The following is a 57671-nucleotide window of genomic DNA, read 5'->3' as shown; positions in this document are numbered from 1 at the left end:
TATCTCTCGCGCTGTGATAGTAACAGACCCAGCTATGGTAAAACTAGGTTATGTAGATAAAGTGTTGAAAAATCTACGCAGTCGCCCTGAATATGTGCATTGCAAAGTGTTTAGCGATGTAGAACCGGATCCATCTGTAACAACTGTGCGTAAAGGTACGGAACTAATGGTAGATTTCCAACCTGACGTGATCATTGCACTAGGTGGGGGCTCTGCAATGGACGCGGCAAAAGCGATGTGGTTGTTCTACGAATATCCAAACGAAGAATTCCAAAACCTATACCAAAAATTCTTGGATATCCGTAAACGTGTCTATAAATTCCCGAAACTAGGTCGAATGGCTAAATTCGTAGCGATTCCTACCACTTCTGGTACTGGTTCTGAGGTAACACCATTTGCCGTTATCACAGACCGGGAGAAAAACATGAAATATCCAATCGCTGACTATGAATTAACTCCTGACGTAGCGATCCTTGATCCACAATTCGTGATGACTGTGCCAAAAGTAATTACAGCTGATACTGGTATGGACGTCCTGACTCACGCGATGGAAGCTTATGTGTCTGTTATGGCAAATGATTTCACAGATGGTCTGGCTCTAAAAGCAATTCAACTCATCTTTGAATACTTGCCACGTGCCTATAAAGACGGTGGAGACGAGGTTGCCCGTCAAAAGGTTCACAATGCATCTTGCATTGCGGGTATGGCATTTGCTAACGCCTTCCTTGGAATCAATCACAGCTTGGCGCACAAGTTGGGTGCTGAATTCCATATCGCCCATGGTCGTTCTAATGCGATCTTGATGCCACACGTGATTCGTTTTAATGCAACGATTCCAAATAAATTCGCAGCCTTCCCACGATATGAGAAATTCATTGCTCATGAGCGTTATGCTGATATCGCTCGCTTGCTGGGACTGCCTGCTAAAACAACAGAAGAGGGCGTAGAAAGCCTAATTCAAGCAGTAGTCACATTAGGTAAATCTTTAGATATTCCAATGAGCATTAAAGCGAATGGCGTAAGCGAAGAAGCGTTCGAAAAAGAAGTAGATCGCTTAGCAGTTCTCGCGTTCGAAGACCAGTGCACTACTGCTAACCCAAAAATGCCGTTAGTTACCGAACTAGCAGAGGTTTATCGCAACGCATTCAAAGGCGTGTAGAGCTACACAATTAGTGTTAGCTATACCATATAGCTTCTCCCATCCGATTTCATATGATAACCTTCCCTTCACACTACTAAATTGGGCGAGCCGAACTTGGCTCGCCACTTTTTTTGAAACGTATATGAAGAATATTCAAGGGCGATGTAATCATTTTCAATCAACCATTTGTTAATTTCAGCATATTTCAGAAATTATATTTACAGCCTGCAAAAAATCAGATAATGTATTACAAAAGAACCATAGGCAGTACAGTTGAGAGAGTAGTCAGAGAAGAGTAGATATGTTTCATGTAAACAGTGCAGGCTAGACCAGTACAGAACAGGTTTCACAAGAGCTGAGGAGGAGAGTTAAGATGAGAAAAGTAACAAGGTTTATGATGTCCATTGGATTAGCATTGTCATTAGCTGCATGTGGGGCCGCACCATCTGAAAAGCAGGAGGGAGCAACCCCAGCAACTGGACAAAGTGCTCAAGATAAGAACGTCAAAATCGGTGTATCCCAATTCGTACAGCATCCTGCTCTTGATTCCATTTATCAAGGAATCAAGGATGGATTAAAGGATAGAGGCTTTGAAGAAGGTAAGAATCTGGAAGTGGATTATCAGAACGCGAACGGTGAGCTGAATAATTCGATTACGATTGCCCAGAAGTTTGCCAGTGACAAGAAAGATGTGGCGGTGGCGATTGCTACTCCGTCCGCGCAGGCTTTGGCTAAAGCGATTGAGGATGTTCCTGTGGTATTTACTACGGTAACAGATCCTATATCAGCTGGGTTAGTAAGCTCTTTAGACAAACCAGATAAGAACGTAACAGGTACTTCTGATAAATTATCGATGGAAGCGCAGTTGAAGCTCGTTCAAAGGTTCATTCCTAGCATCAAAAAAATCGGTGTCATCTATACCACAGCAGAAGTAAACGCAGAGGTCCAGGTTAAGGATTTACAGGCGGCTGGTCAAAAAATGGGTATTGAAGTGGTCCCGGCAGGTATCAGCAGTCAAAATGAAGTGCAAATGGGCGCTCAATCCTTGGTTGGCAAAGTGGAAGCTATCTTTATTCCCATTGATAATACAGTGGTTGCTTCCATTGAAGGCGTGCTTAGTGTAGCGGAGAAGGCTAAGGTGCCGGTATTTGCTTCCGATATGGATACTGTGAAGCGCGGTGCGGTGGCTACGTATGGCATTGATTATTACAAGATGGGTAAACAGACCGGGGAAATGGTCGCGCGGATTCTGAGTGGTCAGAGTGTGGCAGATACACCGGTTGAAATAGGGAAAGATACCGAATTAGTCATTAACGAGAAAGCTGCTCAAACGTTTGGTTTGACTATTTCAGATGATTTGCGTAAAGAAGCGAAAGAAATCGTGAAATAACAATGGGGGCAGAGATGCCCTCTTTTTGATGTTTAGCTACTGATTTACATGAGCTAAGCTTTGATGAAGCAACGTTTTCTATACGTATTATATGATTGAATATAGATAGCTGAGATGAGCACAGGAGGATGACAGATGAGTGTAGCAATGATGGGAGCTCTAGAACAAGGATTATTATTTGCTGTAATGGCTTTAGGTGTCTATCTTACTTTTCGGATTCTTAACTTTCCTGATTTAACGGTTGATGGAAGTTTTGCATTGGGCGGAGCGATGTCAGCCACATTGATTACGGGAGGAACACATCCCGTGTTAGCTACATTAGTTGCCACAGGAGTAGGAGCGTTAGCAGGAGCCTTTACAGGAGTACTCACCACTAAGGGAAAAATTAATGGTTTACTTGCAGGGATTTTAACGATGATTGCGCTGTACTCGATTAATTTACGGATTATGGGGAAATCAAATGTCCCTTTACTACGCGAGACCACACTTTATTCCTTAGCAAAAGATGTATCTATTCCAGACTTTACCGTTCAAGGAATTACGTTTTTTTCAGGTGTTGCTCTTCTCTTCTTAGTGGGAGTATTGATCTTAAAAGGGGTGTTGGATTACTTTTTACATTCTGATCTGGGACTTGATTTACGCGCTACTGGAGATAATCCAACTATGATACGAAGCTATGGTGTTAGTACGGATGGAACATTAATTATGGGACTAGCCCTTTCTAACGCGTTGGTGGCTTTGTCTGGAGCATTAATAGCGCAATACCAAGGATTTGGTGATGTTAACATGGGGATCGGAATGATTATTATTGGACTGGCCTCTGTTATTATCGGAGAAGTGGTTGTAGGTGATAAAAGCATCATGAGAGCCACCTTAGCTGTTATTATTGGCTCTTTGCTGTATCGGTTTGTTATTGCCTATGCTCTGAGAATTGGTCTGTCACCTGGCGATATGAAGCTGATGACTGCTTTGCTTGTGATCATAGCACTTACTTTACCAAATGTGTTGCGTGGGATGAATAAACATCTTCTCGTCATAGGTAAAGGAGGGAACAAGTCATGCTAAAGCTAACAGATGTTGGTAAGGTATTTTACGGTGGAACAGTAAACGAGAAAATCGCTTTGCAGCAGATTCACCTACATTTGAAGCCGGGTGACTTTGTAACAGTAATAGGTAGTAATGGAGCAGGTAAATCAACATTGCTAAATATGATTGGCGGCGCCTTGTTGCCAGACAGGGGACAAGTGCTAATTGATGGGCAGGATGTAACACGTAGAACCGAGCATCAACGTGCGAAATATATCGGGCGAGTATTTCAAGACCCGATGGCAGGAACAGCCCCACACATGACCATAGAAGAAAATCTGGCTATCGCGTTATCGCGGGGCGAGCGCAGAATGTTCCGATTAGGCGTTACGAAGGCAAAACGAAGCTTATTCAGTGAACAATTGAGCATATTGGAGCAGGGATTGGAAGATCGCCTGCAAGCTAAGGTAGGTCTGTTATCTGGTGGACAACGTCAAGCTCTGAGCTTGTTAATGGCAACCTTTACTAAGCCAAAAATCCTGTTATTAGATGAACATACCGCAGCACTCGATCCGAAGCGAGCTGCCCTCATAACAGCACTGACCAAGCGGATTGTTGAACGTGATCAGCTAACGACTCTCATGGTTACTCATAACATGGAGCAAGCACTTTCACTAGGGAATCGGTTGCTGATGTTACATGAGGGTAAAATCATTTTGGATGTGGGGCAGGAGCAAAAGGCCAATATGACCACAAAAGAGCTGTTGCAAGCTTTTGAAACGGCGCGGGGCGAGAGCTTTACGGAGGATCGCTATTTATTATCATAACAAACTAGCATAGAAAATAGAAAAGCCAATGCCTGTTGTCAAACGTGGGCATTGGCTTTTTATATGAAAATCCTTATTAGCCGTTGATCAGACGACCAATGATTGGATAGTAGTACGTTCTACCTGTAAGAGAGTAGAATATACCTTTGATCGGGCAATAGAGCGCCATGATTCCAAATACGATGAGGAATGGAACACCGATTAGTATGAATGACAATGCCCAAGAGATAGCGATCAGAACAGACATAGAAATATGGAAAACGAGTGCTTGTAGAGCCACGTTTTTTACATATCGATCAGATGCGAGTAACCAGATAATGATGGGCCCAATGATGGGAGCAAAAAAAGTGCTGGCATGGGAAAGTAATTTTAACACTTGATTCATTTCCATATCCAAAACCTCCTAGTAGTTATTAAAAACATCACGTGAGTAACGATAAATTCACATGATATCATGTTGCGAATAGAATTTCAAAAAAAAAGTTTCAGATGCTTCTTTCTTTTACACCTTTATTTTACAAGTGAATCAATCTATTTAATACCCGCAAACGAATGATTTTTATCTCCATCTATAGACGGAGGTGATAGTTAAATGAAAGTGGAACATTTGTCGAAATATATATCTGATTTTATCGAAAAAAATAAAAAAATGTAAAAGGATTTTAAGAAAATGAAAAGAATGGTAAAAATGTACCAAAATATAGAATTTTTTTTGCAGGGGAAAGGGAGGTTTTCAGATGAAGTGGAGTAAGTCGATATCCGCGATGGTTGCATCCGCACTGCTGCTAAGTACAATAGCAGGCGTACCAACTCTTACGGAAGCAAAGAGCAAGAAAGCTACAAAGCAACAAAAGGTAAAAGCGGTGAAAAAGGCTGATTTTTCTCCGGTAGATGAATCAACTCTTAACCTTGATCGTTTAGCAAAAAATCTTCAGGCAAGAGGCATTATAGCTGAAGATGCTACTCAGGAAGAGATTATAGATTCCATCAGTGAATACTTGGAGGATAAGCGCATCCCGAATGGTCCAGATACTTCTAGCTCCTTTGGTGCTGAGGCAAAGCGGAGCCAAGAAGCTGCTAAGGAAGAAGTCATTCAGAATGTGTCTGAATTCAAAGGAAAGAAACGTTCTAGAAATTTCAACGATGATATGTTTGTTGATAATATCGTTGTAAGCCTAGTTGAATTTCCAGATCGCCTGCACAATGAATTACCTAAGGTGAATGATTCGATTTGGACAGCTGATTTTAATGAAGAGCATTATGAAAAAATGTTGTTTGAACCGGGTGGCTACACAACGCCTGAAGGTACGTCAATGACCACAATGGCTAAATATTACGAAGGACAATCGCGTGATACTTGGACGGTAAATGGTATCGTAACACCTTGGGTTACCGCTGACCATTCCTATAAGTTTTATGGAGGGAATAAGAAAGGTGGAGATGCTCGTCCACGAGATTTAGTCATTGAAACGTTGGACCAGGTAGGCCAAGCGATCGCAGGTCATGAGGAGGAATACGATCAACGCGACCCTTATGATCTTGATGGCGACGGGGATTTAAATGAGCCAGATGGCATGTTAGACAATCTGATGCTGGTACATGCTGGTATTGGAGAAGAAACAGGGGAAGATGAAGATGCAATTTGGTCTCATCGTTGGACCCTAAAAGAGCCTGTAAAGATACCGGGCACTAATTTACTCGCTTATGATTACATGATTCAACCAGAAGATGGGGCGCCAGGCGTGTTTAGCCATGAGTATGGTCATAATTTAGGCTTACCGGACTTATATGATACGAATAAAGGTGGGCATGACTCTCCAGTTGGGGCATGGTCATTGATGTCAAGCGGTAGTCACACAGGCTATGTATTCCAAACAGAACCAACCAGCCTCGATCCTTGGTCTAAAATGATGTTGCAAGAAATGTATGGTGGGAAATGGATTTCCCCGCAAGTAGTAGATTATGCTGATATGCGCAAGAAACAAAAGTTTACGTTACACGAAGCGGTAAACCAGGATATTGATAATAATATGGTACTTAAAATTGATATGCCTGAGATTGTTAAGGATGCACCTACCAAACCTTTTAAAGGTGATTATGCTTATTTTTCAGATGAGGGTAATAATTTGAAAAATACAATTACGACTCCTAAAATCGACCTCACAGATGCTAAGGAAGCAACTATGACTGTAGATATGTGGAGGAGTATTGAAGCAAAATTTGACTTCTTATATCTAAATGCAATTGATGTAGAAACAGGCGAGATAGAAGTAGTAGAAGAGTGGAGCGACGATCTCGAAGAATGGGAAGAAGAGGAGATCGATCTCTCTGATTATGTTGGTAAAAAAATGAAATTTGAATTTGAGTATGTGACAGATGGAGCAATGTCCAAAAAAGGAGTATATCTAGATAACATCGTGGTAACAGCCGATGGAGAAGAAGTATTTAAAGATGACGGGGAAAAGAAGCCTAAGATGGAATTAGACGGCTTTACCCATTTTAATGGAAAAGGTAAAGAGTATGATGCCTATTATCTCGTAGAATTACGCTCTTATAACGGTGCTGATGAAGGATTGAAATATTTCCGCCGTGGAGAAACATTTTTAAACTATGATCCTGGAATGGTTGTCTGGTATTACGATGGCCGATATGCTGCTGTAGAGGATAATCAAACCAGCTTGCACCCGGGACATGGAATGCTTGGAGTAGTCGACTCTCATCAACAAATTCGCTATTGGGATGATAACAAGAAAAAACCAGCAGATGCTCGTTACCAAGTAAGTGATGCTGCGTTTAGTCCAAATCCTACAAGCGAAATTAATTTGGATTATATCTTGGGTAAGATGTGGAGCCCGTCTCGAAAAGGAGTAACCACCTTCTCTGATGAAAAGGATTACTCGATGCCAGGTCTGGAAGATGTAGGCATGGTGCTACCACAAGTAGGTCTTAACATCAAGCTGAAGGATGTAGAGGATGATTTTACAAAGGGTACAATTGAAGTGTGGCGCGATTAGGTAAACGAATAATAGCAAGAGGACAACTTGACAGAAAGTCTTCACGAAAAATCAAAAAATAGGTTTCAACGACTCATTCATTTGTGATAACATATGAATTGTTGGAAACAGTAACCTATTTCGACAAAATATTACAATTTCCATTATGTAATCATCATAGAAAAGCCGCAGGTGGTTGGACACCTGCGGCGATAGCAAATAGTCGTGCGGGGTAGGTAGCCGTTCGAGTCAGCCATGGCCACTTTTCTGTTTATTAGACAGACTAGTGGTCATTTCCGTTTGGCAGAGGCGGTCAGCAAGGCTATGATGAGTGTCCCAAACGTAATCATCAAGGATAAGCCTTCATACACTGACATATGCCCACCCCCTTTCCGCGGGGATACGGTCTGCCTTACCGTCGAGTGACTTATTTGCTTAATTTTTATTATATCATGATATTTTCCTTTGTTGTATTAATTTGTAAAATGTCATGAATGTTAGATCATTTTTAGTCCGCTGATCAAAATGATCCCGCAAATTAAGTAACGTAAATGGATTGTAGGTACTTTAAGGGTAAGCAAACTTCCGATAAAAACACCAGGAATGGAACCAGTTAATAGTTGGAGCACGGTGGCATAATTTACGCTTCCATATAAAATGTGTGTAAAGCCAGCAGCCGTAACCAGAAAGAAGGCATGAGCAATATCCGTCCCAACCGTTAAGGAACCGCGCATCTGAAAAAAGTAAAGCAGAACAAGGGCAAATAAGGAACCGCTCCCCACAGAAGTAAGTCCTACGATAAAACCAAGAATGGCTCCAGAGGTAATGACCAATAAGCGCTTTTCATGGGTGGATTTTTGTTGCCATTTGTTGGGCTTCACTTCTTTACGAGATTGAATGGTTTTAATCAACATGACGATAGGAATGAGGATCAGCGCAAAACCTAGTACCTTTTTAACGACTGTATCAGCTGAACCGAATTGTGTCTGAATCCAATGCAAAAAATGGACTGCAAGAATGGCACTAGGAACACTTCCAATGCCAAAGTAGAGTACGATGGTCCAGTCGATGGTTTTTTGCCTCCAATGCTGGAGAGTTCCAAATATTTTTGTAATGGAGTTGTATACAAGATCTGTTCCTACGGCAATCGTTGGTTGAATTCCCATCATGATTAAGAAAGGCGTGAGCAATGCTGCTCCACCTACTCCTGTTAATCCGACCAGAAATCCTACTAACAAACCGATGAGGGTTAATGAAATATCCATCATGTGAAATCCTCTCTTCTATGGGCAAATGCTACCTTACATGGTATGGAGCAGAAAGAGGCGGGGTGCGCATAGATAAAAAAAAAGACAGTGAAGGCAGTTGTTACGTACTAACTGCGTTTCTATTGTTGACTGTATACGGAAAGATTCGCTACAATGAACACGAATCTATTTATTGAAAAATTCAATCCTCACGTTATAGATTTTCGAGTGATTTTTCTGCTGTTATCTTATAAAGGATCACTTTATTTCAAGAAGGAAAGGAGCCCTACAATATGGAACATGAGGTTGGCTTAAAGGAGTCCAGCACTTCTTTCCTAGACGATATGGATACTAAACAAGTGCAAACCGAACCCGCCACTTTTTCCGATTATGTACAATTAATGAAGCCAGGTATTATTTTTTCTAATCTGTTAACTGCTTTTGCTGGTATTTGGCTTGCTTCTGAAGGATTTAGAAATTTTCATTTCGACCTTACGATTTATACGTTAATTGGCACTTCTGTGATTATTGGTTCTGGTGCTGTATTGAATAACTATCTGGATCGCGATCTCGATAAAAAGATGAAACGGACGCAAAACCGTGCGTTAGCAACAGGACGAATTCATCCACGTAGCGCACTTATCTTTGGACTAGGTTTATTAATGCTTGGATTAATGGTGCTGTTTTTTCTAGCCAATCCGTTGGCTGCAGTCTGTGGTCTGGTGGGGCATATTTTTTATGTGCTCATCTATACTCCGATGAAGCGTGTTAGTACTTTAAACACTGTGGTAGGAAGCGTTTCGGGAGCAATGCCTCCTTTAATTGGCTGGGCTGCGGTAACAGGAACACTTGATTTAGGGGCTTGGGCTTTGTTCTTAATGATTTTCTTGTGGCAATCTCCTCACTTCTTGGCATTGGCTATGATGAAAGTGGAGGATTACCGAGCAGGAGGCATTCCGATGCTTCCGGTGGTACGAGGATTTGAAGAGACCAAACGCCAAATGTTCTTTTGGGGAGCTGCATTATTGCCCGCATCGCTCATTTTGTTCCTATATGGTAATGTAGGCATTCTATATTTTATTGTCGCGTCTATTATGGGGATTATTTATTTGGTTCTTCTGTTCCAAGGGTTTTCTGCTAAAGATGATATGGCATGGGCTAAAAAGTTGTTTGGTTATTCGTTAATTTACTTAACGGTAATGTGTGCAGCTATGGTTATTAGCGCTATTTAAATTCTTCTATAAAAAGTTTGAAAAGTTGACATGTTTATCACACATTTACAAAGGAACATCTCTTGCAAAGCGGGGGATGTTTCTTTACTGTTAAAGTAAGAAAAAATTCGGAATAAAGGAAGTTATTCAAAAGATGGCGGTTACATTTTTGCGCCAGCTAGGTTCGTTGCTTCTTCGAAAAGATTTGCTACATTGATAAAAGAGGTATGGGAATGGACAGAAATGTAAAACGATTAGCAATTCTCTCGACTGCTGTTATGTTTATCGTGATGATTGCGGGTTCTTTAGTAACCAAAACTAACTCTGGTCTTGGCTGTGGAAATGATTGGCCGCTGTGTAATGGGAAGTTTGTTCCCTCTTATGCATTGGAGTCAATCATTGAGTACGTTCATCGATTAACAACCGGACTAGCTGGGATTGTAGTGGTCGTCTTCTCTATTTATTCTATCTATAAATACAAGGGCAACAAAGAGGTGTTAGGGCTAGCAATATTCGGAATGTTTTTTATTGTAGTAGAATCTATCCTAGGTGCCTCTGCTGTCATTTGGCCACAATCTTCTCCTGTCTTAGCGCTTCATTTTGGCTTTTCTTTGCTTGCTTATACAGGGGTATTCATGCTCACTATGTTTGTAATCAACCATGAACGTCTAAAAAAACTAATTAAAGGCACTATTTCTAAAGGATTTCGTGTATATGTGTGGATTGTAAGTGCATACGCTTACGGGGTTGTATATTTGGGTGCTTATGTACGTCATACAGGCTCCAGTATGGGCTGTTCTGGCTGGCCGCTGTGTAATGGGAAGCTAATTCCAGAATTGAGTGGTCAGGTTGGCGTTCAGTTTTTACATAGGGTGGCTGCTGCTGTATTGTTTTTATTAGTTTGCGGGATTTATGTCTATGCTGCACGTCATTATAAAGAATCACGTAAAGATATTTATGCCTGTTCTAAGTTAGCTCTGGGACTTGTGATTGTACAAGTTCTTAGTGGAGGGCTAGTGGTATTTGCTAATTTGGAATTATATGCCACCTTGATCCATTCTGCGATTATTACAGTATTCTTTGGGGTATTATGCTATTTAAGTTTACAGACATTGAAGAGACCTTCCTAATAAAGTGGAGATGGAAAAAGAGCGAGGGGAATCTCGCTCTTTTCTTTAGGTTACGAATTATGGGCTGAAGAAGCATTCTCGTCTTCCATATATTCTTCTTGTAAAACGGAGTACACCTTAGAATCACGCAGTTCTCCTTTAATTAACACATTTTTACGCAATGTTCCTTCATAGACCATACCCAATCTCTGCATAACGCGTTCAGACAGGGTATTGGTGGCTTCGCATTTTCCTTCCATTCGTACGAGTCCGATTTCTTTAAATCCATAAGCCATTACTGCTCTTAGCGATTCGTATGTCATTCCTTTTCCACGATAGTCGGGGTGAAGGACTGCGCCTAGTGAAGCGCTTTTTTCTTTACATGCATATTGGAAGAGTCCTGCCACTCCAATGATCTTGCCAGATTCTCGATGGTAGATCGCCCAGATAAAAGCTTTTTTCTCCGCGCAATCTGCCATTCTTTTTTCTAAGTACAAAACAGTATCTAATTTCGTTTTATGGATTTTTCTTGGCACATGGTGCGTGGTTTCTTCCTTTGAAAAGATTTCAAACAAATCATCTGCTTGATGCAAAGATAGGTGGAGGAGCATGAGTCGTTCAGTTACGAGAACAGGGTAGTCGGTTATCATAGATCAAACTCCTTTGTTATGTAATGATTCCTTGTATATGATTTTTTCTTATTCTATGTATATCACAGGTTTTGGCAGAAACAAAAGAATATCTCCAAAACTTTCATCCCCATCTTTTCTGAAGCAATCCTCTTACTTCTGGTACAATGGGGAAAAGCAAACAAATGATCGATAGAGGTGGAAGGATGCGCATTTTGCATACAGCAGACTGGCACTTCGGCAGATTGCTAGAAGGCCGGGATAGACGCGTGGAACAAGCGGCTTTTGTAGACGAGCTATGCCAAATTGTTGAGGAGAAACAAATTGATTTAGTTGTGATAGCAGGGGATGTATACGACTCTGTAAATCCACCAGCTTGGGCGGAGGAGCTTTATTATGAAGCACTAGAGAGATTGTCAGCAGAAGGTAAGCGCGGGGTAGTCGTTATTGCTGGTAATCATGACCAACCAGAACGGGTGCGCGCTGCTTCGCCACTTGCTCATAAGCATGGAATTGTGTTGCTTGGATTGCCTAAGGAGCAGCCTTTCCTTACGAAAATAGAGACATCCACAGATAAAGTACGAATAATTGCTGGGGGACCAGCATGGTTTGAAATTGCGATCCCAGGAGTAGAGCATACAGCCGTAGTGGTGGCGTTATCTTATCCTTCAGAAGCACGATTAAAAGAGCTGGTCAGTGAAAGTTTTACACCAGAGCAAATGCAACAAGCATTTAGTGAGAGAATAAAAGACCTCTTACATGATTTAGCCAGACATTTTAGGGAGGATACTGTCAATATTATTACAAGCCATCTGTTTGCCATGGGCGGAACTGAAACGGATTCAGAGCGTCCGATTCAGATTGGTGGTACGCATACGGTATCGCTTCATGCATTTCCCCCACAGGCTGATTATGTTGCATTGGGTCACTTGCATCGACTGCAAAAGTTGAGCGAAACACCATTGATTCGCTATAGTGGTTCACCGCTATCGTACAGCTTTTCGGAAGCAGGACAGAGTAAGGCAGTAGTGATTGTTGAGATTATACCAGGTCAACAAACGACAGAAGAAATTATATATTTGAAAAGCGGACGCACATTAGCCAGATGGAAGGCTACTGGCGGTATAGCAGAAGTAGAAAAATGGCTGAAAGAAGGCAAAGACGAAGATTGCTGGATTGATCTAGAAATTCACGTGGAGGATGTGATTGATCCCGCGGAGTTTCAACGTATCCGCAAGCTGAGTGATAACTTTGTAAAAGTACAGCGTGTGCTGGTTGCTTCAACAGAACAAGAGATGCAAGAAATAGAAAAACGCGAGGAATTGAATCCCGTACAGCTTTTTACTCGTTTCTATGAACGTAAGCGAGGAACGTCACCTGATGAACAGGTTATCCAGTTATTTTCCCGTTTGATGATAGCTTCTGATGCTGAGACAAAGAAACAGCCAGGAGGAGATGAATAATGAAACCTATTCACTTGAAACTATCAGGATTAAATAGTTATCGTGATTTACAGGAGATTGATTTTGAAACGTTATGTGAAGCGGGATTGTTCGGTATTTTTGGTCCTACTGGGAGCGGCAAGTCAACCATTTTAGACGCGATTACGTTAGCGCTGTATGGACAGGTTGTGCGTACAGGGGGAGGTTCACATCCACATGAGGTTTTAAATCAACTAGAGTCACGGTTGTTTGTTTCTTTTACCTTTGAATTAGGAAGTGCGCAACAGCGACAACGCTTTACTATCGAGCGAGAATTTGGGCTAAATAAAAATGGCAATCGAAAGCAACCGGAAGTCCGTTTGATTCAACGAGGCTTGCTTGATGATGAACAAGATCAGGTGCTGGAATCTAAAGCGACGGCAGCTACATCTATGATTGAGACATTAGTGGGTCTGACAATCCACGATTTCACACGGGCGGTCGTGTTGCCACAAGGACAATTCTCTAAGTTTTTGACCTTGAAAGGCAGTGAGCGAAACGAAATGCTCCAACGTATTTTCCATTTGCATGAGTATGGAGAAAAGCTGATGTACCGGGTCAAAGAAAAGATCGAAAGCAATAAGGCATCTATGCATCAATTGGAAGTGGAAGAAGCACGGTTGGGTGATGCTAGCAAGGAAGCGGTCGAAGCGGCTACGCAGGAAGCAAGGATACTAGAGATAGAGTATGATGAAGCAGCTCAGATCCAAAATACTTTGTTGAACCAAAAGAATGAATGGGAACAAATTCGCAAGTGGCAGTTAGACTTGGAAGAAATTCAACAACAACTGACAGAGCTTGAAGAGCAAGCCCAACAAATTACGTTGCGAAAAAATGAAATAGCTGAGCTGGAGGCATCTGTCTCCCTTTATCCGTTGGTGCAAAAGGAAGGCCAGGTGATAAAGCTATGGGAGGAGGCTCAGCAGCTCTTACTCACTAAACGAGTGGAACGAGAGCAAGTAGAGTTGCGTAGCAGAGAGGCAGAACAAGTAAGCCAACAAGCGCAGCAGCGTTTGCGTGAAGAAGAGCCACAGCTAATCCAACAACGAATAGAATTGCAGCAGGCGGTAGAGTGGGAGCAGGAAATAGCCAAATTGGCTCAGGAGATTGGTCAATATAAGACGGAGATTCGATTGTTACAGCAACAGATACATCAGGATGAGACTATGCTCTCAGCACTTGATCAGCAGAGAGCAGTATTTACTCAAGACTTGCAAAAGATTGATGTTGAATGGCAACAGACCTCTTTAAGCACAGAGGAACGCAAAGCGATTCGTGCGATGCAGCAGGCTAAGACTGCCTTTGTTCAGGAAGAGCAACGATTTATGAGCGCGGAGCGTGAGTTATCGGAACTGACTCAAAAGGTACAGCTGGGTCAAACCCGTTTAGGAGAAGCAGGGAACTTATATAAGACGGCTCATGAAAGACGCAAGGTGACGGAAGAATTATTGATGAAAACAGAAGCACAACCAATCCGAAGTGAGGAAGATATCACTAGATTGCGTGAACAGCTAGTAGATGTGAAACGTATTGGTATGGATTGGCGTGGCTTTGAAAATAAACAGGCAGAGTGGGCAAAAAGATGGGCGGAATGGACTGCTTTGCATGCTGATTTATTACATCGGCAACAGCAAGCAGAACAGTCATTACAACACATAGAAACCAAGCGTAAGGCTAGTCAGGAACAGCTAAAAGAGTGGGAGACAGACTGGTCTTCGTGGCAACAAACTAACATGGCGCATGCTTTACGGTTACAGTTAAGAGCTGATGAGGAGTGTCCAGTATGTGGATCGACTCATCATCCTCATGAGGATTTAGATACGAATATAGGTAATACATTGCAGACCGAAACCCAAGCTACATCGTTAAAAAAGCAGGAAGCTGCTTTACGCGAGCGTCGTAGCCATTTAGAACACGTGCGGGAACAGTCGGAGCAGGAATGGCAGACAGCCACGGAAGCTTGTCAGCAGATGAGGGTTGAATTAGCTGGTTTATTGGAACGAAAAGACTCCCTGCAAAAGGAAAACACACAGGTCGAGCAGGATTTACAACAAATGAAAACGCAACTAGCCCAACTAGGGAAAGAGTGGGTTGTAGCGTCCGTTGATGAATTGGGTGGGAAGTTCAAGCATGCTAATCAAGAAGTAAAAGAGCTATCTGAACAACGTCAACATTATGTGAAACAGCTAGATGAATTACAAAAACTTCTTCGTGAACAACGAGATGAGGAACTAGAAAAGAAAGCCCAACAAGAAAAAATTAGCACATGGCTGGAAAGTCAGCAGGAGCATGTAGAACAAGCCAACAAGCGTCGTTTGGAGATCCAACAGGCAATGTTCACGGCTGAACAGCAGTTGGATGCATTGCGAGGTGAAATACCACGTAACCAGATCGAAGCTCATTATGCCCAAATGGAAAAGATGGAGCAGCGGCAGGAGGAACTGCGTACACTACGTGTGAATCTGGAAAAAGGTATGGAAGAATTACAAAACCAAAAACAAGCTAAAGCAGAACAGCTTGGAGAAAAACAGACGAAAATAACGGCGTTAAAGCAACGCTATGAGGATCGCGAGTCACAGCATCAAGAGAGAAAAGAACAATGGAAGTCACGTACACAAGGTAATCCGGCCAATGAGCTATTGCAGACGTTGGCACTGAACCTACAGGCTCTACATGCAGCAACCGAACAAGCTGATGTAATAAAGCTTCAACTGACGAATGAACGTCAGCATTTGATCGAATCACTTGTTGCATTGGAAGAAACAAATCTACAGCTTACTAAACAAGCAAAAGAATTGGAACTGGAAGTAGAACAGGCTTTGTCTCACGTTACTTTGACTGATCGGGAGGCCGTTTATGAATGTTATGAGCGTCGAGCATTTTTGGAGCTTTATCAAGCAGAAGTAGAAAGCTACCAAAAACAACTAACAGAGTTGTCATATGCCAAGACACGTCTAATCGAATCTCTTGCTAATCGTTATGTAAGTGAGCAGGCTTGGACAGAATTGTTTACCTTCTTTACGGAGGGAGAGCAACGTTTGTCTGAACGTAGGGAAGCATTAACGCTAGTCAGAGAAAGATTACTAACGGTTCAGCAAAATCATGAGAAATGGCAAAAACTAGAGAAAGAATTCGGTGCAGTCATTGATGAGCAGAGCCGTTTAGAAGAGTTAAGGAAGCTATTTGAAGGAAAGGCGTTTGTCCAATATATTGCAGAAGAGAAGATGATGGCAATTGCCCGTGATGCCACCTACCATTTAGGGCGTATGACGAAAGGGCGTTATGCTTTGGAAATTGGTGATGGTGGAGAGTTCGTATTGAGAGATGAAGCAGCAGGTGGCTTGCGTCGAGCAGTTCATACCTTATCTGGAGGAGAAACGTTCTTAACAGCATTAGCCTTAGCATTGGCATTGTCAGTTGAAATTCAAATGCGTGGTGGCCGATTGGAATTTTTCTTCCTAGATGAAGGTTTTGGAACTCTGGATCCTGAGTTGTTAGAAGTTGTGTTGGATGCCTTAGAAAAACTAAGAATGAACCAATTTACGATCGGATTAATCAGCCACGTGCCAGAATTAAAATTGCGCATGCCGCGACGTCTTGTTATTACCCCAGCAGAACCACTCGGGTCAGGTAGTCGCATTCATATGGAAATGGAATAGGAGGGGAGACACATGGCTGTTCAGTTTTTACTAGGTCGGGCAGGTACTGGCAAGACCTCTGCTATCTATACTGATTTGATAAATAAACTTGATGAGGAACGGATGGGTCCCCCTCTAATTTACTTGGTTCCAGAACAGTCTACGTTTCAGGAAGAATATAAATTGATCAGCATACCCGGGTACTCTGGTCATATCAGAGCGCAGGTGTTAAGCTTTGGCCGTCTCTCTTATCGGATATTACAAGAGGTTGGGGAACTGATGACGCTACCCATTGATGAACGAGGTAAACAGATGGTATTGCGTCTGTTATTAGAACGCCATCAGGATGAATTAAAGGTGTTTCATCGTTCTGCGTTGCAACCAGGCTTTGCTGAAGAATTGGTACAAATGATTAGTGAATGCAAAAAGTATAGCGTCAGTCTGGAAATGCTAGAGCAGTTACAGATAGAGAATGCGACTTTACAACATAAATTACATGATTTGCTATTAATCATGCGGGCATATGAAGAATATATTACAGATAAATATTTTGATAGTGATGAATTATATACCACAGTTGCTAACAAACTGGCTCAATCTAGTTTTATTGCAGATGCCGAGATATGGATTGATGGCTTTAGCGGTTTTACTAAACAGGAATATGCGTTGATTGAGCAATTGATGTACTGCGCTAAACAGGTAAATATCACACTATCTGTAGATCCACAAGATCGAATGAAACCGCTGGATGATCTTTCGCATTTTTACCCAACAATGGAAACTTACCAAAAGTTAATAGAAATTGCTATGAGGGGTAATATTCCTATTGAGGAGCCGCGTTTGTTTGAGCAAGACTATCGTTTTACTGATAGCCCATGGCTTGCACAGGTGGAGCAAAAGTATTTTGACTGGAAAAAGCCTGCTGTACTTCCTTCACCGAGGCACGTTGATGAAGTAAAGCTGTTTACCGCTGCCAATCGAAGAGCTGAGGTACAAGCCGTTGCACTACAAATTTTGGCGTTAGCACGTGATTATGGCTACAGGTATCGTGATATGGCTGTGCTTTTACGAGAAATGGGAACTTATGCAGAAGAAATTTCCCATGTGTTTGAAACCTATGACATTCCTTATTTTCTTGACCAAAAGAGAACAGTAAGTCATCATCCTCTGATTGAGTTTATACGTTCGTCGCTAGAGGTGATGTCTACTAATTGGCGGTACGATGCCATTTTTCGCTGTTTAAAAACCGATTTATTATCCCCGCTAGATCAGCCACTCAGCCAATCGAGAGCTGAGATTGATCTATTAGAAAACTATGTGCTGGGTTATGGCATTCAGGGATATTATTGGTCCATGGACGAGTGGTGTTTTCATGGACAAAATGCGTTATACGAGCAGATTGAACCTATACGTCAGCGATATGCAGAGCCACTTAAAACCTTCGAAGCTGATATGAAAGTGGCAAGCAAAGCAGGTGTGCGCCAAATGGCGACAGCCTTATATGAATTTTTGCAAACGCAAAATGTTCCGATTAAATTGGAAGAGTGGCAGGAGCAGGCTGAATTAGAAGGGGATTTAGAAGCTGTTCGAGAGCATGAGCAGGTTTACAATGATGTGATGGATTTATTGGACCAGATCGTGGAAGTTATGGGCGATGAACAAATGGAGCTTGTTACGTTTGCGCGGATTTTAGATACAGGTCTGGATAGTATTCGTCTCGCTTTAGTTCCCCCTTCATTGGATCAGGTGGTCATTGGATCTATGGAGCGTTCACGCCAACCAGACGTAAAAGCTTTGTTCTTGATGGGAGCAAATGAAGGTGTGATTCCACTACGTCCTAAAGAAGAAGGGATTTTAAACGAGGCAGAACGAGAAAAGCTAGAAAAGGCGGGCATTGAACTGGCACCTACGGCAAAGCGAAAACTAATGAACGAACAATATCTCCTTTATCGTGCGTTGACACGTTCATCCGAGAGACTTTGGATTAGTTGCGCATTGGCTGATGAGGAAGGAAAAGCTTTGTTGCCGTCCAGCCTGTACGAAGAGATGAAAAAAACTTTACCGGGTCTAACGATTGGTTATTTTCACAATGAACCGACTGCTGAATCACGGCTAGATATAGGTTTGCTGGGACGACCAAGACAGGTGTTTAGTCATCTGCTTACGTTGATTCGTCAATTAAAAAAGGGTATTCCGCTTCCTCCGTTCTGGTGGGAGGTATATGACTGGTTTCTTGAGCATTCAGAGGATGAGAAGCGAGAGAAATGGTTATTGTCAGGTCTGATATATCAGAACCGTGCCTATCCCCTTTCTAAAGAAGTTAGTCGTTCTTTGTATGGAAATGACATTCGGGTAAGTGTTTCCCGTTTGGAGCGATTCCAAGCCTGTGCCTATTCTCATTTTTCCTCGCATGGTTTGAGATTAAGTGAACGTCAAATGTATCGTTTAGAAAGATTTGATGTTGGTGAACTTTTTCATGCTTCCTTGAAAATGGCAGTAGAGCAGATGAATGAACAGCAAGTGAATTGGAGCGATATGACCGAACAAGGTAGCATGAGGCTAGCTGATCAGGTTGTCGAAGAGCTGGTTCCGCAAACAAGAAGTAGTATTTTACAACGAACGGCTCGCTATCGCTATGTAACCAAAAAATTAAAACGTGCAGTTGGACGTGCGATCTCTGTACTTAGTGAGCACGCGAGACGAAGTCATTTTGCACCGATTGGTCTGGAAATTGCTTTTGGACCTGGCGGAGAAATTCCGGGACTGACTCTGGAGTTGGAGGATGGCATCAAACTACATTTGTTAGGAAGAATTGATCGAATTGATCACTCTGTTGGAACAGAAACGGAGTTTTTACGAGTGATTGACTATAAATCAGGCCCGAAAGCCCTTGTTTTATCCGATGTATGGAATGGATTGAACCTCCAATTACTGGTCTATTTGGATGTAGCTGTGACCAACGCTGAAAAATGGGTAGGAAAGCAGGCTGAGGTTGGTGGCGTCTTCTATTACCAAGTAGCAGATCCATTCGTTGCAGCTAAGCAGATGTTATCAGCTGAACAAGTGGAAGCAGAACGGCAGAATAAGTTGAAAATGAAGGGACTTATGTTAGCAGACCCACAATTAGCACGATTAATGGATAACCAAACTGAATCGGGTAATTCTGATCTACTTCCGTTTGGGATAAAAAAGGATGGTAGCTTCACGCAATATTCATCTGTAGCATCCAAGGAGCAGTTTGACCTCCTACAGCAATTTGTGCGGAAGTGCATTATGAAACTGGGAAGACGTTTAACGGATGGAGATATAAGCATTGCTCCTTATATGCAGGGGCCAAGACTTGCTTGTCAAACCTGTGCGTATAAGTCAGTTTGTCAGTTTGATAGTTTATTGGAAGGGAATCAGCCACGTCTGTTAAAGAAAAAGACAGATAAGGAAGTTTGGGAATTAATTCGTGAAGAAGTTTACGAGCAGGACGATGATGGAAGGGAGGTAGGAGCATGAATGAGCAAGAGAAGCTAATTGAGCAAAAGCCAAGTCATTGGACAGATGAACAATGGAGGGCAATTATTGAAAAGGGAGATAACCTATTGGTAGCTGCCGCGGCTGGTTCTGGTAAAACCTCAGTACTAGTAGAGCGCATTATTCGTAGAATCTCTGACGTAAATGATGCGGTAGGTGTCGATCAGTTACTAGTCGTGACATTTACAAATGCGGCTGCCGCCGAGATGCGTCATCGTATTGGTGAGGCTCTGCGTAAAGCTTTGGAAAACGATCCTACCTCTGCCCATTTACGAAGGCAATTGGCTTTGCTGCAACGTGCAACTATTACGACTTTGCATTCTTTTTGTTTGGGCTTATTACGTCAGTATTATTTTATAGTGGAGCTTGATCCAGGTTTTCGTATTGCCGATCAGATGGAAGCAGAATTACTGCGTCAAGATGTGCTGGAAGAGAAATTTGAACAGTGGTATGAATCTGATGAAAGTTTTGCAGCTTTAGCTGATGTGATGGTAGAGGGACAGGATGATGATGCGCTAATGAGTTTATTTATGCGCCTATTTGACTTCTCACAGAGCCATCCACATCCAGAGCGTTGGTTAAAAAATGCAGCGGATATGTTTGCCAATACGCAAGTGGGCGAACTACATGAATCTCCATGGGTAGTTACATTGACCGGAGCTATTTCTTTAGAATTATCTGCTCTTGAAGCACAAGTAAAAAAAGCAATAATACTTGCCGAAGCGCTAGACGGACCTGGAGCTTATGTACCTTTGTTACAACAAGAGCTTTCTCTCATTTATCAAGCAAAGTGCGCTACTGAGCAGGGCTGGAATCAGTTGGATGACAGCATGCGTAGCATTACGTTTGGACGATTGCCGGCTGTAAAAGATGCTGACCCTCAGATCAAAGAACAGGTACAAAAACTACGTAATGGCGTAAAAGATAAGATAAAGAAACTATTGGAAGAGTATTTCACAATGACGCCAGAGCAATACGCGGCCGACTTACAGCGAATGGCTCCCTATATGCAAACGTTAGCCCGGCTAGTTAGTGAGTTTAAACAGGCATTTCGTCAGGCCAAGCAAGAACGGGCTCTCGTTGATTTTAGCGACTTGGAACATCTGGCTCTTCGGATTTTGCAACAGGAACAGGAGGATGGTAATTTCGTACCGTCTGCTATCGCCTTGCAATTACAGGAACAGTTTGCAGAAGTGCTAGTCGATGAGTATCAGGATATCAATCTTGTGCAAGAAACCATTTTACAGTTGGTATCAAGGCAAGAGACAGAGGGAGTCGCAGCTAATCGGTTCATGGTAGGGGACGTAAAGCAGAGCATTTATCGGTTCCGACTGGCTGAGCCTAATCTGTTTATGCAAAAGTACGATTCGTATGAAACCAATGAAGAAAAGGACCCCTTTGCCCCTAAGGAGGATGTACCCTTGGAATTGAAGGGAAAGCGAATTGATCTGGCCGCTAACTTCCGCAGTCGAAGGGAAGTAGTGGATGCAGTCAATTATATTTTCCGTCAAGTCATGACGCCTCGCGTTGGGGAGATTACGTACGACCAAGCTGCAGAGTTGATTGGTCGTGCCTCCTATCCAGAGATAGAGCCTGAGCAACTGGCGGTAGAAGTTCACCTGATCGATCGCACAGGAGTTGAATCGGAGGAATCTGAATCAGGGCAAGTGAGGGAGTGGGCAGGTACTAGTCATGAGGGAAGTATAGATAGCTTTGATGCTGAGATAGAAGCCCTACCTGCTCTGGAGGAAGAAGCATCTGTTGCTCAGCTAGAAGCTCGTTTGATTGCCAAACGCATTAAGGATTGGCTAGAACCAGGTGTTGGCGGACAGCCTCTGCTGGTATTTGATAAAAAAATACAGGGAATGCGCCCCTTGGAATATCGAGACATTGTCATTCTGCTCCGAGCTACAACTGGTTGGGGACAAGCAATGGCAGATGAATGTAAGCAGGCTGGCATACCCATTTATGTAGAACAGAATCAAGGCTACTTTTCTGCGAATGAAGTGGATGTAATCATGTCGTTGTTACGCGTCATCGACAATCCGAAGCAGGATATCCCCTTGACTGCAGTACTACGCTCACCTCTAATTGGCATTAGCGAGGAGGACTTAGCTCAGATTCGTGTGTTGACACCGACAGGTCCATTTTATCAAGCGGTCGAACAGTATGTAATGGCCGAAGAAGCTGAGGTAAACCGAGTGGTAATGGCAAAGCTACGCCGGTTCTATTGGATGGTACAAGGCTGGAGAACACTGGGAAGACGTAGTTCGGTAGCAGAGCTACTGTCAAATATTTATGCAGAGACAGGTTACGTGGATTATGTAGCATCTTTAGAGAATGGCCAACAGAGACAAGCAAACCTACGCGCACTCTATGATAGGGCTAAGCAGTATGAAGCTACCTCGTATCGCGGTTTGTTTCGATTCTTGCGTTTTATTGACCGGATGCAGGAGCAGGAGAATGATCTTGGAGAAGCTCGCACGATTACGGAAAGTGAGAATGTAGTCCGTTTGATGACGATTCATAAGAGTAAGGGATTGGAATTCCCAGTTGTTTTTGTTGCTGGAATGGGCAAGCAATTTAACCAAAGCGATATGAAAGGTCGGTTTTTACTGCACAAGGACCTAGGCTTTGGTCCACAAGTAGCCGATGCTGTTTTGCGCCTGCGTTACCCAAGTTTAGCTTTTTTAGGTATTCGTCAAAAGCTTAAATTAGAGATGCTAGCAGAAGAGATGCGTGTGCTCTATGTAGCGTTGACTCGGGCGAGAGAGAAATTAATTCTTGTTGGTTCTGCTAAGGATTTGAGTAAATCTGTCATCTCTTGGTGTAGTCAATCTACAGACAAAGAGACGATATCCGATGAAGACTTAATCCAAGCGAAAGGCTACCTTGATTGGATCGGCAGAGCATTGGTGCGTCACAAAAGCGGAGAATCACTACGCTTACTTTGTCCAGATACTCAGGATATTTCCTCCATCCCTCTGGTGCGTGATCCTTCTGTATGGCAGTTCCAGTTTTATCAGCCGAGCGATCTCATTGCGATGACCGAGCAGAGTGAGCGAGATGAGGAAGTTTTTGCACTATTACAGAAGCGTAAACCAGTCCCTGATCATCCTCATGCTGAGGAATGGCGGGATAAGATTAGGTCTGTGCTGGAGTGGCAATATTCTCTACAGATAGTGTCGCAGGTGGCAGCTAAGTGGAGCGTCAGTGATTTGAAACGCCAAGCGGCTTATCTAGCTGATGGAGCGCGAGAAGATGCTATTCAGGTTGACTGGGAGAACGGTCCAACTGAAGCACGGGTTATATCGGGAAGGGAACAGCAACCGGAAGTGCAGGCTGTAATACGACCTGTAGCTGAAGTGAACAGTACCTCGACTTCAAGCCTTGAAAATGTAAGAGAGAGTCCGAAGCTTAAGCAGTCTAGACTCACAAAGAAACCACGGTTTCTAGCTGACATGGACAAGAGTAGCGAAGGAATAAACAGTGAAGAAAACGGCACAAAAAACATGACAAAAAGCGATCCTGATAAAAAACCTATTTTTACTAAAGCGGAAGTAGGTACCTTTACACATCTGATTATGCAGAATTTGCAACTGGATAGAGCTTTAGATCAAGCAGGGGTTACTGCACAAATTGAGGAAATGGTCGCACGACAGATGTTGACTAGGGAGCAAGCTAGTGTAATAGATATTGCCTCTATAGCCTGTTTCTTTGCAAGTGATGTGGGTCAGAGAATGCAAAGAGCTACCGTGGTGTACAGAGAGCTACCATTTACACTTGCAGTTCCTCTACGTGACATTAGGGCCCGACTACTTGCTGAACAAACAGAATTATCTCTAGCTGATTCAGGTAATGAACAGGTACTCGTGCAAGGGGTAATTGATTGCGTCATTCGAGAGGAGAACGGTGGACTAACCTTGATCGATTATAAGACGGATCGATTACCGTTAGATGAGAATGAGGCCGCTCAATTGTTGCGGACAAGATATCACGATCAAATTACTTTGTATACACGTGCCCTTGAGGAGAGCTGGAGGGAACCAGTTACGAAGCGCTATTTGATCGCCATGGCGACAGGACTTGCTGTACCGTTACATGAAAAGTAATATGAGTCACGAAAGCTAAGAACAAATACTACTGTACAAATCCTATAAAACAAATCGTACAATAAAAAACTAAGAGGTTCCCGAAAGCTTAAATGGATAGGGCAGGATAGGGCATCCTCTTAGTTTTATTTCTTATGTTTAGATTGTTTGATCATAACGATAATAGTGAGCACAATGCAGGTTAAGAGGCTAGCGATACCAGTAGTAATACTAATAAATGCTATCCCCATTCCCTCAAATCCACTCACATAAAAACTATATAGAACTGCAAAGCTACTTCCAATAAATATAACCCCAGAAGGTATGTACATAAGGATTATGTTTTCAGGTTTTTTGTAGTAAATAAAATAGGATATGGACAATAATAGTACAAAAGCGATGGAAGCTATCATGCTTATACCAAACAAAGGACATCACCTTCCTAACCTTGTTGTCATTTGTAATCTATGATTTGCGTGATGTTTGACATCGTTTGTCTTATTTTTAAACAAAAAATCTAGTAATGAATAGTAATTTTTACCGACAAGATATGAGTTTTCTCAACAGCTGACCGCAACTTCCCTCGAGTTTTGGCGTACTAGTATGGAGGGGGAAGAAAGAAATGGAAAGTAGAGAATATATGGAGTTTATGGGAGCCTTGACTGCTATAGCGCTACCAGTCTCTCTAGGATTATTGCTTGCCTATTTTATCCGAAAACTACCTGAATGGTTCAAGTAATGATGACGTTCTTTTCACATCGCATGATTTCTCCTGTAGCTGGCATCATAGATAATAGATTCATAACGAACAATTACATAGAAAAACAGGCATGATCCTTTGTTATTTTGTGGGGACATGCCTGTTTTTACATTTCTACATATAATAATAGAGATAGTAACATATTGGGGAGACCTATTAAAAATAAATGGACTGCCCAGATTTGCTGTTTTTTGTGCTGTTTGTCATAAAAAAGGGAGTGCTCATGCATTCTGCTACTATCTAATAAAAAGGTAGAGATGAAAGCACTGATGGCCCACAATAGAGCACCAATGATGACGGCTACTTTAAGCATGAGTAAATGGTCTTGGATGAATAGTGAGACAAGGAGTGAGACAAGTAAACCTAAGCTTAATGATTTTAAGATGAGTTCCCCCTCCTTTCTCATTCATTTTTACGCTTGACGAGCCTAAAAGGTTACAGGGAAAAATAACATGAATTTACTCTTTATTACGTTGATTGGATAACGGAAGGGAACGTGCTATACTTTGAAGAAAAAATTCGGGAGGAACCCTACGATGCAACCGATATCAAACAAAGAATGGAACCATTATAAGCAAAAACATGAAGACACAGCAATTATGCTAATTACGTGCCCAGACCGTCCAGGAATCGTCTCGACTGTGTCTCAATATCTATATGAACAAGGAGCTAATATCATTCAATCTGATCAATATACAACCGATCCAGAAGGTGGACGCTTTTTTATGCGTATTGAATTTAAGCAAAATCGTCTACAAGAATGCTGGGAGCAAGTAAATCAGGGATTTCAGCCGATTGCCGAACAGTTTGAGATGGAATGGAAGCTGGTTGAAGCTTGCAAGCGTAAGCGTATGGCCATTTTTGTATCGAAAGAAGATCATTGCTTAGTAGAACTGTTGTGGCAGTATAATGCTGGGTACTTGCATGCGGATATCGCGATGGTAATCAGCAATCATTTGGATACGAAAGATATGGTAGAAGCGATGGGAATCCCGTTTTACCATATTCCTGTGACAAAAGATACGAAACAAGAAGCTGAACAACAGCAAATCGAACTTATTAAAGGCAAGGTAGACATGATCGTGTTGGCCCGTTATATGCAGATTTTATCGCCGACATTCCTTCAGGATTTTCCATGCCAGATCATCAACATCCACCATTCCTTCCTACCAGCTTTCGTGGGGGCAAAGCCGTATGAACGCGCGTATGAGCGTGGCGTGAAATTAATTGGTGCTACTGCGCATTATGTAACGGAAGAACTAGATGCCGGCCCTATTATTGAACAGGGAGTAGAACGTGTTACACACCGTGATAATGTAGATGATCTTAAGCGTCTAGGTAAACAAATAGAGCGGACCGTGTTGGCCCGCGCTGTTCAGTGGCATCTGGAAGATCGAGTTCTAGTACGTCAGAATAAGACAGTGGTTTTCCCATAAAGATCTGGTAATTCTTGTTGGAGAACGTGATTAATATATGAGATGACCTTCTGAGATTCAGGACCTTGCAAAATAAGATGACCAGAGTTTGGGAAGTATTGAACAGTGGTTTGTTTGCTCGTCACCTTTTGTTGCAAATACTCAGCACTAATGGCTTGAACAGTATCATCCCTCTTCCCTTGAATGATGTAATATGGGCAGGTGATGCGGTGCATAATTAGTTTTGTTTCAGCTAGTAGGAGGCGGAATTGCATCATGCTAGAAAGAGGGATACGAAACAAACTAGATAAGTATTTGTTGCTGTAGGTACTGAAGTCTTCTTTTAGATGAGAAAGGGATTGGCGTACGTCCCAATAATAGTAAGGTGTACAAAGAGTAAATAAGATGCCCACAGGGTAATGGGTAGCCAGATGGAAGGCAAGTAAGCCACCCATTGAAAAGCCAATTACCACCGTGATATCTACGCGCATGCTAAGACGCTGATAGGCTTGCTCAGCCGAATGTATCCATTGTCCGCGGGTAGAACGTTTTAAGTGATCACGATCAGCACCATGCCCTTCTAATGTGGGACATTCTACGGTATAACCTTGATTACGCAAAAATTGGACAAGTGGTAACACATCATCAATCGTGCCCGCAAAACCATGTAAAACAAGGAAGCCAAGCGTAGTAGCCATTTGCAAGCTCCTTTCTAAATAAAAAAGGCGACCCGAGGGTTGCCTTTTTTGTGGCTAAGGATAGCTTAATTCTTAGCTCTAACAAGTGCAACAGAAGATTTGATTTGCCATATATGTGCAAAGCTAAGCTTCATACGTCTTGTTAGAGTGTGCGTAATGAAATGAAAGTAAACGTGTTAGACCGAAACGGTTTTTAATTCGTTTACCACTTGGAAGGAAGCGGCGGTGCAAGCTTTAATCTCGTCTGCAGTGAAGCCGTCCGCTACCTCTATCAAAATCAGACCCTCCGAAGTCACGTCAAATACAGCACGATCAGTAATAATTCGGTTAATTACTTGTTTTCCTGTTAAAGGGAGGGTGCAAGCAGGAAGAATCTTGCTTTCCCCATGTTTATTTACGTGTTCCATAATGACAACAATTTTTTTAGCTCCGTGGACCAAATCCATGGCACCACCCATCCCTTTTACCATCTTTCCTGGAATCATCCAGTTGGCTAAATCACCTTTTTCCGATACTTCCATAGCACCTAGGATAGCTAAGTCGATATGACCTCCACGAATCATGCCGAAGGATTCAGCAGAGGAGAAGTAGGAAGCACCTGGTATTGCTGTTACTGTTTCTTTTCCAGCGTTAATCAAATCAGGATCTACGTCGTCAGCATACGGATATGGTCCGATGCCCAACAGCCCGTTTTCCGATTGCAGAACTACGGTTTTACCCTCCGCAATATAATTAGCCACCAGTGTAGGCATACCAATTCCTAAATTTACATAAAAACCATCCTCAATTTCTTGAGCGGCACGCATGGCCACTTGTTCGCGAGACAAGGTCATGGATTACTACCTCCTTATTTTAAGCTGTTAGTAAGGCGTATCAGAAACGTTAGACTTTTTGTACCGTGCGCCGTTCGATGCGTTTTTCAAAGGATGGTGCTTTAATCAAGCGTTGAACGTACACGCTTGGAGTATGAATTTGATCAGGGTCCAGCTCTCCTGCCGCTACGATCTCTTCCACCTCAACAAGCGTGATTTTACCAGCAGCCGCCATCATTGGATTAAAGTTACGAGCGGTTTTATGATAAACCAGATTTCCGAGTGTATCTGCTTTCCAAGCCTTAATCAAAGCAAAATCCCCCGTAATTGCTGTTTCCATTAAGTATTCTTTATTATTAAATAAGCGTGTTTCACGTCCCTCAGCAATGGGCGTACCTACACCAGCAGGGGTATAAAAAGCCGGAATACCAGCTCCACCGGCACGAATTCTTTCAGCTAACGTTCCTTGTGGAGTCAATTCTACTTCTAGCTCGCCTGAGAGAAATTGACGTTCAAATTCTTTGTTCTCACCTACGTACGAACTGATCATTTTCTTAATCTGCTTCTGTTGGAGCATGAGGCCAAGCCCCCAGTCATCCACGCCACAATTATTTGAAACGACGGTCAAGCCCTTAACCCCTTTATCACGTAAGGCAATAATTAGATTTTCCGGGATACCGCAGAGACCAAAGCCGCCAACTAATAGCGCAGCCTCGTCATGAATATCAGCAACCATTTCATTATATGATTCATAAATCTTTGCCACGATGCACCTCTCCCTCCTTTTTGAAAAAAGCCATACAATTACTCGTATACTCTGGGATGTGTGTAAGCGTTTTACAAGGTAAATTTTATCAGACTATTCCAAAAGATAAAAGAGTAGAACGCAACTTCAGCGACCTATCATATCTTTTCTTTTTAAGGTAAGATTACTAAGTAGAGATAGAGAGATTGAAACGGAGGAAACCTGCATGATAAAAATGTTTGTCAGCGATTTGGATGGTACTTTACTAACGGAAGAGAAAACAATTGATCCAGCCGATCGTGAAGCATTGCTGTTTTTAGCTGAAAAGGGAATCCAAATCTGTTTTGCCAGCGGTCGTATTGACAGAGATATTAGATGGGTGATCGAGGAGTTAGGTCATCAATGCCATCGTGTGAGTCAAAATGGTGGTTTTGTCATTACGCGTGAAGAGCAGTTATTGCACGCTTGCGACTTTGATCCAGAGATGGCCCGAAAATTATGTGAAACAGCACATGAATTCGAAGCGATAGGTTTGGTTAGTGTGGGCGATGAAGTGTACTTGACAAAAAAAACAGCGTATAAAGACATAGAAGAAGCTCACAAAGAACAAATTAAAGAAGAACCAAATCTTTTAAATATGTTTAGCGATCAACTAAAACCGACTAAATTAACATATATCGGTGAAATGGACATATTAAAGCAATTGCAACAAAGAGTACATGAGCTGTATCCAGAGCAATTTGATTCGTTTGTTTCCTTTAGCGATTGTCTAGATTTAATGCCTTTACATGTTAGTAAAGGAGACGGAGTAAGCCGTCTGATGGAGAACTTAGGTCTATCACCAGATGAAGTGGCTTGCATTGGGGACTCTTACAATGATCTTCCGATGTTTGAAGCCGTGACGCACAGTTTTGCTATGGACCATGCTGATGAGCCTATTAAAGAAAAGGCAGCTCATATTGCTAAAAACGTACGTGAGGCGGCTGAGTGGGTTGCACGCCAAAACGGTTGGCAGTTGACAACCTCTCATACATCTAGGTAGTCAGAAGGGAAGAATCGCAGTGATTAAGATGTTTGTCAGCGATTTGGACGGTACATTATTTCAGGACAAGATTGGCGTCAGTGAGCGAGATAAGCAAGCGTTAACCTCTCTCTATAACCAGGGAGTTGAAATTTGTCTAGCATCTGGTCGCATGGATCAAGAGTTAGTGAAAGTGTCCCAAGAGCTCGGTTTTGAATGCCATCGTGTAAGCCAAAATGGAGCATTTGTAAGAAAGGCTTCGGGAAAGCAGCTTTTCGAGGGGGCTTTTTTACCAAAAATTGCAAAACAAATTGATGAGATCGCTACCGGATTTGACCTATTTCAAACGATTAGTATCGGGCAATCCATTTTTATACCAAAGAGATGACAGCCTATGGAAAAATCGTTCAATCACGTATGTTAGTGAGATTTTGTCCCGAGTCATATTAGCAAGGGGGATGGGCTTGTTTATTTAGCGAAGGATTTAGGGATTTCAGTTGAGGATATTGCATGTGCAGGAGACGCATTTAATGATGTGTCGATGTTTGCTATCACACCACACGGATTTGCCATGTCTCATGGACATCCTGATGTAAGAAGGCAAGCGACGCATTGTGTAGACCGTGTGGCAAGTGCTTGTGAGTGGGTGCTTGCTTATAATGAACAGGCTCGTGCATCTAAAGTATAAGAATCTTACACAAGTAAAGAAGCAGCTTCTATGCGTAGACGTAGAAGGCTGCTCTTTTTGTTTATGTCCTAGCTGGTATATTATTTTTTAATGTTGGAAAGTTATTGTCACTCCTACGTTATCCGTATACAATGAATTGATTAAATATTTTAAAAATTTATTTTCTTATGCTAGGGAGTGATGATGTGCAGCGAAATCTGTTACTGGGGATTGCGATACTACTGACCTTAAGTGGTTGCGATAAGATGAAATCTAATATAGATCAAATGGAAGAAATGAGAGAAGGATACTTTGCAATGGGAGAAATGGGGCTTCAAATTAAAACGGTCCCAAGCTATCGTGTATCTACTTTGGAAGCAAGTGAAAGTAACACAACCTATGGCATTGTTGCTGCTGCCAAGGAAATGCCCTTATCGTTTGGAACGAGCGGAAAAATAGCCCAGATTCATGTGAAAAAGGGTGAGAAGGTACAGGCAGGAAAATTGTTAGCTCAATTGGACACGACTATATGGAAACAGGAAATTGCTTCTGCCGAATCTCAGGTGGCACGGGCGAGTGCTGAAAAAATAAAAGGATTGCAGGGGGCTGATCAGCATGACCTGTATGATCAACAATTGCAAATTAATAAGGCAAAACAAAAGCTAGCAGTAGTCAACGATGAACTGTCAAAAGCAAAACGATTATACGACAGTGGGGCTATTGCTAAAAGTGAACTTGATAGACTAGATCAAGAACAAAAGCAAGCCACTATTGCTTTGCAAGCAGAACAAAATCATTCTTCTAAATTGCAACAGGGTGCTAGTTTTGCCGATCAAACTACCTTAAATGCGGGCATTAAGCAAGCACAGGTTCAACTGGTTCGGGCACAACATGATTTAACAGCGACACAGTTGATTGCCCCTTTCTCTGGAATAGTCACTGAGGTAAGCCAGAATGTTTCTGAGCAGACGGGAGCTGGTCAAATTGTTGTAAAGCTGATGGATGATAGTGCATGGGTTGTCCATCTCCAAGTCAATAGTGGTGAAATATCTCAATGGAAGCAAGGAGGGAAACTTACTATCCAATCGACTGGAAATGAGCCAATTCCTGGTATAGTCACATTTGTATCACCTGCAATGGACGAAAAAAATGGTACGTACACTGTAGATGTAGCAGTGCTTAGCAAACCGCAAAATTGGAAGACCGGTATGAATGTCTCTACTCAGATTACAAGCAAAGAGAGCAAGGACCTCTATGTTCCTGTATCAGCGGTAGGCATGATGGATGGGGAACGATTTGTCTATGTCATAGATGGGGGTAAAGCAAATCGGAAAAGCGTTACAGTAGGGGCCATTCACAATGATATGTATCAAATTAAAGAGGGAGTTTCTGACGGACAGATGATAGTCAGATCAGGTCTATCATACGTAGCGGATGGTGAGGCAGTAAAGGAGAGTTCCCATGAGTAATGCTACAACGAACCGTCTTCGAAAGCAGTTGCTGCTACTAACGGTAGGGCTAATCGTTTTATTGGGAATTATTTCCTTATTATCCATACCTCTACTCGTCTTTCCTGATGTGAAAAAACCTATTTATCAAGTAGAAATTGCGGCTCAAGGTCTTTCATCTGATGAAGTAGAAGCGCAGATTTCTCAACCGGTGGAGGGTAAAATTAGAGAGCTTTCAGGAATTAAAAAACTGACAGCTACCTCGGGAACTGGTCAAGCAAAAATGGAGATAGAAACTGAAAATAACTTTGGCAATGATTTTGAAGACAAACTACAAGCTAAGCTACAGGATATCGAAGGGATGATAGGTAGCAGGGATTCAATTAAGATAACGCAGGAGGAATTATATCGAGAGCCGATCGCGACCGTTTTTATGACTGGACTTGCTATCCCTGAATTAAAGAGGCTGGCTGAGAAGGAAGTAAAGGGTAGATTCGAACGTATGGAAGGGATATCACAGGTGATAGTGAAATCACCCGATGTACAAAATCAGATCGAATTATTGCTTCGTCCTGCCATGCTGAGGGCCTATCAGCTAACGCCAGGTGATATTGTAAGCCAGCTACAAAATAGAGGAAAAACCGAATCGCTTGGAGGCATTGGTCAAGGGGTAGAGCAAACCTCTTTCTATTGGAGTGATGCGTCTAATACTTTAGAAGATCTGTATAAGTTGTCCATTTCTACTCCAAAAGGGGGAGTAGGATTACACCAGCTGGTTGATATCCGCGATTCCCGCCAAGAGATTGGGGATTCCCTGACGTTATATCATGGAGAACCTGTGGTAGAATATCAGCTTTTCGCAGCCAAAGAAGCATCCCTTCTTACAATTGATCAACAGCTCCGCCAACAAATAGTTGACCTGAATAGAGAAGCAAACAAGCAATACCAAGTGTTTATCAGACCTGGGGCATTGCAGGAATCTTTGGCATCTATGCGGATGGTCTTTTCTCTTTTTAGTGCGGTATCAATTCTGGCGGCTACATATATCGCTTATCGGATGCGGCAGTGGAAGGCCGGATTTTTTGCATTGGGTTCCATTCTTCTAACATTGTTTGTGTTAGTGACTGGCCTCTATTTTACTAATCAGACACTTACGATTGCTTCTGTAGGGCCGCTGTTGGTGCTTGTTACCTTATGTATAGGAGCTGGGATGCTCTTATTTGAACGGTACGCACTCATAGAGACTTGGAATTATCAACATGTTTGGCAAGCGACTAAAAGTAGGTGGATTCCTGTTGTCCTCCCCCTTGTTATAGTTAGTTTATTGTTTATTCCCCTTTTGTATAGTCGGTTATTAAAAGAAGAGGATAAGCTTAGCTTATTACCAGCGCTTCCGATCCTATTCTGGGGTTTAATCGGTGCTTGTTTGATCTATTTATACGTTTTGCCAACAGCTACTGCTCTATGGCTTCAAGCGCGAAAAGTATATGATTCCTCCGAGCAACGTAGCACACAGGAAAACAGCGTGAGATATACCAATAGAATTGAGCATAGTACATATAACCGCATCAGACATTGGACAAATCAAAAGATGCAGGCAACATGGTATGGGCGTATGCAGCTGGGGATGTTACCGTATGTACTAGCGCTACTTGTTGCATGGGGTGTGTACTTCTTTTGCGGGCCGTTTGCGCAAGCTGATCCTTTCTTGAAATGGAATCAAAACGAATCTAAAACACTCAGTGACACCAGTCAAACTTTTTCGTTGGACCTGCCTCCTAACACAACGATGGTGACGGCTATTCAGAAGGCGAAGGACACAGAAATTACTCTGCATAAAACGATTCCTGAGCTGTTTGATTCCTATATGGCTGTGACACCCTCTAGTATCACGTTTTATTTACAGTATCAAAATCAATCTTCGTGGGAGCGCAGCAGCTATAAAATAAAACAGGCTATTGATAAAGTATTAGGCAATGTAGCAGATGCTAATTATTCGGCTAAATTTGATCAGACAGGATCGGAGAACGAAGAGAAGGTGAAATTTACCGTTCAAGGTCCCTCTTTGCCAAAAGTAAAAGAGGTCGCTAATCAAGTCATGCAAGTATTGGAAAAGACAGGAGAGGGTTCATCCACTCAGCTTTACCATATTGCGACTAGTGAAAATTCAGAAGAACAACAAATGGAGATCGTCCCCAAAGCTGAGATTTCTAGTTTGTACGGTGCGTCTATTGAGGACGTAAAGCGGCAAATCAATAGCTACTTGGGGCCACAAATGGTTAGTACGGTAGAATGGAATGATGTGAAAAGCCAGATCATTTTACGTTATCCAAAGCAATATATGGATTATCCTGATCAGTTGCAGCAGGCGCTCATTCACACTCCGAAAGGAATGAGACTACTGGGAGATTTAGTGACCATGAATCATAAATCTCTATCTCCTACCTATATTCGGACTGATAAGGTGTACCAGATCAATGTTCATGCAAATATTAAAAAGCAGGGTGAGGGAAGATTTCCAACCACCGCGAGATCTCTGTATTACAGCATGCCAGAAAATTTCAAAAAAGAAATAATGTTACCAACGGACTACAAGATCTTAACACCACTGGATAAAGAGCTAGAGGAGCACAGTGTAAAAGGCTGGGAACAGAAGGGGCCGTTTGTCATCACATTTACTCTCAGTATATTGATTGCTCTGATAGTAGCTGCTGTGTTGAGACAATTGCGTTCGATAATCATTGTTATTCTACTAATACCGCTACTTTTAGTGCCATTAGTAGCAGGGGTAGCTATTTGGGATTTGCCCGTTAATCAGCCAGCAGTATTTGCTACGCTATTGTTGTTTACTTTTGTTACACAACAGACCTTAGTAATGTGTCATTACTTTGAAGAGTACCCAGAGCAAGGAGAACTGAGCTTAATCCAGTCACATAGAGGTAAGACGGCTACGTTTATGTATATGCCAAGCTTACTTTTTGCCGTGGTCATTTTTTTCATTCCGTTTCTGCCATTCTTGTTTGGCTGGACGAATCGCCAATTCTTTAGTTCCTTTTTGGGAGTAATGTCATTGGGATTCCTATGTTTTCCATGGATTATGTTCTATGTAGTACCAAGCTTATATCGTCAAGGAAATTGTCACCCAAGTGAGCATCGTGATCACAAAGGAGTATTACTGAAACAATTGGTTGCCAATTGGTGGAACAATAGAGGAAGATGTTTTCTTACAAAAACCGATAAACATCCCCGAAGCCTGGGGTGGTCAGGTAATAGGGGTAAAATGGAAAGTGATAGTACGAAAGAATCTGATGGTAGACCTAACTCACTTCGTCCAGAAGATTTTCAGCCAGTACCACGGACTGATAGATAATCCAATGGACAGGTGGTAACAATTTGTTTACATGAGTGAGAAGTGGAAATGGAGAAGAGGCTGTCGAGCATATCGGTAGCTTTTTTCCATTGGTTTCACTTTCGGGTATAATGGATAAACATCATTTTTTACTTGAAAAAGAGGTGACCTATGAATCGTCGCAAAGGACTGATTTACGTATGTATCCTGCTTCTGGCACTTGGGGTTCAATTCGTATTTTCTTCTCAACCATATGGGCAACAAGATATACGCGGTCAATTAAAAAAATATATCAACCTAGACAGCATTCAAGAAAAAGTGGGAAATATTTCTTTTCATTATGTCAACAAAGAGGTAAGTTTTGAAAAGAATGGTGTAGAAGGAGTTCTGGAATTCTTTATTCGAAAGGCGGGGCACTTTTTTGGTTTTATGTTTATTGGAATCATGCTGTTTCAAGCCATTCGCTATTTGTCCTCTCCTGCTTATTCGTTACCATGGAGCCTATTTTTAAGCCTGTTTCTAGGGGTGTTAGATGAATGGCATCAGTCCTTTACACCGGATCGCTCCTCACTTGTTACGGATGTTGTTCTTGATTTTTCGGGAGCATTCATTGGCATAATATTTTTATTTGTCTATACAATTTTCAGGAAAAAACAAAAAAGTTTAAAAATGTTGTAACAGAATACTCACAGGTGTTAACATTTTACCGTAGGGTTGATGATAAAATTTAGGAAATCAACCATTATAAAGAGAGATAACACCACTATAGACTTAGGAAAAAAGAAGGGAAGTCTGTCAAATGAAGGTACCTGTTGGTATTTCAAACCGTCATATTCACTTATCACAACAAGATCTGGATCAATTATTCGGTCCTGGCTATGAGCTTAAAAAGCTAAAGGACCTAAAACAAGTTGGCCAGTATGCAGCAGAAGAAACGGTTAACATTGTTGGACCAAAAGGTAGAATTAATAAAGTGCGTGTATTAGGCCCTGTGCGAAAAGCGACGCAGCTAGAAGTATCCCGTACAGACAGTTTTGTATTGGGTGTAGAGCCTCCTGTGCGTGATTCTGGCGATATTAAAGGTAGTCCAGGTATCACTCTTGAAGGGCCTCATGGAACTGTTACCATTGATGAAGGTGTTATCATTGCATTCCGTCACATTCACTTCTCAGAAGACGAAGCAAAAGAATTTGGCGTAAAAGACAAACAATTTGTATCCGTTGAAGTTCCAGGTACTCGTTCCATTGTGTTTGAAAATGTATTGTGCCGTGTGCATAAGGATTTCCGTTTAGAATTGCACATCGATACAGATGAAGCGAATGCTGCTGGTCTTAAAAACAACATGGAATTGGAAGTTATTGTACCAGTAGACAATGGCGACACCTATTCTAAATTTAAAGCACAAGAGAAAAAGATAAGCCTTGTTTTAAACTGTGGAAGCTCCTCTGTTAAATATCAATTGTTCGAATTGCCTTCTCGTAAAGTAATTGACAAAGGCATGGTAGAAGAAGTAAAACGCGATGCTTATGAACAAGCAATCAATGCTATTTTTGATAAATATAAGCAATACGATATTTCAATGGTATCTCATCGTGTAGTTCACGGAGGAGAAGATTTCAAGGAATCTGTGATTATTACAGACGATGTAAAACGCAAAATCGATGCGTTGTCTCGATTTGCACCTCTGCATAACCCTATCAACCTATTAGGAATTGAATTGGCGCAAAAATGCCGTCCAGATGCGCTCCACGTAGCGGTATTTGATACAGCTTTCCATCAAACAATGCCACCAGTATCTTATTTGTATCCATTGCCATATGAATACTATGAGAAATACGGTATTCGTAAATATGGCTTCCACGGAACATCTCACCGTTATGTGGTACAACGTGCAGAGCAATTAATGGGTACACCAAAAGAAAAATTACGTCTAATTAGTTGCCACATTGGTAGTGGTGCCAGCATTACAGCCGTACGCTATGGTCAATCCATTGATACGTCTATGGGTATGACTCCGCTTGCTGGAGTAATGATGGGTACACGTAGCGGTAACATTGATCCAGGAATCTTGCCATACATCGCAGAAATTGAAAAAACCGATACATCAGGTGCGATGGAAATATTGAACAAAGAAAGCGGTGTGCTAGGATTGTCCGGCATCTCCAGCGATCTGCGTGACATAGAAAAAGCAGCAGCAGAAGGTAACGAGCGTGCCGATTTAGCTCTTCAACTATTTGCACAACGTCTACATGACTTTATCGGTCTGTACTTGGCTCGCCTGAATGGTATCGATGGTATCATCTTTACAGCAGGTGTTGGCGAGAACAGTGAATTGGTCCGTCAATTGGTATGTAACGGCCTAGAATACGCTGGTGTTATCCTAGATAAAGAAGCAAATCGTAACAATAAAGGAGAGGGCTTCATCAATAGCCCATACTCTCCAGTTAAAATTATGGTAATTCCAACCAACGAAGAACTGGTCATGGCTACTGATGCTTACCAGCTTTTCCTAAATAATACAGATTTGGTACAAGTATAAAAGTTAAGAATGGGCTTTTCATTGAATCGTTTTGTCTGCTATACTTAGGAAATGAGCCTGTATGAAGTGGGGTTCTCGACACTTGGTGAAAAGATAAAAGGAGTGCAAAATGGATGGCAGTAGAAGTTGGAAGCATCATTGAAGGAAAAGTGACGGCAATTAAACCTTTTGGTATGTTTGTTGCTGTGGATGAAACGCAACAAGGACTAGTTCACATTTCCCAAGTTGCAAATGGTTTTGTAAAGGATATTAATGATCACTTTTCCGTTGGAGCTGCTGTGAAGGTTAAAGTACTCTCCATCGATGATGCAGGTAAGATCTCCCTTTCCGTTCGCGCAGCTTTACCAGCACCAGAACGCGAAGCTCGCGACGAACAAAAAGAGCGCGGTGGAGACCGTGGCGGCTATCGTGGTGGTGGGAATCGTGGTGGAGACCGTGGCTTCAATAAGCGTGACACTCCTAAGGATTCGTTTGAAGACAAAATGAAAAAATGGATGAAACACAGCGAAGAAAACATAGCTACTATCAATAAAAAACAGAATAAGCGCGGATACTAATCGCAGCGATGTTTATAAACAGAGAAGAGGAACTATCATGGTTCCTCTTTTCTTTTTCCTGTTTACGGATAGGATGCGGATATTTTTCAGAGAACAGGTGGTAATAAAACATGCGAAGAGAACTTTTGCAAGATGTAACTGAGATCATGCAGATAACGGAAGAAGAACGAGCCATACCAGAAGTGGCTCTGTTTACGGTAACTTATCTTAGTGATAATCACCCTGTAAAAGCGCTTTTAGCTATTCCAGATGAGAAATTGATCCCACATCAAAAGGTGGTAGAGCCCTTGCCAGCCCTTCTCTACTGCCGAGGTGGCTATAAAAAAATCGGAAGGGTTCAGCCACTACGGATTTCTCAAATGGCAGCTTTCGGTTATGCCGTTGTTGCTCCCCATTATCGCGGGAACGAGGGAGCTTCTGGTAGAGATGAATTTGGCGGAGCAGAGATGGAGGATGTGCACCAAGCGTATTTTTTGCTCGCTAACATACGATCTTAAACTATTTTCGTCTATCACCTTCATTCTATAAACGATAAGATTATTGTTATAACAGGGATTGCGCCCCTAAATCATTCATTATTTTATGGCTTATTTTTAAAAAGTAAAGGCCTGTGACCATATTTTGACCATAATAATATTATCCTTCGAGGAAATGTAAGAACTTGTTAGCGGTTTGTTCTTTCACTGACTTGGTAACGTGTGTATAAATGTTCATGGTCATTTTTATATCAGTATGACCTAAGCGTTCTTGAACTTCTTTAATACTTGCGTTAGCCTCAAAAAGAAGAGAGGCGTGTGTATGTCGTAGACCGTGGATGGTGATAGGGTGCAAGTTATGCTTTTTAATGATTTCTTTTAGTTTGTCGTTTGGATACGCCAGACGTAAAGGTACGCCATCTACACGAGTGAAGATCATGTCATTTGTATGAATAGGGGTGGTTAACGCTAATTGCCGCTTTTTTACCTCTGTACGCCATTTTCTGAGTAAGTCGAGTGTTTTACTATCAATACTAATTACACGTTTAGAACGGGCTGTTTTGGGGGTTTGGAAGATAAACCCTTCCTTGTCATAGAAAAGTGTTTTGGAAAACGAAACCGTTTTCTTATCAAAGTCGATATCTTGCCATTGCAAAGCTAGAATTTCTCCTTTTCTAGCCCCTGTATAAATCAGCATATGGAATAGTAAAACATCTCTAAATTTAAGTTCTTCTTTAGTAATTGAGATAAATTGCTTAATCTCATTTTTCTCCCAATAGCTCCGATCCTCTGTGTCATCCTCATAAACAAAATTAGAAGCTTTTTTAGGTATAACCACATGCTCAATCGGATTCATTTTAATCAAATCCATTTTTAAAGCGAATGTAAAGACCTGACCTACATACATTTTTACAATACTTACAGCTTTGAATTTTGTAGCTATTTGATTAATGAAGGTTTGACAATAGTGTTTAGAGATATCTTTCAGATGGAGTTTTCCAAAATGGGGGATTATCTGATTCTTGAAAAGAGATTTTATAGATTTCTGTGTACTCCGTTTTATTGTTTTGGAATGAATCTCAAACCATTGTTGGTAAACATCTTCAAAGGTGACAACTTTTGAAGATGGACTGTACAGCCCGTTTGCTATGTCTTGTTCAAATTGAATTGCATCTAATTGCGCTTCCTTTTTGGTCTTAAATCCCCTTTTTGTTGTTTGCTTTTTTTTTCCTGTGATTGGATCAGTAGTTGTATAAGTTTTGTACAACCATTTAGCCCCATCTTTCGTTGTGTACTTCTGAAAACTAGCCATTTAATTACCCTCTTCGTAGAACGTATGTTCTTTTTTTGTGTATAGAAACCTAATCCAATAGACTTGTAATCCAAGGTTAATAAAAAATGTGTAAATCCGTTGGTATATTACACCTTAGCAAGAAATTGGTTAGGGTTTCATCGTATTCAATCTTTTTATCACCTATTAATAAATGGAGGGCGAATTGGTTGGCCTCGCGTTCAATTTTATCAATAGAAAAAAGCGTGTTTCTCCGTAAAAAAGGAGTATTAGTTTGAGGATGTAGAACGTGATGCCCTAGTTCATGGGCGATTGTGTATAAGGTCTTGAAATCATCAAGCTTGTTATTGATATGAATAATGGGGATGCGATTGTTGTTAGTGAAATAGCCCCAGATGTTTTTGCCTAACTCTTCATAAAGAATCGTTACTCCCTTTTCAAAAGCTATTGTTTTAGGATCGTTTGAATTGTGTTTTTTAAGTAGCTTTTGAACTTTTATATCAATAATATTCATGCTGACACTCCCAGAAGTTATTTGCGGTATTTTGTAGGTGTGAACTTCTTCTTTGCCATTTGTTTAGATATTCTTAACGAATTTTCTAGGGAAATTCTTAATAACTCCCTATCTTCTTCATCCATAGGTTCCCCTAAAAAGGCTAGTGGAGTGTCGCTCTCCAATTCATCCATCATGGATTGTAATTTTTTTGCTATATCTTTCTCTTCTTTAGATGTAAGAGGGTATGGGTTTTCTTGCGTATTAACAACAGGATTATCTGTCTTTCCTAATAAATAACCAGGTGTTGTCTTTAAAATATCTGCAAGTTTATCTAAGTCGGTGCTAGAAGGAATTACCCTACCATTTTCGATATGTCCAAAGTTGGATCGACCCATATTTAATTGTTGGGCAATTTCTAATTGAGTCAATCCTAATTGCTTACGGCGACCACGTATTCGTTCTCCGAGTGACATGACACAAAGACCTCCATAATATAAAATATAACAAAAGGGTATTTTTAATACTTTACGGTAGTGTAAATACCATTTATAATCAAATTATCAATTGATGGGAGGTGATAAACTTGACTATCTTGTTAGGAAAACGTGAGAAACTAAAAGGTAAACGTTTAGAAAAAGGGTTTACACGAGAAGAATTTGCCAATGTTATTGGTATCTCTAAGGAACACGTCAAAAGCCTAGAGTATGGCCGTGTAAATCCGAGCTTCAAAGTGATGATGAAAATTTGTGATACCCTTGAAGGAAAGCCAGAGGAACTTTTTTAGTCAATTGGGTATTTTTAATACCTGTAATTAGTATATCTACTTTTAGGGGTATCGTCAATACCTTTATTTAAATGCATTATTTTTTTTGGGTAGTTAGGTATTTTAAATACCTAAGAGTTGAGTTTCTAGAGAGGGGGAGAAAAATGCTTACTGTACAAATTGATGAAACGTATGTAAAGGAACTAACAAAGCTAGAAATACAAAAAATTCTCAAGGAATCTCGGAGTGGCTGTTGGTGGGATTTGAAGCGTTTGGAAATGGAAACGTGCCGTAAACGAGATTGGCTGATTGAAAAAATTTTGCTCAATCCAAAGTTCAAAAGGGATATGGCTACTATCTCGAATAGCAAAGATAGTGGCCGTTGGATGTTTAAAGCGGAAGATATGCGGGTGTTCTTGAATAAGAATTTTCATTATCTCAACTCATCTGATAAAGAGGCATGACAACAGAAGGCGGGCCTTTTAGGCACGATTATATACAAGGAAGAAAAGGAGTGAATTATTTTGAACAACCTAGCTACTCCAGCGGAAATGATCGAGGATATTCTAAGTAATCAGGAGCTTACAGCCAAAATAAGCTCAGGAGCTTTCATAGGCTTATTGGAGATGGCACATGTAGAAGAACATGAAAAAACCGCCTGCGACGAACAGGCGGGGTAACACTTCCATTTCCCGACATGTCTTGGAGGACTAGGGAAATGATTACCGAACGAACAGAGGACAAGCCTCTCTACTAAACATTATAGCTAATATTTTGAAATTGTACAAATGATTTTTGTCCTCGACACAAGAGGGGGAAAGTAACTTGGAATCTATATGGAATAGCGATAACCCTGTAATAAAAATGATTGTTGAACAGTCTGCGGAAGTTGGAATTGACCAGACCATTTTTTACTCTAAAACAACAGGGTTTAAATATTTGGAGTGGTGGAAAGCGATAGTAGACAAGGTAAGCCTTGACGTACTAGATGCCTATATAACTACTGATATAACAGGTGAATATAAAACGAAAGTTATACCTCAAATGAGAGAAATCGCGATAGAACGCAGAAACTACCTTGTAGGACAGGGGGCAAGTCAATGAGTGATCCTTATGATATCGAACTTGTAGCAGCGCTAAAGGACATGCTTCATTTTGCCAAAAATGGAGAAGAGACAGCCCAGTTGTTTATAGATTCAAGCATTTCCATGTTGAGAGATGAGTTTGATAAATGGAAGGAAATTTGGAATTTATTTCATAATGATTTGCAATCTTTTGGAAAAGAGAAGGCAATAGAAATGATAAAGGTTCGCTTAAAACCGTTTCTTTAAAAAAAAACATAACCTCAAAGTAATGAGTAATTAACAAGGGGATACAGAGCAACGAAATGGAGGAACAGGGGGATGAGTGATCACATAGACAGATACCAAGCGGGCTTCGTTGTCATTCCCCGTATAAACTTCGAGCATTTCAGAGATGAAGCTATTTATCACTACTTAGTAAAGAACGCTAATTTTAAGGCTTCTAATTGGTGTGAGCGTGGTCAATACATCTTTTCAGTAAGAGGGTTTTCTGAGATTACAGGATGGTCTTATAAGGAAATTAGAACAACAATTCAAAGATTAGAAAAGCAAAATTTGATTGTAACAACGCAAACAAAATACAAAGGAAACGCCGCAACACTCATAACTATTGTGGATTATGAAGCATCCCAACAGCTAGAAAACTACGCAAAAAACGGCGCACCCAACGGCGCACCGGAGGGCGCACCAAAGGGCGCACCTGTTATTCCTGAAAATGCAGTTATACCAATGGTTGTAGAAGACGAAAAAGATGCGAACGGCGCACCGAACGGCGCAGGTAAGGGCGCACCAAAGGGCGCTAATAGAACAGCAGTTAAACAACAAGATAAACAACAAGATAAACAACAAGATAAACATATAAAAGAATCTTGTCAGAGTCGTGAGGAAATTATCTCTTTTGTCGATTCGCAACAGCTCATCAACCGGATTGAATTACCCAATCGTTTATTTGTTGAATACTTCGATTTGGTCAGACTCCAAAGAAAATCAGGGAAGATTGCAAATAGTGTCCTTAGAAAGATATGGGAAAAGCTTGCCAAGTATGCTATTGATCCAAAGCAAACAGCAGAAACAAATCAGGCTATCGTCACCTATGCGTTATCTACATACATCATGAATTACGGCGACAAACCTGCTGAGTATGCATTCGGTATCATCCGCAATACAAGTGAGCATGAGGCAAGACAAGGCATGATGAAATTGCACAATCAGAAGCAAAATCCTAAAACGACATGGGGTGAATGGAATGGACTCGATGAAACAAGTGATAAACAACGTCGTGCAGCAGAACTCGATGAACTTTCCCTCTGATCAAGAGCATGTTTGCCCGCATTGTAAGAGAGTTGTTCCCAAGAAAGAAGTTGAGATATTCGGTAAGAAGAAGCTTGTACAGCCTGTTTGTGAATGTGAGGCGAAGGCGGCAAAGGAAGAAATGAGACGCTTTACAGAACATCAGCAACGCAAGGAGATAGAAAGACGCTTTTCTATTTCAGCCCTAGGTAAACGGTTTGAAGAATCTACCTTCGATACTTTTATACAACGTGAAGGCTCTGAAATGGCTTGTAAGCAAGCAAAGAAATATGCCTTTGAATTTGATCAATCTGGCTCCTTTAGTCTGATGTTGTGGGGAACCTACGGAAATGGAAAAAGTAGATTAGCTGCTGCTGTAGCCAACCACTTGAAAGAATCTGGAAAGACAGTAGTTTTCCAAAGTGTGCCGGAGTTACTCGAGCGGATACGGCACACCTTTAACAAGAAAAATGCAGAGACGGAACAACAAATCATGACTGCCCTTTTACAGTGTGACCTATTAATCCTGGATGACATAGGTGCTGAGAAGGTCACAGACTGGGTAAATGACGTTTTATTTCGAGTGATAGACGGGAAGATACCGTAAACAACTTCCGACCTTCTATACGTCAAATTTGAAGCCCTCAGAGCTAGATGGAAAATTAGGGAGTCGAATTTATGATCGTATCTTGGAAACGAGCATTCCTATTCAAAATAAAGCAAGCAGCTACCGTAGGGTACAGGCAGAAGAACGCTTTGAACAATTTCGTAGAGAGATGCAAGAGTGATTGTAACGAAATGCTGTCAAAATCAATGTAAAATATTCCAAAAATTATTCCAGGGGTGAAAAGGATGAACAAAATTGAAATAAACAATTCTCTAGTTATGTTGAAACGGGAAACGAGAAAGTTTGTAGAAGATTTGTCTCTGAGTCAAAAAGAAGACTTGCTTTTGTATAGCGAATACTCGTTACGAATACATGAGACATTGACTAGATTATTATTCTTTGCTTCTTTGCAAAAAGATGGGGAGGAAACCATTCGGGAAGGCATGGAGCTAGCTGAATCACGGGGAGAGGGAGTAAGTAACATTTTTATCGAGACGCTAGAAGTTGTAAAGAATCTCAAGACCTACAACCCGCTAAACTTCTTTGTGGCCTTACGATTGTACGAGAGAAAACGCAAGAAAATCAGACATAAGTACAGCATTCTCTATCGAGAGTTGTGTCAACTTCAGAAGAGGTATGGGGAACTTAATGACACTGTGAAAAACAAGCGAGATTCCTTCAGCAAGAGAGTCGAGGAAGACATTTTCTCTGATAACTTATGCATTGAAGAGTGTAAGAGCAGCATTGATCTGGGGGAGGTATCGTTCGGGGAGCAGATACGAGTATGGTTTGCCTTTTACCGAATGAAAAAAACGGATTTTCTTTCGCTTATCACTCTTGAAAAACAAAAATATTATGTGGATGGAGAACCGAACCACACAAATAAGACGATAGAAAAAATCCCTGATGAGATGGATTATGAAGCGTTTCAACAAGCAGTCTTTGTTGAAAAGATTGAACAGGATAACGATAGTTACTTGTTTGACCAATTTATGAGCGAGGTCATGGAATACATGGATAGGAACCCAGGTGGTATGAGCAATATGTTCAAGGAAGTATTTGGAAATGTACCTACCTACAATGTATCTACTGATGAATTTGGACGTCTGACAGAAGTTAGACCAACGAAACCAGCTTTGAAAGTAGTATCCAACAAGAGGGAGGGAGCGGAATCATGAAACTAGCACCTATTGAATACCAAGGTGAACGGGTTTTAACCACAACTCAATTATCGGAGTCCTACAGAGCGGATCGTCAACAGATGAGTTACAATTTCAACAACAACATTAAACGATATAAAGAAGGTAAGCATTATATCAAGCTTGAGGGCGAGGAGAAACGCAACTTTATCGACCGTCATGAAATTCACGATGGTTCTAAAAATGCCTCCGTTATCTATCTATGGACGAAGAAAGGTGCTTGGATGCACGCCAAATCTCTAAATACGGATGAAGCTTGGGACGCCTACGAAATGTTAGTAGATGAGTATTACCGAGTTACAGAACAACATCTACCAGCGGGTATAAGTCCAGAAATCCAAGCGATTCTTTCCTTGGATATGAGAACTCAAAGTTTCGAAAAAAGACTTGTGAAGTTGGAGAGTAGTAAGACTATAGATTACGGGCAGCAGTTGGAATTACAGAATATTGCTAAACGTAGAGTAATCGAATTGCTAGGTGGTAAGAACGGACAAGCTTATAAAAGTAGCAGCATTCGAGGTAGAGCTTTCTCTGCTATTTGGAGGGAATATAAGGAATATTTCAATGTCGAGTCCTACAAAAACACACTTATTTGTGATCTAGATATTGCTAAGAGTCACGTTTCAAACTGGAATCCTCAAGGGAATCTTCTAAGAGAGATCGAGGAGACAAATGAACAAATGACTTTTATTTAAAAAGGAAGAGGGATGGCGGATGAAATGCGAGTTCTGTGAACACCAGATTAAGAACAGACAGGAATATTTACTTGTTAACCCAATGCTTGATGGAAAGAAATTTTGTTGTCTTGGATGTTTGTGTGGGTATGTAGATGAATTGGTGATAGAGGAAGAGGAGAATAACGAAAACGGATTGGTAAATTAAAATGGGACAATTGATTTAATACAAATTTGCAATGTAATAATATTTTTCTTTTATGTACTCTTGTATTTGTTTATAGGTAGCCATTGAATATATGTTCGTAAAACTATTTTATACCACGGCAAGGGGGAATGGAAGTTGAATAAAGGATTGTTGATCGAAAACGTTTGTGAAAAATGCCCTGCTACTTGTTGGGGTAATAAGAGTATTTGCCGAACATTTGACCGCCATGTTGGTATAATAGAAAGTTGTCCAGAATGGGATAAATACATGATTGAGAAACAAGGTCTTCAAGAACATGATGGACAATTGGCAATTACTAATATGGAACCAGCGATGGAATGGCTTCAGAAAGCGGAAGAATGGATAAAAGGTTATCGGTATTTAGTCAACAAGGCTGCATGGTTACGAACAGAATTAGAGCGATCTATCAGCAGTACGCCTAGTATATCTAGTCGTTTAGTAGCTTCATATGGCGATAATGCAGGAATGCCGAGTGGAAAAGGTCTAAAAATATCTACTCTCAATATTCCAGAAGCAGTATATAACAAAAAGATTCGTAGACTCGAAGAATTAGAAAAGAAAATTAAACAAATTGACGAAGCGGCATTAACAATTCGAGACATACAGGAAAAAGCGGTACTAGAATGTATGCTTGATGGGGAAAAGATGAATGTAACAGCATTCATGGTGGGAGTCTCACGTCAACGTCTATATGAGATTAGGAAGAATATTATTATTAAAATCGCACAGGCATTATTTGAAGGAACAGCCGCGTAGGTTGACACTTTAGACAAAACCGAACATTTTAGACAAAATCGTACACTTTTGACGTATTGAGCGGGATTTACTCTCGTAGGTTTATAATTTGGGAAACAAAATATGAATGGAACGAACCACCTGGAGACGGGTGGTTTTTATGTAATCAGATATGTTGTTCATGTTGAAATAACTCTGCTTAATGGATGGGTGTAACCTAATTTCACAGAGATTATACATTGAGAAATAAACAACAATCCAATTGTAAAATAATTGTTATAAAAATGGAGAATTTATGAACATATCTGATTACATAATGAAAATAGTGGAATTTAGTGGAATTTAATTATATGATTTTATTATGTGAATATATTCACATAATAAAATATTAACGGGAGGGTTTTTATGAAAAAATTTGCAAGTTTAATTCTTATAAGTGTGTTCCTTTTTTCGAGTACGCCATTTGTTCATGCGTCATCCACAGATGTTCAAGAAAGATTACGGGACTTGGCAAGAGAAGATGAAGCTGGAACCTTTAATGAAGCATGGAATACTAACTTCAAACCCAGTGATGAACAACAATTCTCTTATAGTCCAACTGAAGGAATTGTTTTCTTAACACCACCTAAAAATGTTATTGGCGAAAGAAGAATTTCACAGTATAAAGTAAATAATGCATGGGCTACATTAGAAGGAAGTCCAACCGAAGTATCGGGGACACCTTTATATGCGGGAAAAAACGTATTAGATAACTCAAAAGGAACAATGGATCAAGAGCTGTTAACACCCGAGTTTACCTATACCTATACGGAAAGCACTTCAAATACAACAACTCATGGATTAAAAGTAGGAGTCAAAACCACTGCTACCATGAAATTCCCGATTGCTCAGGGTAGCATGGAAGCTTCTACTGAATATAACTTTCAAAATTCTTCCACCGATACTAAAACTAAACAAGTATCATATAAAAGCCCATCACAAAAAATTAAAGTACCAGCAGGTAAAACCTTTAGAGTTTTAGCATACCTAAATACTGGATCTATTTCAGGTGAAGCTAACCTTTACGCAAATGTTGGGGGTATAGCCTGGAGGGTTTCACCAGGTTATCCCAATGGCGGAGGAGTAAATATAGGTGCTGTACTTACCAAATGCCAACAAAAAGGATGGGGAGATTTCAGAAACTTTCAACCTAGTGGAAGAGATGTAATCGTTAAAGGCCAAGGTACTTTCAAATCTAATTATGGAACGGACTTCATTTTAAAAATTGAAGACATCACAGATTCAAAGTTACGAAACAATAACGGGAGTGGAACTGTCGTTCAAGAGATTAAAGTTCCACTAATTAGAACTGAAATATAGTAAGTCACTTTTTGATTATCCGTCTACTAGGGGTAGCACCATTGGTGCTACCCCTTAATGTTTACATCATGTCGCAATAACCCTGTTTGAACTGTAGTTTCTGTAACATTAATAGGGGTTTCTGTTTACAATAACTAATTTAGCGAAAATGGGTATATAACAGTTGGGTTTCTGTAAGCAATAACCCTCATTTCTGTAGCAGTAACTCTAGTTTCTGCAACATGATGTATGCAATAAGTACACAAAAGAAAAGAAAAGAAATAAATATATATAGGTCATTTTGATAGATATTTTTTCTAGTAAACAAGGAAGGTGAAACAATGCCTAGCAAACCAATAAAGACCTGTTTGCATTCAAGATGTCCAACATTAACAAGAGAAGCTTATTGCCCTATTCACCAGAAGAAACAAGTCCAGCAGTATGATCGGGAACGTGGATCATCTACGCAACGTGGCTACGATGCTAAGTGGAGAAAAGCAAGAATAGGATTTTTGAAAAAGCATCCACTCTGCAAACATTGCTATGACAAGGGATTCCTAACGGGTGCTACAGTAGTTGACCATATCATTGCACACAAGGGAGATAAGACGCTGTTTTGGGATCGGAACAACTGGCAGCCATTATGTGAGCAGTGTCATAACCGGAAGACTGCTAGAGAGGATAGAGGAGCTTGGAGATGATCTATCAATTACCATATGACAAAAGATGTCCAGTGAAAACAAAAAATATTCCACTAGGTTAAAATTACCATATTCCTTTTATCATTAGAAATGATGAATATGATCATTGTTTTTAGGAACTATAAGGATGTGACCAATCGTAGAAAGGAAGGTCACTCAATGGATATTTTTCAACTAGGGAGGACAATCATGGGAATTTTAAGTGGTAATCCACAAAATGAACCAATGCACTACGGTGAAGTGTTTGGTGTTTGGAGTTATCTATCTGGTACAAAGGGCTTATTGGCTGGTTACCAACTATTCATTAACCATACTGGCGATACTGATCTTAAAAAATTTCTTGAAGATACTATCCAAACCATGAAGCAAGAAATTGAACAAATCGAAGCTTTGTTAAAAGTTAATGGTATTGTTCTACCCCCTTCTCCACCAGAAAGACCATCAGCATCATTAGAAAGTATTCCTGTTGGTGCTAGGTTTAGTGATCCTGAAATTGCTGCGTCTGTAACTAAGGATATAGCGGCTGGACTAGTTGCATGTAGTCAAGTTATGGGCCAGTCGATTAGAGAAGACATTGGCGTGATGTTTGGACAATTCCATATTACAAAAGCACAATATGGGGTAAGATTACTACGGATAAACAAAGAAAAAGGATGGTTAATTCCTCCACCCCTTCACGTAGAAATACCTGAACCTGCACACGTATAGATTGTTTTCATTTAGTCTCCTAATCTTAGGGGGCTTTTTTATATTAAGTAATAGAAAAGTAAGGTGATTAAACACAGACGCTCACAGAGTCGCAGGAAGTAGGCGAGGTGAGCTTTCAAAAGTGAATGAATGTATTGGGGGGGGGTATCAAAAACCTGAACTGCCCCCAGTCAAGTAGACAACGGAAAAACAAAAAAATCTGACACCAACTATTTTCACATGGGTTGGTGTCTTTCTTATGCTGCTGAATTTTGAAGGTAGTGCCTGTATTCCAAAGGCGTCATACAGTTTAGTCTTTTCTGGTATCGATGGTTATTGTAGTAAGTTATGTATTCCATAATTGCTACTTCCAATTCTTTGTATGTATTAAATTTATTGAGATAATACATCTCGGATTTTATCATTCCCCAAAACGATTCCATCGGTCCATTGTCTATGCATCTAGATACCCTCGACATGCTTTGTATCATTCCTGCGTCGTCCAGTTTCTTTTTGAACATTTTGTTCGTATATTGGAATCCTCGGTCACTATGAAAGATGGGTTTAGCATTAGGATATGATTGATGTGCGATATCAAAAGTTCTAAACACAAGTTCATTGTTGTTGGAATGCCCTACCACAAAAGAAACAATACTTTTATCTGACAAATCCATGATTGCACTCAAATAAGCCTTGCTTTGAAGGCCATACTTCATTTCCGTCACGTCAGTGAGCCATTTTGTACCGAATCCGTCGGATTCGAAATCTCTGTTCAAAATATTTTCCGTCGTAATTTGAGGAGTTGACGGAATGTAACTTTTCTTCTTCCTGCGGCATACTGATTTTATTTGTAAGATTCTCATGAGTCTGTATATCCGTTTATGGTTAACAGTAAGATTGTGTTGTCGGTTTAGTTTGATTGTCATCTGACGATATCCAAGGATCCCATTTCTTTCTTCATAGGCATCCTTAATCATGGGAAGCAACTCTTTGTTGAATTTCTCGTTATGGCTTTCTTTCCTATTTAGCCATTTATAATACGAAGAACGTTGAATTCCCATGTTTTCACAGAGTAGACTTATGGGATATGATTTACTTTCATGAAGATCACGTATTGCAAGATATACAGGTTCATATCGGACTTGGCTTAGAATCGCCTCCTTTGGATTTCGTCCAGCTTTTTTAATAAATCAATCTCCATTTGCTTTCTTCTGTTCTCAGCTTGAAGCAGCTTATTATGTGCCCTCAGTTTCTCCACTTCGGACATCTCATCTTCAGATTTTCGCTTTCCACGTTTATCCTGAAGTGCATCTACACCAGATTTAATGTATTTATTTGTCCAAGAATAAACTTGCTGATAGGATACCTGAAATTTCTGTGCGGTTTGGGCATAATTGTGTTGATGTTCTATACAGAATCTTACGATTTCAATTCTTTCCTTGTAAGTAGTTGCTCGTCCTTTTGTCATGATTGGCGTTCCTCCTGAACCGGAAGCTTTCGGCTTCTCATGACCATTATACTTCAGGATCCAGTTACGCAGTTGGCGGGTTGATTTGATGCCGTATCTTTTACATATATCCATGTGAGAACCACGACTAGCCAGATAATCCTCGACAGCTGTTTTCTTTAATTCTGTGGAATAGGAGGAGTTCTTGGATGTATGGAGCAATCCGTTTGGACCTAATGATTGATAAGTTTGAAGCCATTGTTTAATAGATGGAAAGGAAACATCTAGAAGATTTGCTAAATGATTAAGCGAATCTTCCCCACGAAGATATTTTTCAATAGCTGCAATCTTTTCTGACCCAGATATTTTTGCTTTATGGGACATAAAAATGCTCCTCCTTGTAAGGAAACAGTTATATTATTTCAACTGTCTACCACAAGGGGAGCATATCAATCGTTAGAGGGCTTCCTTATGTTTTTCGTTTTATCATTAATAATTAATATATAAGCTTTAAAACATAGTGAATGAGGTACACTAGGAAAGTTCCAACGGCTGTAACTATAACAAATCCAAAAACTAAATATAGTAGCATGTTAATGATGGGGGATAACGCAGGAGTGTCGTTTGTTCTTTTCTCCCTAATAAAGATCGACATGACAACAGCAACAGTAATAATAATGGCGCTTTTTAGAATACGAAGAATATATTCTAAAGGCTCCATAGGCACAATTTTTACATCACCAGTGTGGGTAGGTAACTCGCGTGTTTCTGGTATAAGTAATATCATTAAAGCTAAGCCAATAAAGAACCCGTATAAGGCACTTTTGCGCAACTTTTTTTCCAAAATAATAACCCCTTTCCTTTCGTAATAAAAAATAAAGGTCGTCACATACGTACGACCTTTATTTTACAACATTTTTTGCAATTATTGTATTTTAATTGAAGTAAGAATCATGTACATAGTAGTTTCCGGTAGCTGTAAATCTTAATTCAATATGGCAACCGTATTTACCGTAAATAATATTTTTAAATTGACCGTTTCCTACAGCATCTTTAGCTGTATCATCAATTTCATAAATATAGGGGGCTTCTGAATCAGAACCTTTCCAACCAAAACCAGAACCGTAGCTTGTACTAGGTTTTTTATCTTGTTGAGTTATTTTTGTTATCTTATCATCATATGAGTATTTCTGAGTGATAGACATAGTGAAGATATCTACTCCAGCAGTATATTTTATTTCACCTTTTGCTGTGACTGATTGAATGGACTGTGGTGATACACTGTATACATTGTTTTGTTCAGCAGGAGCGGATGTTCCACTTACAGAAATGGTGATTTTATGTCCATTTCCTAAGTCAATAACCTTTTCTGGATCATCTTTAGACGCAATAACACCTTGTAGAGCTTTATTAACTTGGGCTTTAGTAGGGACTTCTGATGCAGATATTGCTTTCTGTCCCTTTTCTGCCAACGCTTTATTGATAACACCGATTGGAATGAAAGGCTCTGAATCTTTTTTAGGTTCATCTATGGACGAGTTGACTTGTTTTGTATCTTCAGCCGCAAGTACTGTTCCTCCTAAAGCTACTGAAGCTAATGTAAGTGACATCATACCCATAAGTAGTTTTTTGTTTTGAATCTTCATAAAATCATCTCCGTCTAAAATATTTTTTTGGCGTTAAGTTAAGCGAAAAAGCTAATGAAACAGTGCCTTTTTTTGAGCTTGATTTTTAAGCAAAATTGTTCTAGCTTCACTCATCAATACAAGTCGGTACTTTGACCATTGCCTTGATTTTTCTTGTTTGAATATTTTATTTGACTCTTGCAATTTCAATTTCTTGATAGGAGTCACCCCATACCAACATAATGGACATTCTAATTGTCTTAAAGGAATAGCTGAAAAACGGCTGTTTATATGCCCTAAAGGGTTTCGTAAGGTTCCCGTACAGCGTATTCTCATCGACAACCAGTTTAGTGTTTTGTAAGCTTTTGAAAGGCAACAATGTACTCATCTAGTTGTTGGCTCATCTGCAATACTTCTGGATGTAAAAAGGAACCTTTTTTGAAATACCGATGCTCTAACTCTTTACGGAGGACTTCTATAAGCTTCTGTAAATTGTTTTCTAATTGAAAATTTTCTGTTTTCTTATCCTGTAAATGAGTGGTAGAATATCCTTGAGTAACTTTTTTTGTTGCTCAAGGTGGGGGCGTTCCCGTGAGTTTAGCGACGATGGGAACGCCCCTTTGTATAATTAAAAGGCATACACTAATTGCAATCCCTCCTTTCTTCCTCCTGTGTATTATTTTACCATCTGTTACATGTATTACAATTAAGACCAGTTAAGATGAAACGATCCTGAAAATTCGACAAAATATTACAAAATTACAATAAAAAAGAACGCTATTAATTTAGCGTTCTTACAAAAAAAGGACTTGGTAATTAATGACCAGGATCGTAATCATTTTGTTTTGCTGAATATTCTATTGATGTGGTTTTACTAAAAGCATCTGGTTTGTTTATTGGGGAATTTGAGAAGTTAATAATCATTGATAATGAAACCACTGATAATATTACTAATATTTTTTTCATCAATAAACACCTCCTATCACTATATTATTTACCAATGATTTTATTATACACCAAATTTAACCTTTTTAAATATTGTAACGAAAGGGCTTCTGAGCAATCTACAAAGCCTAAAATAATATCATTCATACATTCATTCATTTCAAAATATGCGTTTACTTCTCCAAATGACAAAAGGCTTTTTATAAAGCTTTCCATACCTTCTTCAATTAGTCCTTTGTTCATTTGATAAATCCCTTTATAACGGTAGTATCTCCCAACTGATAGGTGCTTATAGGGCGTTTTCGAACTAAGATCAAGTATTTCGTTTTCTTTTTGAAAAATGTTTGAAACATAATTCATGTTATTCATGGAAATATGTATCTCTAACAACTCGTTTACAACATGGATTCGAGAGCCGCCGCTCATAATCTCAAGGCATTGTTCTAGCAAAGGAATAGCTAATGAATATTCCTTTTTTCTTACTTTTAAGATTGCTCTAGTGAGTTGAGAAGCTTCATTAACAAATGGATAATTGAACTTCTCAAATTCTTCAAGATGTTTTTCTACATCACTATATTTACCTAAACGAGACATTGAGTTAATCATGGCTATATATGCTCTAGCTTTTAACTCACTATTTTCTGTATCTTCCTTTAGTCCTGCCTGACACATTTTAATACATTGAGTATATTTTTTCGTGTTGTATGCATGTAATGCCATTCTAAAATAGAAAACAATTTTTTCTTCGTTAGTTAGAAAATCAACATAGTGCAAAGATTCTTCCCCTACTTTAAAAGATTCCTCCAAGTGTTTTAAATCTTCTCTCTCGATCAGATATTTTTGATATAAACCTCTAGCTATATATAATGATATTCCGTGCGATCTGGCATATTTAATAATAATGCTGTAAAGTGTTATCCTCACTTCATTGTCTGTACAGATATTAGCAAGGTTATAAATATGTTCTAATGATGTATCTGTATCATTTTTAGGATTTTCAAGGAATTTGATTGTCACTTTAGTGATCAAACAGGGGTTGGAGATTTCTATAGATTCTAATAAAAGTTCTTCCATAATTGCAATTCGATGATCAATTTCAATATATCGTTCAATGACCTTTTCGTAAGGTATATCTAAGACGTCTGCGATTGGTTTTAGAGTCCTTAACTCTGGTCGCTTGGTTTCGCCCCACTCAATTTTTGAGATGATCCCTTTATTAATCCCTGTCATCCTAGATAATTCTGATAAGCTCAAACCCAAGTCTATTCGTTTTTCTTTTATCAGTTCCCCCAATGATGTGAAAGTTAAACTTTCAGCCATGATAAGTTATTCCCCTTCCTAAATTAATAAAACATGATATTTGTTAACATTTTACCTGTAATGTATATATTTGTAAATAAGAATAAAATTATGTAATACGTATCTATAGCATTATAGCGTAGCGGATAGTTTGATTTTTTCACTAATTAAATAGATGAAAAGCAATAGACCACTAAAATTACAAGTGGTCTATTTGCATCTGATTCGTCAACCGCTTTTCTATTTTTCCCCGTTAATTGTTAGACCGAATTTCTCTCATCCCGTGACCATATTTTGACCATATTCAAAACGGAATTTAACTGAATTTATCGTACATGAATTTTATACTTTCCTATTAGATAGCCATTATTCTTACTTATCCTTAATAGCATATTTAATGCTCGCTAACATACCCTTTGTAGATACTAATCGCATACATCTATATGGCTTTTCACGTGGTGGCATGATGGCATTACGTGCTGCTATGCTTCCTAATCGTTATGCGTCCGTAGTTGTTTGGAGCGGTGTCAGTGATATGCACCTTACGTATTCAGAACGGCAAGATATGCGGTCTTTGTTGAAAAAAATAATGGGCTCTCCAGATACGGTTCCCCATGTCTATGATAGCCGTTCACCTGTGAGACAAGCTGAACAAATCACCTGTCCAGTTTTGATCATTCATGGTCAAGTAGATGAGAATGTAGGAGTAGAACATGCCACTCGTTTGGCTAAAGCTCTTGTCCTGCATCATAAACCACATGAGTTGTGGCTGGTAGAGAATGCGTCCCACTTGTTTACTTCGGAGCAGATTGGAGAATATACGAAAGCTATGTTTCGTTGGTTAGAAAGCATTTCTATTAAATAGATAATAGGAAAAGTAAAGCCAGTTAAATTAACATATCGATGTTTAACTGGTTTTTTTAGTGAAAGTAAATTAATTTAATTATTGACAATATATTGAATTAACAGTAAATTTAAGTAAAGTTATATTATGCTATTTATAGAAGGGAGGTGAGAGTATGAAAAATTATACAACACCAAAAGTGAAAGTAGTAAACCCTGGCGTAATTGATGTAATTGATTCTTGTTCATGTGGTGCAAATAATGGAGCAGGAGCATAAGACACATAGGTAATAGTAGTAATGGCACTACTTGTAAAAATAGTGCCATTACTATTTCTATTAGGAAAGGAATGATACGATGTTAGTAACCGATGATGTATTAACTTTTCCAAAATTAGCTGTCTATCGAGAAAAGGAAGACTATATTATTCATAATTACTTGGTGAGTAGTTGGATTGTGTTGAATCAGCAAGAATATGAAGTAGCGCATGAAATGATTTACAACAAAAAATCACCGCAGGGTTTAATTGATGAACAGTACGATGTAAGTTTGGTAAAAAGGGTCATTGGTTTGATTAGACTGTATAAGATTGATAGTTTTAATGTAGATACTGAGAACAAACAAAGTACGCATAAGCCTGTACCTAAATCTGTTTATTTTGTTACAACATACAAATGTAATTTAAATTGTGTCTATTGTTATGCAGAAAGTAGCCCCAGCAGATCTATGGATAATGATATCTCTACTGAAGAGGCTAAAAGAGTCATCACAGAAGTAAAGGAATTAGGGACAAAAACGATTGTTTTTACAGGCGGAGAGGCATTTTTACGAAAAGATCTCGTAGAATTAATGGAATATTCTAATTTTTTGGGGTTAAATGTTCATATGATTTCAAACGGTTCTTTTATTTCTAACAAAGAGATAGCTAACAAAATTGCTGAGATCACGAAATTAGTAACGATAAGCCTTGATTCCATGATCGAGGACGAGCATGACAAAAATAGGGGAAAAGGATCGTGGCAGAAGGCGAAAAAGGCCATTGATTTATTGCTAGAAGCTGGCTGTAAGTTAAAAATTAACCAGACAATCACGAAAAATAATATGGATGCTGTGGAGGACGTAATCGATTATACAAATAAAAATAACATCCGGCTCATTATAGCTCCTGTAGCTTCATTAGGAAGAGGCAAGACTCACGAACACGAATTAAATTATGTGCAACGTATAAAAATCGAAAACACAATCATCAACAAACAACCTAATTTTGATGCTGTTAACCAGTTTTTCATTAAAAATCATTGTGGTCACGCGTATAGTGAGTTTTCGGTTGATAGCAAAGGCGATGTATTTCCCTGTAAAATCATGCATAATCCCGAGTTTTTAGGTGGAAATGTAAAAGACAAATCGTTAGAAGAAATTTATTACGAATCTCCTGTCTTTACACAATCACGAAACAGAATCACGGATAACTTACCAATTTGCGGAAAGTGTACATTTAAACATATGTGTGGTGGTGGATGTAGAGCTATCCAATGGAGCGATACAGACAGTATAGATGGCACAAACACGGAAGAGTGCAAAATTATAAAAAGTAACTTGAAAAAACATATGTGGAATTATTTTAGAAA

50 protein-coding genes and 3 pseudogenes (2 of these 53 cut by a window edge) are annotated in these 57671 nt (G+C 40.2%); 35 read left to right on the top strand and 18 right to left on the bottom strand.

The window, feature by feature from the left end:
• From EEL30_03110 to EEL30_03095, 4 genes are all read left to right on the top strand, one after another.
• Nucleotides 1–1159, top strand: partial view of a bifunctional acetaldehyde-CoA/alcohol dehydrogenase gene (locus EEL30_03110; GenBank protein QDX91454.1) — the end only. It extends 1451 nt beyond the left edge of the window; the window shows 1159 of its 2610 coding nt (coding positions 1452–2610); its start codon lies beyond the left edge, outside the window; its stop codon occupies nucleotides 1157–1159.
• A gap of 355 nt (nucleotides 1160–1514) precedes the next feature.
• On the top strand, nucleotides 1515–2531 hold the full coding sequence (locus EEL30_03105; GenBank protein QDX91453.1) for an ABC transporter substrate-binding protein: 1017 nt from the start codon (nucleotides 1515–1517) through the stop codon (nucleotides 2529–2531).
• 135 nt (nucleotides 2532–2666) lie between these two features.
• Nucleotides 2667–3596 carry an ABC transporter permease gene (locus EEL30_03100; GenBank protein ID QDX91452.1) on the top strand — a complete coding sequence of 310 codons (930 nt, stop codon included), beginning with the start codon at nucleotides 2667–2669 and terminating at the stop codon, nucleotides 3594–3596.
• The gene (locus tag EEL30_03095) at nucleotides 3590–4384 is read left to right on the top strand and encodes an ABC transporter ATP-binding protein (protein ID QDX91451.1); all 795 of its coding nucleotides are present in this window, start codon (nucleotides 3590–3592) and stop codon (nucleotides 4382–4384) included. The genes EEL30_03100 and EEL30_03095 overlap by 7 nt, the downstream gene beginning before the upstream one ends.
• Nucleotides 4385–4460: 76 nt before the next feature.
• Here the strand turns inward: EEL30_03095 and EEL30_03090 are convergent, their stop codons facing one another.
• Nucleotides 4461–4775: a DUF4870 domain-containing protein gene (locus EEL30_03090; protein QDX91450.1), complete on the bottom strand. Its 315-nt coding sequence runs from the start codon at nucleotides 4773–4775 to the stop codon at nucleotides 4461–4463.
• 346 nt (nucleotides 4776–5121) lie between these two features.
• On the opposite strand from EEL30_03090, the gene EEL30_03085 reads away from it, so the two are divergent.
• Nucleotides 5122–7398: a M6 family metalloprotease domain-containing protein gene (locus EEL30_03085; GenBank protein ID QDX91449.1), complete on the top strand. Its 2277-nt coding sequence runs from the start codon at nucleotides 5122–5124 to the stop codon at nucleotides 7396–7398.
• Between the two features lie 269 nt (nucleotides 7399–7667).
• On the opposite strand, the gene EEL30_03080 is transcribed toward EEL30_03085, so the two are convergent.
• Nucleotides 7668–7754 (bottom strand): hypothetical protein, encoded by an 87-nt coding sequence (locus EEL30_03080; protein QDX91448.1) that lies wholly within the window; start codon nucleotides 7752–7754, stop codon nucleotides 7668–7670.
• Nucleotides 7755–7874: 120 nt separating this feature from the next.
• On the bottom strand, nucleotides 7875–8645 hold the full coding sequence (locus EEL30_03075) for a sulfite exporter TauE/SafE family protein (protein QDX91447.1): 771 nt from the start codon (nucleotides 8643–8645) through the stop codon (nucleotides 7875–7877).
• 272 nt (nucleotides 8646–8917) lie between these two features.
• Between EEL30_03075 and EEL30_03070 the strand changes: the two genes are divergently transcribed.
• Both EEL30_03070 and EEL30_03065 read left to right on the top strand, forming a co-directional pair.
• The gene (locus EEL30_03070) at nucleotides 8918–9856 is read left to right on the top strand and encodes a protoheme IX farnesyltransferase (protein QDX91446.1); all 939 of its coding nucleotides are present in this window, start codon (nucleotides 8918–8920) and stop codon (nucleotides 9854–9856) included.
• Nucleotides 9857–10068: 212 nt separating this feature from the next.
• Complete coding sequence (locus tag EEL30_03065) at nucleotides 10069–10965, top strand: heme A synthase (protein QDX91445.1); 897 nt, start codon at nucleotides 10069–10071, stop codon at nucleotides 10963–10965.
• 50 nt (nucleotides 10966–11015) lie between these two features.
• Here the strand turns inward: EEL30_03065 and EEL30_03060 are convergent, their stop codons facing one another.
• On the bottom strand, nucleotides 11016–11594 hold the full coding sequence (locus tag EEL30_03060) for an N-acetyltransferase (protein QDX91444.1): 579 nt from the start codon (nucleotides 11592–11594) through the stop codon (nucleotides 11016–11018).
• A 185-nt stretch (nucleotides 11595–11779) separates the two neighbouring features.
• Between EEL30_03060 and EEL30_03055 the strand changes: the two genes are divergently transcribed.
• Genes EEL30_03055 through addA form a run of 4 tightly spaced genes read left to right on the top strand, consistent with a single transcriptional unit; the run spans nucleotide 11780 to nucleotide 24326 of the window.
• Nucleotides 11780–13036, top strand: a complete 1257-nt coding sequence (locus tag EEL30_03055) for an exonuclease SbcCD subunit D (GenBank protein ID QDX91443.1) — start codon at nucleotides 11780–11782, stop codon at nucleotides 13034–13036.
• Nucleotides 13036–16713, top strand: coding sequence for a nuclease (locus EEL30_03050; protein QDX91442.1), 3678 nt, complete (start codon nucleotides 13036–13038; stop codon nucleotides 16711–16713). Before EEL30_03055 ends, EEL30_03050 begins: the two co-directional genes overlap by 1 nt.
• A gap of 12 nt (nucleotides 16714–16725) precedes the next feature.
• Nucleotides 16726–20196, top strand: a complete 3471-nt coding sequence (addB, locus tag EEL30_03045) for a helicase-exonuclease AddAB subunit AddB (GenBank protein ID QDX91441.1) — start codon at nucleotides 16726–16728, stop codon at nucleotides 20194–20196.
• Nucleotides 20193–24326 (top strand): helicase-exonuclease AddAB subunit AddA, encoded by a 4134-nt coding sequence (gene addA / locus EEL30_03040; GenBank protein ID QDX91440.1) that lies wholly within the window; start codon nucleotides 20193–20195, stop codon nucleotides 24324–24326. The genes addB and addA overlap by 4 nt, the downstream gene beginning before the upstream one ends.
• Nucleotides 24327–24451: 125 nt before the next feature.
• Here addA and EEL30_03035 read toward each other — a convergent pair whose 3' ends face one another.
• Both EEL30_03035 and EEL30_03030 read right to left on the bottom strand, forming a co-directional pair.
• Nucleotides 24452–24733, bottom strand: a complete 282-nt coding sequence (locus EEL30_03035; protein QDX91439.1) for a hypothetical protein — start codon at nucleotides 24731–24733, stop codon at nucleotides 24452–24454.
• Between the two features lie 438 nt (nucleotides 24734–25171).
• Nucleotides 25172–25450: a hypothetical protein gene (locus EEL30_03030; GenBank protein QDX95654.1), complete on the bottom strand. Its 279-nt coding sequence runs from the start codon at nucleotides 25448–25450 to the stop codon at nucleotides 25172–25174.
• A 151-nt stretch (nucleotides 25451–25601) separates the two neighbouring features.
• Between EEL30_03030 and purU the strand changes: the two genes are divergently transcribed.
• On the top strand, nucleotides 25602–26501 hold the full coding sequence (purU, locus tag EEL30_03025; GenBank protein QDX91438.1) for a formyltetrahydrofolate deformylase: 900 nt from the start codon (nucleotides 25602–25604) through the stop codon (nucleotides 26499–26501).
• On the opposite strand, the gene EEL30_03020 is transcribed toward purU, so the two are convergent.
• From EEL30_03020 to EEL30_03010, 3 genes are all read right to left on the bottom strand, one after another.
• Nucleotides 26474–27178, bottom strand: coding sequence for an alpha/beta fold hydrolase (locus EEL30_03020; GenBank protein ID QDX91437.1), 705 nt, complete (start codon nucleotides 27176–27178; stop codon nucleotides 26474–26476). The two genes, purU and EEL30_03020, sit on opposite strands and share 28 nt — an antisense overlap.
• Nucleotides 27179–27354: 176 nt before the next feature.
• On the bottom strand, nucleotides 27355–28011 hold the full coding sequence (locus tag EEL30_03015; protein ID QDX91436.1) for a CoA transferase subunit B: 657 nt from the start codon (nucleotides 28009–28011) through the stop codon (nucleotides 27355–27357).
• 49 nt (nucleotides 28012–28060) lie between these two features.
• A complete protein-coding gene (locus EEL30_03010) occupies nucleotides 28061–28756 on the bottom strand; it encodes a CoA transferase subunit A (protein ID QDX91435.1) in 696 nt (231 codons plus the stop codon).
• A gap of 205 nt (nucleotides 28757–28961) precedes the next feature.
• Between EEL30_03010 and EEL30_03005 the strand changes: the two genes are divergently transcribed.
• From EEL30_03005 to EEL30_02965, 9 genes and pseudogenes are all read left to right on the top strand, one after another.
• Nucleotides 28962–29777 carry an HAD family hydrolase gene (locus tag EEL30_03005; protein QDX91434.1) on the top strand — a complete coding sequence of 272 codons (816 nt, stop codon included), beginning with the start codon at nucleotides 28962–28964 and terminating at the stop codon, nucleotides 29775–29777.
• A gap of 19 nt (nucleotides 29778–29796) precedes the next feature.
• A complete protein-coding gene (locus EEL30_03000; GenBank protein ID QDX91433.1) occupies nucleotides 29797–30144 on the top strand; it encodes an HAD family phosphatase in 348 nt (115 codons plus the stop codon).
• A gap of 57 nt (nucleotides 30145–30201) precedes the next feature.
• Nucleotides 30202–30444: a hypothetical protein gene (locus EEL30_02995; GenBank protein QDX91432.1), complete on the top strand. Its 243-nt coding sequence runs from the start codon at nucleotides 30202–30204 to the stop codon at nucleotides 30442–30444.
• Between the two features lie 167 nt (nucleotides 30445–30611).
• Entirely contained in the window at nucleotides 30612–31892 is a 1281-nt protein-coding gene (locus tag EEL30_02990) for an efflux RND transporter periplasmic adaptor subunit (protein ID QDX91431.1), read from the top strand.
• A complete protein-coding gene (locus EEL30_02985; protein ID QDX91430.1) occupies nucleotides 31885–35241 on the top strand; it encodes an efflux RND transporter permease subunit in 3357 nt (1118 codons plus the stop codon). Before EEL30_02990 ends, EEL30_02985 begins: the two co-directional genes overlap by 8 nt.
• A gap of 150 nt (nucleotides 35242–35391) precedes the next feature.
• Nucleotides 35392–35898 carry a hypothetical protein gene (locus EEL30_02980; protein ID QDX91429.1) on the top strand — a complete coding sequence of 169 codons (507 nt, stop codon included), beginning with the start codon at nucleotides 35392–35394 and terminating at the stop codon, nucleotides 35896–35898.
• A gap of 121 nt (nucleotides 35899–36019) precedes the next feature.
• Nucleotides 36020–37759, top strand: a complete 1740-nt coding sequence (locus EEL30_02975) for an acetate/propionate family kinase (GenBank protein QDX91428.1) — start codon at nucleotides 36020–36022, stop codon at nucleotides 37757–37759.
• A gap of 113 nt (nucleotides 37760–37872) precedes the next feature.
• Nucleotides 37873–38316: a S1 RNA-binding domain-containing protein gene (locus tag EEL30_02970; protein ID QDX91427.1), complete on the top strand. Its 444-nt coding sequence runs from the start codon at nucleotides 37873–37875 to the stop codon at nucleotides 38314–38316.
• Nucleotides 38317–38426: 110 nt separating this feature from the next.
• Nucleotides 38427–38804, top strand: a pseudogene (locus EEL30_02965) (S9 family peptidase).
• Nucleotides 38805–38952: 148 nt separating this feature from the next.
• On the opposite strand, the gene EEL30_02960 reads toward EEL30_02965, so the two are convergent.
• The 3 genes from EEL30_02960 to EEL30_02950 all read right to left on the bottom strand — a co-directional run bounded on the left by EEL30_02960 (nucleotide 38953) and on the right by EEL30_02950 (nucleotide 41052).
• Entirely contained in the window at nucleotides 38953–40104 is a 1152-nt protein-coding gene (locus EEL30_02960) for a site-specific integrase (GenBank protein ID QDX91426.1), read from the bottom strand.
• Between the two features lie 76 nt (nucleotides 40105–40180).
• Nucleotides 40181–40597, bottom strand: a complete 417-nt coding sequence (locus EEL30_02955) for an ImmA/IrrE family metallo-endopeptidase (GenBank protein ID QDX91425.1) — start codon at nucleotides 40595–40597, stop codon at nucleotides 40181–40183.
• A gap of 17 nt (nucleotides 40598–40614) precedes the next feature.
• Nucleotides 40615–41052: an XRE family transcriptional regulator gene (locus EEL30_02950; GenBank protein ID QDX91424.1), complete on the bottom strand. Its 438-nt coding sequence runs from the start codon at nucleotides 41050–41052 to the stop codon at nucleotides 40615–40617.
• Nucleotides 41053–41162: 110 nt separating this feature from the next.
• On the opposite strand from EEL30_02950, the gene EEL30_02945 reads away from it, so the two are divergent.
• The 12 genes and pseudogenes from EEL30_02945 (at nucleotide 41163) to EEL30_02890 (ending at nucleotide 49905) form a co-directional block, all read left to right on the top strand.
• Nucleotides 41163–41363, top strand: coding sequence for an XRE family transcriptional regulator (locus EEL30_02945; GenBank protein ID QDX91423.1), 201 nt, complete (start codon nucleotides 41163–41165; stop codon nucleotides 41361–41363).
• A gap of 143 nt (nucleotides 41364–41506) precedes the next feature.
• Nucleotides 41507–41806 carry a DUF771 domain-containing protein gene (locus EEL30_02940; GenBank protein ID QDX91422.1) on the top strand — a complete coding sequence of 100 codons (300 nt, stop codon included), beginning with the start codon at nucleotides 41507–41509 and terminating at the stop codon, nucleotides 41804–41806.
• Nucleotides 41807–42167: 361 nt separating this feature from the next.
• A complete protein-coding gene (locus EEL30_02935; GenBank protein QDX91421.1) occupies nucleotides 42168–42446 on the top strand; it encodes a hypothetical protein in 279 nt (92 codons plus the stop codon).
• Nucleotides 42443–42673: a hypothetical protein gene (locus EEL30_02930; protein ID QDX91420.1), complete on the top strand. Its 231-nt coding sequence runs from the start codon at nucleotides 42443–42445 to the stop codon at nucleotides 42671–42673. Before EEL30_02935 ends, EEL30_02930 begins: the two co-directional genes overlap by 4 nt.
• 72 nt (nucleotides 42674–42745) lie before the next feature.
• On the top strand, nucleotides 42746–43735 hold the full coding sequence (locus tag EEL30_02925; GenBank protein QDX91419.1) for a hypothetical protein: 990 nt from the start codon (nucleotides 42746–42748) through the stop codon (nucleotides 43733–43735).
• Nucleotides 43680–44502 (top strand): annotated as a pseudogene (locus tag EEL30_02920) (AAA family ATPase). Before EEL30_02925 ends, EEL30_02920 begins: the two are co-directional and overlap by 56 nt.
• A gap of 64 nt (nucleotides 44503–44566) precedes the next feature.
• Nucleotides 44567–45499 (top strand): hypothetical protein, encoded by a 933-nt coding sequence (locus EEL30_02915; GenBank protein QDX91418.1) that lies wholly within the window; start codon nucleotides 44567–44569, stop codon nucleotides 45497–45499.
• Nucleotides 45496–46215: a hypothetical protein gene (locus EEL30_02910; protein ID QDX91417.1), complete on the top strand. Its 720-nt coding sequence runs from the start codon at nucleotides 45496–45498 to the stop codon at nucleotides 46213–46215. Before EEL30_02915 ends, EEL30_02910 begins: the two co-directional genes overlap by 4 nt.
• 334 nt (nucleotides 46216–46549) lie before the next feature.
• On the top strand, nucleotides 46550–47179 hold the full coding sequence (locus EEL30_02905) for a hypothetical protein (protein QDX95653.1): 630 nt from the start codon (nucleotides 46550–46552) through the stop codon (nucleotides 47177–47179).
• A 384-nt stretch (nucleotides 47180–47563) separates the two neighbouring features.
• Nucleotides 47564–48517 (top strand): toxin ETX, encoded by a 954-nt coding sequence (locus EEL30_02900; protein ID QDX91416.1) that lies wholly within the window; start codon nucleotides 47564–47566, stop codon nucleotides 48515–48517.
• Nucleotides 48518–48837: 320 nt separating this feature from the next.
• Nucleotides 48838–49197, top strand: a complete 360-nt coding sequence (locus EEL30_02895; GenBank protein ID QDX91415.1) for an HNH endonuclease — start codon at nucleotides 48838–48840, stop codon at nucleotides 49195–49197.
• Nucleotides 49198–49356: 159 nt separating this feature from the next.
• Complete coding sequence (locus tag EEL30_02890; protein ID QDX91414.1) at nucleotides 49357–49905, top strand: DUF3231 family protein; 549 nt, start codon at nucleotides 49357–49359, stop codon at nucleotides 49903–49905.
• 236 nt (nucleotides 49906–50141) lie between these two features.
• Here EEL30_02890 and EEL30_02885 read toward each other — a convergent pair whose 3' ends face one another.
• From EEL30_02885 to EEL30_02860, 6 genes are all read right to left on the bottom strand, one after another.
• Complete coding sequence (locus EEL30_02885) at nucleotides 50142–51071, bottom strand: IS3 family transposase (GenBank protein ID QDX91413.1); 930 nt, start codon at nucleotides 51069–51071, stop codon at nucleotides 50142–50144.
• A complete protein-coding gene (locus tag EEL30_02880) occupies nucleotides 51032–51715 on the bottom strand; it encodes a transposase (protein QDX91412.1) in 684 nt (227 codons plus the stop codon). Before EEL30_02880 ends, EEL30_02885 begins: the two co-directional genes overlap by 40 nt.
• 112 nt (nucleotides 51716–51827) lie before the next feature.
• Complete coding sequence (locus EEL30_02875) at nucleotides 51828–52175, bottom strand: hypothetical protein (GenBank protein QDX91411.1); 348 nt, start codon at nucleotides 52173–52175, stop codon at nucleotides 51828–51830.
• Between the two features lie 91 nt (nucleotides 52176–52266).
• Nucleotides 52267–52977, bottom strand: a complete 711-nt coding sequence (locus EEL30_02870; protein ID QDX91410.1) for a hypothetical protein — start codon at nucleotides 52975–52977, stop codon at nucleotides 52267–52269.
• A gap of 326 nt (nucleotides 52978–53303) precedes the next feature.
• Nucleotides 53304–53435 (bottom strand): aspartyl-phosphate phosphatase Spo0E family protein, encoded by a 132-nt coding sequence (locus tag EEL30_02865; protein ID QDX95652.1) that lies wholly within the window; start codon nucleotides 53433–53435, stop codon nucleotides 53304–53306.
• Between the two features lie 511 nt (nucleotides 53436–53946).
• Nucleotides 53947–55221, bottom strand: coding sequence for an XRE family transcriptional regulator (locus tag EEL30_02860; GenBank protein ID QDX91409.1), 1275 nt, complete (start codon nucleotides 55219–55221; stop codon nucleotides 53947–53949).
• A 367-nt stretch (nucleotides 55222–55588) separates the two neighbouring features.
• On the opposite strand from EEL30_02860, the pseudogene EEL30_02855 reads away from it, so the two are divergent.
• Both EEL30_02855 and EEL30_02850 read left to right on the top strand, forming a co-directional pair.
• A pseudogene (locus tag EEL30_02855) lies at nucleotides 55589–56065 on the top strand (S9 family peptidase).
• A gap of 335 nt (nucleotides 56066–56400) precedes the next feature.
• Nucleotides 56401–57671: the 5' portion of a radical SAM protein gene (locus EEL30_02850; protein ID QDX91408.1), read on the top strand. 25 nt of this gene lie beyond the right edge of the window; the window shows 1271 of its 1296 coding nt (coding positions 1–1271); it begins with the start codon at nucleotides 56401–56403; the stop codon falls past the right edge of the window.

It is taken from the genome of Brevibacillus laterosporus (genome assembly GCA_007833815.1).
Taxonomy (GTDB): Bacteria; Bacillota; Bacilli; order Brevibacillales; family Brevibacillaceae; genus Brevibacillus_B; species Brevibacillus_B laterosporus_D.
This window is presented reverse-complemented; position numbering and strand designations above follow the sequence as displayed.

Excerpts from the sequence above, each read along its gene's own strand:
- EEL30_02985 (QDX91430.1), top strand. The coding sequence starts at position 31,885 with ATGAGTAATGCTACAACGAACCGTCTTCGAAAGCAGTTGCTGCTACTA.
- EEL30_02925 (QDX91419.1), top strand. The coding sequence starts at position 42,746 with ATGAGTGATCACATAGACAGATACCAAGCGGGCTTCGTTGTCATTCCC.
- EEL30_03020 (QDX91437.1), bottom strand. The coding sequence starts at position 27,178 with ATGGCTACTACGCTTGGCTTCCTTGTTTTACATGGTTTTGCGGGCACG.
- EEL30_03080 (QDX91448.1), bottom strand. The coding sequence starts at position 7,754 with ATGTCAGTGTATGAAGGCTTATCCTTGATGATTACGTTTGGGACACTC.
- EEL30_03015 (QDX91436.1), bottom strand. The coding sequence starts at position 28,011 with ATGACCTTGTCTCGCGAACAAGTGGCCATGCGTGCCGCTCAAGAAATT.
- EEL30_02930 (QDX91420.1), top strand. The coding sequence starts at position 42,443 with ATGAGTGATCCTTATGATATCGAACTTGTAGCAGCGCTAAAGGACATG.
- addA (QDX91440.1), top strand. The coding sequence starts at position 20,193 with ATGAATGAGCAAGAGAAGCTAATTGAGCAAAAGCCAAGTCATTGGACA.
- EEL30_03075 (QDX91447.1), bottom strand. The coding sequence starts at position 8,645 with ATGATGGATATTTCATTAACCCTCATCGGTTTGTTAGTAGGATTTCTG.
- EEL30_03105 (QDX91453.1), top strand. The coding sequence starts at position 1,515 with ATGAGAAAAGTAACAAGGTTTATGATGTCCATTGGATTAGCATTGTCA.
- EEL30_02870 (QDX91410.1), bottom strand. The coding sequence starts at position 52,977 with ATGAAGATTCAAAACAAAAAACTACTTATGGGTATGATGTCACTTACA.
- EEL30_02900 (QDX91416.1), top strand. The coding sequence starts at position 47,564 with ATGAAAAAATTTGCAAGTTTAATTCTTATAAGTGTGTTCCTTTTTTCG.
- EEL30_02915 (QDX91418.1), top strand. The coding sequence starts at position 44,567 with ATGAACAAAATTGAAATAAACAATTCTCTAGTTATGTTGAAACGGGAA.
- EEL30_03090 (QDX91450.1), bottom strand. The coding sequence starts at position 4,775 with ATGGAAATGAATCAAGTGTTAAAATTACTTTCCCATGCCAGCACTTTT.
- EEL30_03055 (QDX91443.1), top strand. The coding sequence starts at position 11,780 with ATGCGCATTTTGCATACAGCAGACTGGCACTTCGGCAGATTGCTAGAA.
- EEL30_02880 (QDX91412.1), bottom strand. The coding sequence starts at position 51,715 with ATGTCCCATAAAGCAAAAATATCTGGGTCAGAAAAGATTGCAGCTATT.
- EEL30_02955 (QDX91425.1), bottom strand. The coding sequence starts at position 40,597 with ATGAATATTATTGATATAAAAGTTCAAAAGCTACTTAAAAAACACAAT.
- EEL30_03060 (QDX91444.1), bottom strand. The coding sequence starts at position 11,594 with ATGATAACCGACTACCCTGTTCTCGTAACTGAACGACTCATGCTCCTC.
- EEL30_03050 (QDX91442.1), top strand. The coding sequence starts at position 13,036 with ATGAAACCTATTCACTTGAAACTATCAGGATTAAATAGTTATCGTGAT.
- EEL30_03095 (QDX91451.1), top strand. The coding sequence starts at position 3,590 with ATGCTAAAGCTAACAGATGTTGGTAAGGTATTTTACGGTGGAACAGTA.
- EEL30_03070 (QDX91446.1), top strand. The coding sequence starts at position 8,918 with ATGGAACATGAGGTTGGCTTAAAGGAGTCCAGCACTTCTTTCCTAGAC.
- EEL30_02890 (QDX91414.1), top strand. The coding sequence starts at position 49,357 with ATGGATATTTTTCAACTAGGGAGGACAATCATGGGAATTTTAAGTGGT.
- EEL30_02960 (QDX91426.1), bottom strand. The coding sequence starts at position 40,104 with ATGGCTAGTTTTCAGAAGTACACAACGAAAGATGGGGCTAAATGGTTG.
- EEL30_02940 (QDX91422.1), top strand. The coding sequence starts at position 41,507 with ATGCTTACTGTACAAATTGATGAAACGTATGTAAAGGAACTAACAAAG.
- EEL30_03005 (QDX91434.1), top strand. The coding sequence starts at position 28,962 with ATGATAAAAATGTTTGTCAGCGATTTGGATGGTACTTTACTAACGGAA.
- EEL30_03065 (QDX91445.1), top strand. The coding sequence starts at position 10,069 with ATGGACAGAAATGTAAAACGATTAGCAATTCTCTCGACTGCTGTTATG.
- EEL30_02980 (QDX91429.1), top strand. The coding sequence starts at position 35,392 with ATGAATCGTCGCAAAGGACTGATTTACGTATGTATCCTGCTTCTGGCA.
- EEL30_02950 (QDX91424.1), bottom strand. The coding sequence starts at position 41,052 with ATGTCACTCGGAGAACGAATACGTGGTCGCCGTAAGCAATTAGGATTG.
- EEL30_02975 (QDX91428.1), top strand. The coding sequence starts at position 36,020 with ATGAAGGTACCTGTTGGTATTTCAAACCGTCATATTCACTTATCACAA.
- EEL30_02990 (QDX91431.1), top strand. The coding sequence starts at position 30,612 with ATGCTAGGGAGTGATGATGTGCAGCGAAATCTGTTACTGGGGATTGCG.
- EEL30_02910 (QDX91417.1), top strand. The coding sequence starts at position 45,496 with ATGAAACTAGCACCTATTGAATACCAAGGTGAACGGGTTTTAACCACA.
- EEL30_02860 (QDX91409.1), bottom strand. The coding sequence starts at position 55,221 with ATGGCTGAAAGTTTAACTTTCACATCATTGGGGGAACTGATAAAAGAA.
- addB (QDX91441.1), top strand. The coding sequence starts at position 16,726 with ATGGCTGTTCAGTTTTTACTAGGTCGGGCAGGTACTGGCAAGACCTCT.
- EEL30_03100 (QDX91452.1), top strand. The coding sequence starts at position 2,667 with ATGAGTGTAGCAATGATGGGAGCTCTAGAACAAGGATTATTATTTGCT.
- EEL30_02970 (QDX91427.1), top strand. The coding sequence starts at position 37,873 with ATGGCAGTAGAAGTTGGAAGCATCATTGAAGGAAAAGTGACGGCAATT.
- purU (QDX91438.1), top strand. The coding sequence starts at position 25,602 with ATGCAACCGATATCAAACAAAGAATGGAACCATTATAAGCAAAAACAT.
- EEL30_02895 (QDX91415.1), top strand. The coding sequence starts at position 48,838 with ATGCCTAGCAAACCAATAAAGACCTGTTTGCATTCAAGATGTCCAACA.
- EEL30_03085 (QDX91449.1), top strand. The coding sequence starts at position 5,122 with ATGAAGTGGAGTAAGTCGATATCCGCGATGGTTGCATCCGCACTGCTG.